Origin of the sequence: Pseudomonas sp., assembly GCF_035512415.1 — a bacterium.
Taxonomy (GTDB): Bacteria; Pseudomonadota; Gammaproteobacteria; order Pseudomonadales; family Pseudomonadaceae; genus Aquipseudomonas.
Window position 1 is genome coordinate 113,889 of the sequence record NZ_DATKDZ010000025.1, and the last position, 46,017, is coordinate 159,905.

Sequence of the window (46,017 nt, forward strand, 5' to 3'; positions counted from 1 at the left end):
GGCCCATTTGTGTAGACCCATCTCACACCTCCTCGATTGCTGTGACCGAGCGTGGCAAACCGGCCGGGCCGCACCTTGATCTGGATCAACCGGCCCGCCTCGATAAGCCCGCCGAAGGGTGCGCTATCACTCAGGGCGGTTATCATCTTTCCAGGGTGCAGCCAGGTAACGCGAGCGGTTGAAGGTTTCCAGCCAGTCCGGGTAGAACACCACCAGCGCCGTCACCAGCATGCCGTTGATAAAGGCCTCAGGGAACATCACCAGCCACAGGTAGCCGATAAAGTCCCCCAGCCAGGGCGGCATGGGGAACAGGCCATCCATCCACAGCACGGCGAACCCCGCACCGACGCAGAGCAATACCGCCAGGGCCGCGGCGAAGAAACCGCTGAAGAAGATATAAACGAACAGGTTGCGCGGTTGCGCTCGCTCGACCCGCAACGCGCATATTTCGGTCACCGCCACGGGAATCGCCACCAGTAACAGGCCGTTGACGCCCAGGGCCGCCAAATCCTGTCGCCCCAGCGCGACCATCCCCAGCTGCGCGACAAAACCGGCCAGGACCGCCAGCGGCCAGTCCAGCAGCAGGGTCACCGCCGTCATGCCGATAAAGTGGTAGGACAGGCCGGAGTCGAAATCGCGTCGCACCAGCCACAGCAGAAAGAGCACCAGGGCCGTACCGCCCAGGACATGCTGCCGGCGCAGATCGCTGAACAGCTCCAGCCAGGGCGCGCGCCACAGTGCCCAGCCCAGCAGCGGCAGGTAGAGCAGCCAACCGGCCAGCTGGGTAGTGGGCTGCAACAGTTCGGCAGCGATCATGACTTTCTCCGAGAAGCCGACGGTAGAGCGCGCCAGCAACCCGGATCTTGCCCGCGAACGCGCAAGATAAGCAAGGCAGCCCAACGCCGAATGCGGCCCGGACCAGCGCAGTCCCGGAGCCCGGCTGACGCCAGATCGACCCTATATGGCAGGCCACCGCGCCGCTTCGGCGTCGAATATTCCCCGGATTGCGCCAGGGCTTATCCGGGCTACCGAAAGTGCTGCAGGGTGGATGACGCCTTTCTTATCCACCATCGCGACAGAACATCCTGTCGCCCTGGGGATACCAACAACCCGGCCGCGCAGGCTAAGCTGGCGACATGGACGACTCGGATTATCTGCGCCTGCTTACCCATCAGGCCGAACAAGCCAATGCCTTTCTCTCCAATGCCCGTAAATGGGAGCGTGAGCGTTGGGTATGCCAGCGCCTGCTGCAGGCACTCAACGTCAGCCATCGCCTCGACGAGTTCAGCGCCGCCCGACAAGAGCCGCCGGACGTGCTGTTTCGCGATGCCTGCTTTGAGGTGTTCTTTGTGCTGGATGAGGGTCGCCGCCTGAATGACGAATGGCGCGCCGAACTGGAACGCCGGCGCAGCGCCTTCTCCCTCAGCCAGCTGGTGCGCCGCGAAGCGCGGCCCAAGCGCATCGGCGCGGCGGAACTGCAGCAGCGCCTGAGTCCCACCCTGCGCAAGAAGGCCCACAACTACGGCGAGCGCGGCATGGACCTGGGTGAGCTGGATTTGCTCGCCTTTGTCAGCCTGAAGCGCGCCACCCCCGACTTCAACAGCCACTTCCCGCCGCCCACCGAATTTCTGCGCCAGGGCTGGCGCTCGCTGTCACTGGTCGGGCCAAATTTCGCTAGGGTGCTGTTTGCCCACCCGGATGCGCCGGACTTCCTGCGTAGCAACCTCGGCCGCAGCGTGATTTTCGATGTAGGGATCAGCCTGTGAGCCCCTTGCAGGAACTGCTCGCCGCCGTGCCGCAACAAGGCCGGGTGCGCTGGATCGGGGTACGCCCGGCAGCGCGGGCTGAGATGCTCGAACTGCAGGCGGTGGAAGCCCGCCGCGAAGCGGGCCTGACCGGCGACCACAGCCGCCCGGGCTTGCACAATGCCCGACAGGTCACCCTGATCCAGTGGGAGCATCTGGCGGTCATCGGCGCGCTGCTCGAGCACCCACCCGAGCAGCCGATCACCCCGCAGGAGCTGCGGCGCAATATCGCCATCAGCGGTATCAACCTGTTCAGCCTCAAGGGCCGGCGCTTTCGCCTCGGCCAGGCGATTCTGCAAACCACCGGCTGGTGCCAGCCCTGCGCACGCCTGGAGGAGCGCCTGGGCAGCGGCACCTTTCAGGCCGTACGCGGGCATGGTGGCATCACGGCACGGGTACTCCAGGGCGGCATTATTCGCCTGAATGACTTACTGTGCGTTGAGCCGCTGTAAGGCACACCGCTAGAATGCCCACCATCGCTCGCAAGCCCCACCGCTTGCCCCGAGCCCGCGAGGATCTTTATGTCCAGCCGCCTGAACCCTGACGACCAAAAACGCGTCGAACACTATCTGAGTGCCCCGCAGCACCAGATCGAGCGTCAACCTTTCAGGGTCTGGCGATTGCTGATGGTCATCATTGTCGTCGTGATCGGGCTGGGCCTGTTAAGCCGTCTTCTGAGTCGTCTGGTGCTATGAGCTGCATTGCGCTCGCCCATGTCGACTCGCCACGTTTTCCTAAAAGCCTTGTGAGTGTCGCAAATGACTCATCGAATAGTGATTGTCGGCGGTGGTGCTGGCGGTTTGGAGCTGGCCACCCGCCTGGGTAGAACCCTGGGTAAACGCGGCCAGGCTCAGATAACCCTGGTCGACGCCAATCTCACCCATATCTGGAAGCCGCTGCTGCACGAAGTCGCCGCTGGCTCGTTGAATTCCTCGGTGGACGAGCTGAACTACGTGGCCCAGGCCAAGTGGAACCACTTCGAGTTCCAGCTCGGGCGCATGGCCGGCCTTGATCGCGCCGAACGGCGGGTGCGCCTGGCCTCCACCCTGGATGATGACGGCACCCAGCTGATGCCCGAACGCGAACTGAGCTACGACAGCCTGGTGATCGCCGTGGGCAGCACCACCAACGACTTCGGCACCCCTGGTGCAGCCGAGCACTGCCTGTTTCTCGATACCCGCGAGCAGGCCGAACGCTTCCACCACCAGCTCCTCAGTCATTACCTGCGCGCCCATGCCAGCCAGGACAGCAGCACTGAGATCATCAATGTGGCGATCGTCGGCGCAGGGGCCACCGGCGTCGAGCTGGCCGCCGAGCTGCACCATGCGGCTCACGAGCTGGCGGCCTATGGGCTGAACAGCATCCGCCCGGAAAATATGCGCATCACCGTGATCGAGGCCGGCCCGCGGGTACTGCCCGCCCTGCCGGAACGCATCGGCAAGCCGGTCCACAAGACCCTGGAGAAACTCGGGGTCACCGTGCTGACCGGTGCCGCGGTCAGCCAGGTTACCCGCGACGCCCTGCACACCGCCGGGGGCCAGGAGATTCCCGCCAGCCTCAAGGTCTGGGCCGCCGGCATCCGCGCCCCAAGCTTCCTCAAGGACCTCGACGGCCTGGAGAGCAACCGGATCAACCAGCTTCAGGTCAAACCCAGCCTGCAGACCACCCGCGACGACAATATCTTCGCCTTCGGCGACTGCGCGGCCTGCCCGCAACCTGGCAGCGAAGGCAAGAACGTACCGCCGCGCGCCCAGGCGGCTCACCAGCAAGCCTCGCTACTGGCCAAATCGCTGAAGCTGCGCATCGAAGGCAAGGCCCTGCCGGAATATCGCTACCGCGATTACGGCTCGCTGATCTCGTTGTCGACCTTCTCCGCCGTGGGCAACCTGATGGGCAACCTGACCGGTAGCGTGATGCTCGAAGGCTGGCTGGCGCGGATGTTCTACGTGTCGTTGTACCGCATGCACCAGATCGCCCTGTATGGCGTGACCCGTACCCTGCTGATGATGCTGGGCGACCGCATCGGCCGCAGCACCGAGCCGCGGCTCAAGCTGCACTAACGCCGTAGATTACCGGCTTACCGTAGGGTGGGTTAGCGGCGCTAAGCGCAGAGCGACCAGACACAGCAAGTGTGGCGCGCCGCGTAACCCACCAGGCTATCGCCCGAGTTGCACCTGAGCTGCAATTGCGATTATCAGCTTGCGGATACCTGTAGGAGCGGCCCATGGCCGCGATGCGTTTCGCGGGCATGGCCCGCTCCTACACTCAGCACTGGTTTAACCTCGCGTAGCGACGCGCCTGAAAGGCTGCCGCCATAAATCGCAGGCAATAAAAAACCCGCACTAGGCGGGTTTTTTATCATTCAAGCGAACTTGAAATGGTGGGTCGTGTGGGATTCGAACCTACGACCAATTGGTTAAAAGCCAACTGCTCTACCAACTGAGCTAACGACCCAAAAATGGTCGGGGTAGGGGGATTCGAACTCCCGACATCCTGCTCCCAAAGCAGGCGCGCTACCGGACTGCGCTATACCCCGATGAAAGATTGGCTCCGCGACCAGGACTCGAACCTGGGACCCAATGATTAACAGTCATTTGCTCTACCGGCTGAGCTATCGCGGAACTACTTGCTTCCTTTACTCAGAAACCGGAGCCGGTTGTTAAATCGTTTCCCGTATCTGAGGCGCGCCATTTTACGGTTCCGCGCGCGCCTGTCAACCCCTTAAATTGCTTTTAGTACAATGATTTGCAGGCGAGTGGCAGGCTGCTATATGTAACTGGGTCTGCACCCGATGCAGGACCGCACCGGCCACCCGCCATACAACAGGACAGTGCATGAGCAATCAGGGCCAACCGCCACATCCTCCGAGCACCCTGCATAGCCTGGCCAGCCGTGGCATCCAGCCACACTTTGGCGAATTGGCGCAGCGTTGCCGCAAGCTGGTGATGAACAACCTCGCCGAACACCTGGGCGGCGTATTCATCCAGGTCGACGACACCCTGTTCACCCTCGCGGACAAGGCCGAGAGCAATCAGCTGCAAAGCCTGTTCTTCGACAACATGCGCGAAATCCGCAAACAGCGCCCGCAGATCGAGCGCAGCTATCACCAGCAGATCGCCCGCAACTTCTCCGACTTCTTTACCGGCCAGCTCAAGCCGCCCGCCCGTGCCGAGACTCTGGATGCCGAACAGCTGGTACTGGTGCAGAACGAGGACTACGAAGAAAGCCTGCAGATCACCAATATGGTCAGCCGGGTGAAAGCCAGCTGCGCACAGCCCCTGTTCGCCCTGGAACAACGCCTGACGCAGCTCAACAACGGACACAAGCTCGACGAAGACAGCAACCCCTTCGGCCCGCAGATGATCGCCCAGGCCTTCCGCCTCGCCCTGGCTCCCTGCCCCTTGCCTCTGCGCATAAAGATCGTTCTCTATACGCTGTTCGACACTCAGGTCATGGACAGCTTGGAAAGCCTCTACGCCGCCCTTAACCAGTGCCTGATCGAGGCCGGCGTGCTACCCGAGCTCAAATACAGCGCGCAACGCAATGCCAATCCGCCGCGTACCGCCGCCCCTGCTTCGCCCAGCCACGTAGAGAGCGGCGCAACACCCCGGCCGCCCAGCCCCCAACCAAGCCCGCCAGCCCACGCCACGGCGCCCATGCCACCCTATCGAGGTGAGGTGCCCCCTAGCGACCCAGTGGAGCTGCTGGGCAGCCTCGCCGCCCTGCTGGGCGAGCACCGTCGGCGTGATGGCGATGCCACCCTGCCGGACGGCACGCGCAGCATGGCCAGTCTGACGCCGCAGAACGCCACGCGCACCTACAGTGCCCGCGAACTGCTCGACGCTCTGAATCGCATGCAACGACAGTCGGCCCAGGAGCTCGCACAACAGCTGCACCAGCCACAGCCGGTGGACGACCTCAAGGAAGCTCTGCAACAGCAGCTGCAGGCGCACAGCCTGCTTCCCGCCGAACACCGGGTTGCCGACCAGGAAGCCGACGTGATTGACCTGGTCGGCATGCTGTTCGACTTTATCCTCGACGACGACAACCTGCCCGACAGCTGCAAGACCACCCTCTCCCACCTGCATACGCCCTATCTGAAAGTGGCTCTGCAGGACAAAGCGCTATTCACCCAGCATCACCACCCGGCGCGTCGCCTGCTCAACGCCATGGCTCAGGCTGGCGTGCTCTATGGCGGTGAAAACGAGGAAAGCGGCCTGCAGGCGAAAATGCAGTGGGTGGTGGAGCGGGTGATCCATGACTTCGCCGCCGACCTGCAGCTGTTCGACAGCCTGCTCGACGAGTTCAATGCCTACGTCGCCACCCTCAGGCACAAGGTCGAACTGCGCGAGCGTCGTGCCGTGCAGGCCGCCAAGGGCCGCGACAAACTTCTCGGCGCACGCCAGCGCGCACTGGCGGTGATTGCCGCCTGCCTGAACAACCGCGCACTGCCGAGCATCATCCACAACTTCCTCGAACTGACCTGGGCCGACGCTCTGGTGTTCGTCTGGCTACGTCATGGCGAAGATAGCCCCGAATGGCGACGCGCCTGCGAGGTGGCCGAGCAACTGGCCTGGAGCGGCACGCCGCTCGACGAAGCCGGCCGCGAGCGCCTGCAGGCCCTGCGCATTGCCCTGCTGGACGACCTGCGCAAGGGCCTGGAGCTGCTCGGCGGCTACCACGAGGACGGCATCCGCCGCCTGCTGCAGGACCTGGTGGCCTGCCAGCATGCGGTGCAGGGCAAACAGCCCCAGGTGGCCGAACGCCTCAAACCCGCGCAGGTGGAAAGCCAGCTCGGCACCCTGCTCAGCGAAGATGGCGCACTGGCCAGCCCGACAGCGCGCGATACCGGCCTATCGCCGCGCGCTCAGGCGCTGGCCAGGGAACTGCAGCAGCTCGAGTTCGGCACCTGGTTCGAGTTTGGCAGCGGCGAGCAACTGCAAGCCCTCAAGCTTTCCTGGTTCAGCCCAACCACAGACAACTACATGTTCGTCGACCACAGCGGTCAGCGCGCAGCCATCAAACCCCTGCAGCAACTGGCCCGGGAAATGGAGCAGGGACTGGCACGCATCATCCCCACAGAACGTGATGCGCCCCTGGTGGATCGCGCCCTGAACACCATTTACCGCGTGCTGCAGCGCTTCACCGGACGCCCCCACGAGCCCCACGCCTAAGGAACCCGTATGGATGACGAACGCCGCCAGCACAGCCGACAGCACACCGAACTGCAGCTGGAAATTTTCGAGCAACACACCGGCAAGCGCCTGGGACGGGTGGTCGACCTCTCGACCGATGGCTTTATGCTGTTCAGCGATATGCCGCAAACCGCCGACGAACTGGTGGAATGCCGCCTGTTGAGTGAGCAAGTGATTGAAGGCGTGGGCGAAATCAACTTCATCGCCGACTGCCTGTGGAGCCGCCCCGGGGCCGACGGCCAGCACTGCTGGGCGGGCTTTCATATCATCGACCTGACGCAGGACCAGGCCGCGGCCCTGGAGCTGCTGCTTAAGCAGCTCTGAATATTCAGAGCCCGCGAGAGGTCGCGGTGCGCACGGCCTGGGCGGCCCGCGTCCCCCTACGGAGCCCGAACACCGCTGCCCCGTGTACCAGAACAGGTCAGTGTAGGAGCGGATTTATCCGCGAAAAACTCGCCGCATCGATAAAGCGTCGCGGCTAAAGCCCCCCCCCACAGTGGCGCAGCACTACCGACGGCATACTCGATAGACGGGGGTATGTACCCGCTAACTGTTGCGCGATCGCTCGGCTTACGCCGATTAGTCCCCTCGCCCCTCCGGGGAGAGGGTTAGGGTGAGGGGAGCAAGGCGCGCCAGGTATTGCCGGGCCATCACCATAAAAAACCCGCCCGGCCTTAAGCCCGACGGGGTGTTTTTATTGCCGCTAATCCAGCGGCCTATCAGCTGAAGACGATCTCCTCGCCCTCGACCCGACCGGTGACGCTGCTGCCGGGGGCGAACTGGCCGGCGAGGATCTGCTGCGCCAGCGGGTTCTCGATCCAGCGTTGTATCGCGCGCTTAAGCGGCCGCGCGCCGTACACCGGGTCGTAGCCAATGGCGATCAGCTTATCCAGGGCTTCGTCGGTCAGTTCCAGGCTCAGCTCGCGCTCGGCCAGGCGCTGGCGCAAACGGCCCAGCTGAATCTTCGCGATACCGGCAATCTGATCCCGGGCCAGGGGCTCGAAGATCACCACCTCGTCGATGCGGTTGATAAATTCCGGGCGGAAGTGCGTGCTTACCGCATCCATCACCGCCGCGCGCTGCGCTTCCTGATCGCCCACCAGCTCCTGGATCTGCGTCGAACCGAGGTTGGAGGTCATGACCACCACGGTATTCTTGAAGTCCACGGTACGGCCGTGGCTATCGGTCAGGCGGCCGTCTTCCAGCACCTGCAACAGCACGTTGAACACATCCGGGTGAGCCTTCTCCACCTCGTCGAGGAGGATCACCGAGTACGGCTTGCGGCGTACCGCCTCGGTCAGGTAACCACCCTCTTCATAGCCGACATAGCCGGGCGGCGCGCCGATCAGCCGCGCCACGGAGTGTTTCTCCATAAACTCGGACATGTCGATGCGCACCAGCGCCTCCTCGGTGTCGAAGAGAAACTCCGCCAGGGCCTTGCACAGCTCGGTCTTGCCGACCCCGGTAGGACCGAGGAACAAGAAAGAACCACTGGGCCGATTGGGGTCGGACAAGCCAGCGCGGGAGCGCCGCACGGCGTTGGCCACAGCCACTACCGCCTCGTTCTGGCCGATCACCCGCTGATGCAGCAGGCCTTCCATCTTCAACAGTTTGTCGCGCTCGCCTTCGAGCATCTTGCTCACCGGGATGCCGGTCCACTTCGACACCACCTCGGCGATTTCTTCCTCGGTGACCTTGCTGCGCAGCAACTGGTTCTCGGTCTTGCCATGCTGGTCGACCATCTGCAGGCTGCGCTCCAGGTCGGGAATGATGCCGTACTGCAGCTCGGCCATGCGCGCGAGGTCGCCCTTGCGCCGCGCCGCCTCCAGTTCCTGGCGGGACTGCTCGATCCTCTGCTGGATCTGCGCGGAGCCCTGCACCTCGGCCTTTTCCGACTTCCAGATTTCTTCCAGGTCGGCGTATTCACGCTCCAGGCGGGCAATGTCTTCGTTGAGCTTGGCCAGACGCTTGATCGCCGCCTCGTCGTCTTCCTTCTTCAGTGCCTGGGCCTCGACCTTGAGCTGAATCAGACGGCGCTCCAGACGGTCGAGCACTTCCGGCTTGGAGTCGATTTCCATGCGGATGCGGCTGGCCGCCTCGTCGATCAGGTCGATGGCCTTGTCCGGCAGCTGGCGGTCGGTGATATAGCGGTGCGACAGCTTGGCCGCGGCGATAATCGCGCCGTCGGTGATGGCCACCTTGTGGTGCACCTCGTAGCGCTCCTTGAGGCCACGGAGGATGGCGATGGTGTCTTCTTCGCTCGGCTCGTCGACCAGCACCTTCTGGAAGCGCCGCTCCAGGGCCGCGTCTTTTTCGATGTACTGGCGGTATTCGTTGAGGGTGGTAGCGCCGACGCAGTGCAGCTCGCCACGGGCCAGGGACGGCTTGAGCATATTGCCGGCATCCATCGAGCCTTCGCCCTTGCCGGCACCGACCATGGTGTGCAGCTCGTCGATAAACAGGATGATCCGCCCTTCCTGCTTGCTCAGCTCGTTAAGCACCGCTTTCAGGCGCTCCTCGAACTCGCCGCGGAACTTGGCCCCGGCGATCAGCGAGCCCATATCCAGGGACAGCAAGCGTTTGTCCTTCAACCCATCCGGCACCTCGCCATTGACGATACGCTGGGCCAGGCCCTCGGCGATGGCGGTCTTGCCCACACCGGGCTCACCGATCAGCACCGGGTTGTTCTTGGTGCGCCGCTGCAACACCTGGATGGTGCGGCGGATTTCGTCATCACGGCCGATCACCGGGTCGAGCTTGCCCTCTTCGGCGCGCTTGGTCAGGTCGACGGTGTACTTGTCCAGAGCCTGGCGGTTTTCCTCGACATTGGGGTCGTTCACCGCATCGCCGCCGCGCAGGTTGCTGACGGCGTTCTCCAGGGCCTTCTTGCTCACGCCCTGGCCAAGCAGCAATTTGCCCAGTTTGGTGTTTTCGTCCATGGCGGCGAGTAGCACCAGCTCGCTGGAGATAAATTGGTCGCCCTTCTGTTGCGACAGGCGGTCAGCCTGATTAAGCAGGCGCGCCAGATCCTGGGACAGATTGATGTCGCCGGTCGGGCTCTGGATCTTGCCCAGGTGATCGAGCTCCTTGGTCAGGGCCTTGCGCAGGCTGTTGACGTCAAAGCCCACCTGCATCAGCAGGGGCTTGATCGAACCGCCCTGCTGGTCGAGCAACGCCTGCATCAGGTGCAGCGGCTCGATGGCGGCATGATCCAGGCCGACGGCCAGGGATTGGGCGTCGGAAAGGGCAAGTTGCAGCTTGCTGGTTAAACGATCGATACGCATAAAGAGTCATCCCTCGGAGTGAAGGCAGGCCGGCACGCTGAATCGCGCCTAATGCAGAGAACCTGCTAGATGAAGAGTAGATGAGGTCGATTGTGCGAGTTTCAAGCACGCTGGCATTGATATGGGTCATACGTATGGCGGCCTGGGCGGCGGTCCGCTCGGAGCGCAGCGACAACCCCGCCAGGATTTGCGCCGCGCCAATAAACCACGGCGCATTGCCTGCGGCGAATGACGCCCTACGAGCAGACTTTAGTCGCCCAGCCAGATCAGGCTGGCGAAACGTCCGGTTTGCGCCGAGCGGCGGTAGGAGTAGAAGCGCGGATCGTTATAGGTGCAGAAATCGCCGCCGTATACCGCGGTTACGCCTCGCGTAGCCAGGCGGATACGCGCCAGCTGGTAGATATCAGCCATAAACTTGCCGGCGTTATGGCTGGGGCGGAACGCCTCGGCAGCCTGGGGATGTTGCGCGATAAAGGCCTCGCGCACCTCTGCGCCCACTTCGAAGGCCTGCGCGCCAATGGCCGGGCCAAGCCAGACCAGCACCTGATCCGCCGGCAGCGCCAGGGCATCCAGGGTTGCTTCCAGCACCCCGGCCGCCAGCCCACGCCAACCCGCGTGCGCCGCGGCGACCCGGGTGCCGGCGCGATCGCAGAACAATGCAGGTAGGCAATCGGCGGTCATAATGGCGCACGCCACGCCCGGCGTGGCCGACCAGCTGGCATCGGCTTCGACATCCAGCTCGGTTAGCGCCTCCACCACCTGGGTACCGTGAACCTGACGCAACCAGGCCGGCTTGCAGCCGAGCAGGCTGACCAAGCGTTGACGGTTCTTGGCCACCGCCACAGGGTCGTCGCCGACATGATCGCCCAGGTTGAGGCTGGTAAAGGGGCCCGCGCTGACGCCACCGGTACAGGTGGTCACGCAGCTTTTAACCCGTGCTGGGGCCGGCCATTGCGGCGTCAGCCAGTCGTGCGCCAAGTGCCCGCTCACCCGATAAAGGCCTCGCGATCCTGACGCAGCAGCGTCAGCAGCCAGACGAAATCATCCGGCAACGGCGACTGCCACTTCATCCGCTCACCGGTAATCGGGTGATCCAGCTCGAGAAAACGCGCATGCAGGGCCTGGCGCGGAAACTCCTTGAGGGTCTGCACCATGCTCGGGTTGGCCGCCGGCGGAATGCGGAAACGCCCGCCGTAGACCGGGTCGCCCACCAAGGGGTAACCGATATGGCTCATATGCACGCGAATCTGGTGGGTACGGCCGGTTTCCAGCTTGACCCGCGTATGGGTGTGCGAGCGGAAGCGCTCCAGCACCCGGTAATGGCTGACCGCAGGCTTGCCGCCGTCGCTCACCGCCATGCGCTGGCGCTGCGAGGAACTACGGCCGATCGGTGCACTGATCTTGCCGCCGGAGGTGATCACGCCAATCACGATGCATTCGTAGATGCGGCTCACCGTGCGTTTCTGCAACTGATCGACCAGGCGGGTCTGCGCTTCGATGGTCTTGGCCACCACCATCAAGCCGGTGGTGTCCTTGTCCAGGCGATGGACGATGCCCGCGCGCGGCACATTGATAATGTCCGGCACATGGTGCAACAGAGCATTGAGCAGGGTGCCATCGGCATGCCCGGCAGCCGGGTGCACCACCAGGCCAGCGGGTTTGTTGATCACCAGAATCTGTTCGTCTTCGTAGACGATATCCAGAGCGATGTCCTGGGCCACCCACTCGCCCTGGGCTTCCTGCTCGGCCTTGAGGGCCAGCAGCGCGCCGCCGTGAACGATGTCGCGCGGGCGCAGCACGGCACCATCGACGGTCAGCAGACCCTCTTTGATCCAGGCAGACAAACGCGAACGCGAGTGCTCGGCGAACAGTTGTGCGGCGACTTGATCGAGGCGTTGACCGCCCATTTCATAGGGCACCTCGGCGTTCAGTTCTATGGTCTGGATATTAATAGAGGGCATGCTCAGTAACAGATGGGCTGTAGCTTTTGGTTTCAGCTACACGCTTGTGGTTAAATACGGCGTCTTTGCCCCAGGGATACCGGGGGCGCTCATCATAACAGGACGGCTTTGCTCAAGACAGCCGCCGTCACAGGGACGCAAGCCGCCATGCAAGTGAAACACCTGCTGCTGATCGCAATCCTCGCCCTCACCGCTGCCTGCTCATCCAAAGAGGTGGTCGACGAAAACCTGAGCGAGGCCGAACTGTACCAGCAGGCACAGGCCGATCTGGACAACAACAGCTATAACAGCGCCGTTGCCAAGCTCAAGGCCCTGGAGTCGCGCTACCCCTTCGGCCGCTATGCCGAACAGGCTCAGCTTGAGCTGATCTACGCGTACTACAAGAACGTCGAGCCGGAAGCTGCCAAATCCGCAGCGGATCGCTTTATCCGCCTGCATCCGCAGCATGCCAACGTCGACTACGCCTACTACCTCAAGGGCCTGGCCTCGTTTGACCAGGATCGTGGCCTGGTAGCCCGTTTCGTGCCGCTGGACATGACCAAGCGCGACCCCGGTGCCGCCCGCGACTCCTACAACGAGTTCGCCCAGCTCACCAGCCGCTACCCGAGCAGCCGCTATGCCGCGGATGCCAAGCAGCGCATGATCTACCTGCGCAACCTGCTGGCGGCCTACGAAATCCATGTGGCGCACTACTACCTGACCCGCAACGCCTATGTCGCCGCCGCCAACCGCGGTCGCTACGTGGTGGAAAACTTCCAGGAAACCCCGGCAGTCGGCGATGGCCTGGCGGTCATGACCGAAGCCTACCAGCGCCTGACCCTGGATGACCTGGCCGCCACCAGCCTGGAAACTCTCAAGCTCAACTACCCGGATCATCCGAGCCTGGTCGATGGCCAATTCGTCCCGCGTGAAGAAGAGGCCGATACCCGCTCCTGGCTGGCCAAGGCCACCTTGGGCCTGATCGAGAGCGACACCCCGCTGCCGCCCGGCGAAACCCGCGCCAGCCAGGACGTGATCCGCCAGTACGAAGATGCCGAACAGCAGATTCCGACAGAACTGAAAGGCGATAGCACCGAAGAAAGCAAGGGCCGCTCCTGGTTCAGCTATATGACCTTCGGCCTGTTCGACTAAGCCGCGCAACGCACTGAAGAGGGAGGCCATTGGCCTCCCTTTTTATTTGGCGATGTACCCGTTAGCTGCTGCGCAGGCTGTGGGAGCAGATTTATCCGCGAAAAACTCGCAGCATCGATAAAACGTCGCGGCTAAAGCCCCTCCCGCAAGGGCCGCATCACCACAGAACGTGGGCATGGCTTTTCTTTAAGACTCTGGCCCCGTGATGTGCTGCGCGATTGCACGGCGTGCGCTGATCAGTCCCCTCGCCCCTCAGGGGCGGCCGGCTGCCATTGCTTGTACTCGCTGAGATCGACCAGGCGCAGCACGCGCTTGACCGTGTCCTCATCGAAGCCACCAGCCATATCGCCATAGAGCGTGACATAGCCCACGGTCACGCCGCGACAAGTTGGTCATTGTCAGCATCGCCTCCTAGGGAAACAACGCACAGCACGATGTTGCGCCGCTGTGCTGATACCCCCAGGTTAGCTAAACTGCCTGCCTATTACCGAGAAGAGAGCACCATGGGTTTGTTCCGCTTGCTGTTCTGGATCGCCATCATCGCAGCCGCCTTCTGGCTCTGGCGACGCTTTACTCGCCCGACTCCGCGCCGGCCGCAAGACCGCACGGACAGCGCCCAGCCGATGGTGCGCTGCGAGCATTGCGGCGTACATATACCGCGCATCCACGCACTGCCTCAGGATCAGCACTGGTATTGCAGCCAGGCGCACCTGGAACAAGGCCCCAAGACCGGTGGGCGCTGACGCCCTGCCCCTGCGGGGGGAGCAGGGCCGGCGGATTCTGCAGCTCTACCACCTGTATCGCCTGGTGATCAGCGCCGCCCTGGTGTTGCTGGTTTTCAGCGACATGGATGACGAGCTGCTACAACTGGCCAATCCCGAACTGTTTCGCAATGGCAGCTGGCTGTATCTGGCCCTCAACTGCCTGACCCTCGCCCTAGTGCGCCGCCCCACACACCTGATCCAGGTGTTCAGTCTGGCCCTGGTCGACGTGATACTGCTGTCGGCCCTGTTCTATGCCGCCGGCGGCACACCCAGCGGCATCGGCAACCTACTGATTGTGGCCGTGGCGATTGCCAATATCCTCCTGCGCGGCCGGATTGGCCTGCTGATCGCAGCCCTCGCCGCCATCGGCATGATTTTCCTGACCTTCTACCTCAGCCTGAGCCGGCCGGCCGCCTCGGCCCAGTATGTTCAGGTGGGGGCCCTGGGCACCCTCTGCTTTGCCGCCGCCCTCTTCGTGCAGGGTCTGACCCGACGCCTGCAGGTCAGCGAAAGCCTGGCCGAACAGCGCGCCGCCGACGTGGCCAACCTGGAAGCCCTCAACGCCCTGATTCTGCAGCGCATGCGCACTGGCATCCTGGTGCTGGACGAACAACACCGGGTCCTGCTGGCCAACCAGGGGGCCAACCACCTGCTCGGGCATGCTGAGCTGACCGGCAAGATTCTCGACCCGCACTGCCCGGAGCTGATCAAGCGCATGCAGTCCTGGTCGCACAACCCCAGCCTGCGCCCCGGCAGTCTGCAGGCAGCCCTCCACGGCCGCGTGTTGCAACCCAGCTTTATTGCCCTGCAGCGCGGTGATCAGCGCCACACCCTGGTTTTTCTCGACGATATTTCACAAATCGCCCAACAGGCCCAGCAACTCAAGCTCGCCTCACTCGGACGCCTGACTGCAGGCATCGCCCACGAAATCCGCAACCCGCTGGGTGCCATCAGCCATGCCGCACAACTGCTGCAAGAGTCAGAAGACCTGCATGGCCCGGACCAGCGCCTGGCGCAGATCATTCAGGATCACTCGCGGCGGATGAACCTGGTGATCGAGAATGTGCTGCAACTGTCACGCCGGCGTCAGGCCGAGCCACAGCTGCTCGACCTGAAGTACTGGCTGCACCGCTTCGCCAGCGAATTTCGCAGCAGCGCCAAGGCCGACCAGATCCTGCACCTGGAAACCGCGAGCGGCAGTATCCAGACGCGTATGGACCCTCACCAGCTCAACCAGGTGCTGAGCAATCTGGTGGAAAACGGGCTGCGCTACAGCGCGAAAAAGAACGCCCAGGGCCAGGTCTGGCTGAAGCTGTTCCGCGACCCGGAGAGCGACCTGCCTATACTGGAAATCATCGACGACGGCCCCGGGATCGCCGAAGAGCAGCTGCACCACCTGTTCGAGCCCTTCTACACAACGGAAAACAAGGGCACCGGCCTGGGTCTGTATATTTCCCGTGAACTGTGCGAAAGCAATCAGGCCCACCTTGACTATAAACTGCGCGAAGCGGGTGGTAGCTGCCTGCGTATTACCTTCGCCCACCCGCGTAAACTGAGCTGACCATGACCCGCCAGAGAGCCCTGATTGTCGATGACGAACCCGATATCCGCGAACTCCTGGAAATCACCCTGGGGCGGATGAAGCTGGACACCCGCAGCGCGCGCAACGTCAAGGAAGCCCGCGAGTGGCTGGCCAAGGAAAGCTTCGATTTGTGCCTGACCGACATGCGCCTGCCCGACGGTACCGGCCTGGATCTGGTGCAGCACATCCAGCAGCGCCATCCACAGGTGCCCGTGGCGATGATTACCGCCTACGGCAGCCTGGACACCGCAATCAATGCGCTCAAGGCCGGGGCCTTCGACTTTCTGACCAAACCGGTGGACCTCGGCCGCCTACGCGAACTGGTCGCCACCGCCTTGCGCCTGGGCAGCAGCGCAGGCGAGGAACTGCCGGTGGACAGCCGCCTGCTCGGCGACTCGCCGCCGATGAAAGCCTTGCGCAAGCAAATCCTCAAACTGGCGCGCAGCCAGGCCCCGGTGTATATCAGCGGCGAGTCCGGCAGCGGCAAGGAACTGGTGGCGCGCCTGATCCACGAGCAGGGTCCGCGCGGCGAGCAACCCTTCGTCCCGGTCAACTGCGGGGCCATCCCCACCGAGCTGATGGAAAGCGAATTTTTCGGCCACAAGAAAGGCAGTTTTACCGGCGCTATCGAAGACAAGCAGGGGCTGTTCCAGGCCGCCCATGGCGGCACCCTATTTCTCGACGAAGTCGCCGATCTGCCCCTGCCGATGCAGGTCAAGCTGCTGCGCGCGATCCAGGAAAAAGCCGTACGCGCCGTGGGCGGGCAGCAGGAAACCGTGGTCGATGTGCGCATCCTCTGCGCCACCCACAAGGACCTGGCTGGCGAGGTCAGCGCCGAACGTTTTCGCCAGGACCTCTACTACCGCCTCAACGTGATCGAACTGCATGTGCCGGCCCTGCGCGAACGCCGCGAAGATATCGCCTTGCTGGCTGGAAGCATGCTCAAACGGCTGGCCGAGGGCAGCGGCCTGAGCCCCGCCAAACTCGATGACGACGCCCTGGAGAAGCTCAAAAGCTATCGCTTCCCGGGCAATGTGCGCGAACTGGAAAACATGCTCGAGCGCGCCTACACCCTGTGCGAAGACGACCGCATCAGCGCCTGCGACCTGCGCCTGACCGACGCCTGCGGCCCCAGCGAAAACGGCGAAACCAGCCTGGCCCAGATCGACAATCTGGAAGACCATCTGGAAGACATCGAACGCAAACTGATCATGCAGGCCCTCGAAGAAACCCGCTGGAACCGCACCGCCGCCGCCCAGCGCCTGGGCTTGAGCTTCCGCTCGATGCGCTACAGGTTAAAGAAACTCGGCATAGATTGAAGGCCACGGCGACGGCCCTGCGCGGGACGGCTGCCCCCATCAATTAGCCGCAAGGTTATTACCCATCCGCCATGGCACGACGGTGCGCACGGCGCACCCTACAACAGAGCATCCGCCGACCGACCGCGTAGGGTGCGCCGTGCGCACCGAGTCATCCCACCAGACTCAACCGTGATGAACACGCTGCTACAGTCGCGCCGCCGGCGCATAGGGAGCCGGATCGAGAATAGGCTCGCGCCCCAGCAATAGATCCGCCAGCAACTGACAGGATGCAGGGGCCAGCACCAGGCCATTGCGGTAATGCCCGCAGTTCAACCACAGCCCCTTATGCCCCGGCACTGGTCCGATAAATGGAATGCCCTCGGGCGAGCCTGGGCGCAGCCCGGCCCAATGCCCCACCACTTCGGCTTCAGCCAGGGCCGGCAGAAGTTCGACGGCCGACGCCTTAAGGCTGGCCAGGGCCTCCTCGGTCGGCGTCTTGTCGAACTCGGCATGCTCCAGGGTGCTGCCAACCAGGATATGGCCATCACGCCGCGGGATCGCGTAGCGCCCCTTGGCCAGGACCATCGCAGGGAGAAAGTCCTCGGCACACTTGTAGAGGATCATCTGCCCCTTGACCGGCACCACCGGCAGGGTCAAACCCAGCGTTTTGATCAGCTCGCCGCTCCAGGCTCCGGCAGCCAGCACCACCTGATCGGCACGCATATCACCCTGCGCGGTCTGCACGCCACAAATACGCCCGTGTTCGCGAATAAACCCGGAAACCGCGCACTGCTCGTGCACGCTCACATTCGGTAGCTGCAGCAAAGCCGCACGCAAGGCCTTGATCAGCCGCGGATTGCGCACATTAGCCACATCGGCCATCTGGATCGCATGGCTGAAACCCGCAGCCAGCGGCGGCACCGCCTGCTGCACCGCCGCCATGGCGACCTGGCGTAGCGGCCGCTGCTCGCGAGCGGCCCAGGCCAGTGCCTCGGCCTCATCCTCGAGATCCAGCCAGTACAGGCCGGTGACATGCACCTCGGGATCAACCCCGGTCTGCGCCAGCAGACGCTCGCCCAGGCGCGGATAAAAGTCCTGCGACCAATGGGCCAGCGCCGTAACGGCCTGACCATAACGCCACGGATACAGCGGAGAGACGATACCGCCGCCGGCCCAGGAAGACTCCCGCCCCAACTGACCTTGCTCCAGTAGACAGACCTGCGCTCCAGCTTCGGCCAGCGCATAGGCCGAGAGCAAACCGATAGCGCCACCGCCGACGATCAGGACCTGCATATATCCTCCACAAAAAAACGGGCCGCAAAGGCGGCCCGTTATACGTCATTGCTCCCGCGAAAGGCTACCAGCACACATCCACAGCACGCACTGCATCGTCCAGGGTTCGCGCACCGGTATGGGAGATGCGGAAATCGCCGCAGGCATCGCCCGCCATACGGTTAACCCGAGTGGCCTGCAATACATAGGATGTAGCAGTGGGGTTGCCCTCTGCAGCGATGGTGTAGTTAGCCGTTCCTGAGCCAGGAGCCTGAGTGGCAAATACCGCAGCCAAGTCGTCATCGGCATCCAGGTAGGAACCCTGCAGCGAGTAATAACGTTCCAAGGCCTGAGCGCCCTCCAGCAACGCCGACTTGGCTTCGGCGCGCTTGGCTCTGTTCATATATTCCGTGTAGTTGGGATAGGCGATCGCAGCCAGAATACCGATCACTGCGATAACAATCATCAGCTCGATCAGGGTAAAACCCTTCGCTCTAATCATCGGATCTGATTCCAGGATTGGCGGCCATCCATGACATTCAGGGTATTGGCCGCAGGCACGCAATCCTCGATACCTGTACCACGGCAGAGCCAGTACTTCTTGCCGTCAAGCAGGTCGAAAGAGCCCGTAGGGATACCATTGCTTGAACCTATACCAGAAACCGGCAGTTTGTTGCCCTTGCTATCAACGACGCTATCCGCTTCGTCGAACTTGCCATCCTTGTTCAGATCGAACAGCACATAGTTCAGACGCCCGCCCGTTGCCAGATCGACCACCATGGTCCAGCCAGAACCGCCTGCCTGGCAGGGGTCAGCCGAAGGAATAGCCGTTTCGAAGACCAGGCGATCGAGCAGAATTCTTGGCGCAAACAGCACCCGCTCCCCCTCCGCGCCCACGACCGGGGACTGCAGATCCAGGTACCAGCCACGCTTGCTGGTCCAATCGATACCGGCAGGATCCGCCGGCGCATCCAGCGCACGCACCTCACGGTTGAAGGCCGTACCCTCGAAAATAATGGAGCGCCCTTCAAGCGCCGAGCGCCCACTGAAGGCAATCGAAGCCCCGGTAGTGCTGGGTTTATCCCAGATGCCGTAGAAGGTTTGCACCTGTTTGTCACTGACATCGCCCACGGTATACATACGCCCCGTGCCGAAGTAGACGATCACACCATTCACAGCACCGTCAGGGTGGTAGGCAATTTCCGGCTTGACCGTGATCGCCTGGCGCTTGCCCGACGTATCGGCAGCCACATACAGGGGCTGCGGCTCGCTGCCGGACTTGAGGCTAACCTGGAAGTCATCGACTCCAGAGCCATTGCTCTTGAGGTCGAACTTCCACAGGTTGCCATTGAGATCACCGGCAAACACATCCTTGACGTAGATATTGCCAGCGCCATCCGTTGCATAGACAAAGGATGGGCTCGACAACCCGCCCGTTGCGCTACCTGCACGGACCTTGTTGACCGCGCCAGTGGCCAGGTTGACGATAAACAGCACCGAGTCGTCAGTGCTGCTGCCGTGACCATTGCCGAAGATCGCCGCCCAGGTGCCATCCTTCATGCGCCCGACCAGAGGCTCACCAAAGTTGTAGCCCAGATCGGCATCGTCCTTGATCTCCCAGAGCACCTTGCCCGCCGTAAAGCCACCGGCGGCACTGCTATCGGTCACATCCAGGGCGAACACACTTTTACCGCCGGCACCCAGGCTGCCTAGCAGCACCGTCTTCCAGGCACCATCGAGTATGGCGTCGCGCACATGCAGCTTGCCGTCGACGTAATAGCGGTGCTTGTAATCGGTCGAGGCCAGATCCTTGATACCCGGTAGTACGCCCTGGGGTATATAGGCGAAGAGTTCATTGCCGGTGTTGGCGTTGAATGCATGCAGGAAGCCGTCATTGGCCCCGACGAACAGAGTGGGCGTCTTGCTGGCTTTCGCCGCCACAAACTCGGCATAGGTCTGCCCGCTGGAGGGCAACGGCACGCGACCACTAAAGCCCCAGTCCTGCTTGTTGGCGATGACCAGGGTGGAGTTGACGATATCGCCGAGCGCGGTGCTGCGCTTGCGGTATTTGAGACCCGCCGGCGTTTCGTTGACGCGGCTGCCCATCAGATACTCAAAAAGCGCTTCGCTATTGTCGAAGTGGGCCTTCATCGGCACCGACAAACTGCTCCAGGACAGCGCCACTCCGGCGCTGCCATCATGAGAGAACAAGCGCCGTGATGGGTAACTCAACTGGCTACTGGCTTCCCAGATCTGCTTGAAAACTATCCCCGTGCTGGTTTGCGTGGGCCGCTTGGCCAGCAACTTACCCGACCAGTCGGCAGTGGAATACAGCGCCTCATAAACCAGGGTATCGCTATCCAGACGGCGAGCCGTCGGCACAGCTGCGGTATTGGAACCCGTGCGCTCGGCAACAGCTGACAGGGTGTCGCCCAAGGCAGTGGCGAACTGCTGGGGGTTCTGGGCATTGAAGAACCCCCCGCGCCCGTTGATACCCGCATGCAAAAGATCGTCGATCTTGGCACTACTGTTGGCGTCCGGCCGCGGATCAAGCCAATTGATCACCGCCCCCGACTTCACCGCATCGAAAGCCGTATCAGAATTAACAGAGCCCGACACCCCAAGCCCAACCCCGAATGTCACCATGTGCTGCCAGAAAGCAGGGTTCGCGGGATCAGTTGGTACCCGATTGGCAAGCCCCGAATGCAAGTCGCGATTCCAGTAATACATAGCGACATCGGCCAGCGTATCGGGATGGCTATCACTGAAGGGGGCTTTGGGTGCATAGCTGTAAGACTGACCATCGGGCCCGCTGATCGTCGGTCCGTTCTTGTTGTCCACATTCTCTTGGGCAGCGCTGTCGGATGCAGGATTACCGTTCCAGTAACCATCGGTGGTCAGGATGGTGTAGCTCTGCCGGCAAGCATACTCCGCCCCCCCGGTCTCTCCGGGAGTCGAACTCCATGGGCCAAGATCATTGGTCTGGCTGTAATACTTACCCGCGTCACCCAACGCCTTGCGCAGGGGGGTGCCGCCATCAGCGCTTGCGCCATACAGCCACTGGAAGAAATCAGTGCGACCCGTGCCTTCGAAACGCTTAACGCCCTTGACTACAGTGCCGGACTGGTTGATTGCGCCATAACCCACACGAATCTCGCCGGTCTGGCCATCAAAAGCACTGCCGGTACCCGCCTTGGCTGCCATCAGGCGCGTGCGGTAATAGGAAAACCAGTTGGCAAAGTTCTGTTTATCCGCCTCGGCGATAGTCTCCCGGGTATAGCAGCTGTTGCTGAATACATTCGTGCAGCCTGCGCTTTGCTGGTAATAGAACGCCGCGCGTGGATTACCGACATAGAAGTAATCCTTGCGCCCGTTGGTGTAGGCATCGCGGTGGAAAATCATCTGAAACGCAGTGGATAGATTGACCACTTCGCTGATGCTGCGATAACCGTCAACCTTGGCGGCGGTAAAACTGGCCTGAGCAAAGCTCGGCGGCGGCGCATAGGTGACCGTCGGGTCGAAGTAGACCTTGTTCACCGCAGAGGAAAACAGGTAGCGCTTGCCGCTCTCCGCGCACTGGTAGTAATAGTCGTTACCCGAGCGAGAGAGGTACGAGCATTCGTTTCGCGAGATATCCTGCTTGATTTCATCCGGCATATAGGCCCACTCCATGGAGCCGGAGTCGTCGAGCAAGAACATGATATTGGGCTCGACCTGCCCGCCCAGGCTCAAGGGCACCTGCGCTGGAGCAAAGGCGGCCAGAGCGCTCTGGCTCACTGCGAATGTCAGCAGGCCGGCGAATAGCGCGCGGGCAGCAAACAGGCGTTTTGACATATTCATCTCAGCATCCCTCTGATCAATTCTGACCGCGAATGGCAATCGCAACGGTGGAGCGCAGGCGTACTTCGATATCGCCACTGCCGTAGCCGGTAGCCTCGACATTGAACAGGTAGGTTCGGCTCAAGCAGTCGAATGCCCGATTCTCCGCTATCGAGCCATCGGTCTCGCAGACATAGGAGGTAGAGCTTCCAGAGCTGCCGTAGAAGTTGCTGACTTCACAGATCGGCTGCTTCGGTTTGCCGATCAGATCGGCGGGTGGCGACCATTGCGCCGCGGTGACATCAGGACAGGCCGTGACAGCCTGGAACAGCAGGGTCGGGTCGGCGCTCGCTGCCACCTGCTCGCGCACATAGGCTTCGCCGACGCGAAGTGAGGCCTCTGCCGCCTGGAAGGCCTGGTTGTAGTCGCGCGCCCCGCCGGCCATACGTTCCTGCAGCGTACTGCTGGACATCGATGAAACACCGATCATAGTCAGCACCAGTAGCATCACGAGGCACACCAACAAAACGGCACCTTTCTGTTTTTGCCTACCCATTTGTTGCCTCACTAATCGATTCGGTTACGCAGCGCCACCACGGTGCTGAACACTTGGCGCATACGACCGTCCGCCGCAACAGCCGCCCCATCGAACTCGACAACCTGCTCCTGAGCCCCCGGGGCATTGCTGTCGCTGACCATCAGCAAATCGATTTTCACCGTGCGTACATCACCCCAGCGGTTGGCCGCCTCGACTTCCGCGGGGGTCAGGTAGCTCTGCACACCCACGCTGCTTGCCATGGCGACGCCATAGCGAGTGCGCAGGGACTCGACACCCTCGACGACCTCCATGGTCTGCGCAGGAATGGTCGACACATCGCGCATATACAGAGCGCGAATCGACTGCCCTGTCGCCCCGGTCCTGCCGGTGTCGGCCACGTAGAAAATCCTGCTGCTGAAGCCAGCAACCCGCGCAGGATCAGTGAAGGAAATATCGGAGAACTTGAAACCGCCGCAAGAGGCTGCCTTATCGTTATTACCGGCGGCATGGGTCAGCGTCACATTGCCATTACCCGTAGCATTGGGCTTGTTGGTCACGCGAATGATCACGGCCTTTTCCAGGTCCATGATCATCACCGCGCGGTTCTGCTGCATGCTGGGGCAGTAGCTGGTGACTTTGATATTCGCGTTGGCAGCCGGCTTGAGGATCTCGTCCTCTGTCAGGAAGGCACCACAGTTGTCATTGACGAACAACGATATCTGATCGGTCCCAACAGCACCCAGAGCACCTACTGCGGTAATACGCTGGGCCCAGATAGGGCGATTCATCGCATTCCACTCGCTTGCGGCACCATTGGTGCCAACTACACAGATGCTCTCCTCGGCCAGGCGCACACCCATCCCCACGCCCGCCGGGCGCATCTCGGCGGCCAGATACTGCAGCGCAAAGCGGCCATTCTCCTGCAGATGGCCAGTGGCATTCTGTACCAGGAAGGTGTTCTTGTTACTGATAAAGACCTGCAGCACTACGCCACTGATAATGAGCCCAATGACCATCGCCACCATGAGCTCGATCAGGCTCAAACCTCTCTGCGTTCGCATAGACACTCCGTCAGATCCGGGTCACGAAAGAAAATTGCTGGGCAGCACTGCCCTGCACTCGCTCTTCGCTCCACTGCACAATGACTGTGAATTGATCGCCATTCTGAACCACCCCGCCGTCACCCTCGGGCAACTGCTGAGCAAGGTTGGCGCGCCACTCGGCCAGGTCACGCTGAAACGGCAGGCATGTCTCTTGCGCCGGGTCGCAAGGCAACTCGGCACCGACAGCAATAACGTAATAACCCGCCTGGGCATCGCCACGCGCGGCACGCATGCGGTCACCCATTTCGTAGGCCAGAAAGGTGGCGTGGGAACGTACTGTCGCCGTCTGATTGGCCTTGAGCGAATTGAGCTGCAAGGCAGCCAAGCCCAACAACCCAACGGAGAAGAGCAACACCGATACCAACACCTCAATCAATGAAGTGCCCTGTTGCAAGCGCCTAGCCATTAGCAGCCCCTCTTTCTGACGGACGCCGCGCCGGACAGCTCGACTACAACCGTACGATTATAGGTAGCGCAGTTACTGGTGCCCTCTTTGACCAGCAGGTCAAAGCTGACTGCAGCAGCCCCAACCAACTGCCCGCGGGAATCGAACAGGATGGTTTTCATACCCGCAGGATCTACGTCATAGGATGCCAGCGCAGGGAACATGCGCAGCTCAAGCCCATCGCCGTGGCGGAGCACCTGCCAACTGCCGTCGGCAGCCAGCGGCCCCTGTAACCGCGTGGTCTGAGCGCGCTGCACCGCCTCACGGCGGGCATAGGCAAACATGCCGGCGAAAGTGTTGACTTCGCTTGCAGCCCGGTTGTCACGCAGCAGTTGGGTGAGATTCGGCGCAGCCAAGCCCAGCAGCACCGCCATGATCACGATAGTGATCATGAGCTCGATTAGGGTAAAACCTTTCTGCGACATAACACTCTGCCCCCATGGACCAATACGTGCACACCAGGCCCACACCAAAACTAAAGATGCGAGCCCAGAGACAACCTTTCATCCATGAAAAGCAACCACTCGTCACGCCCTGCGCCGAAAGGAGTGATACTAAACAAATAAACGTTCGTTTCAAAAAACGTTTTCACCGAATGCGACAGCGGCCGCAGTAAAACTGCGAACGATTGAGGATTTAGCGGAAAAAGCAAGGCCCGCCAGAGGCGGGCCTGAACCATAACAGAGGGGAAACCGCGCTGGTGCAAAAAGCAGAGGACACCAACCTAAAGTTAGGCAAGATGCCCTAGGCACAACAGGGCGGCCACAGTTAAACCGAAAGCTGACCCTTGAACCAGACTAAGAACAGTCGCTTGGCACAGCGGGAGTGGTGACAGAGGCGCGCCCTGTGAGACTGATAGCCACCACACGCTCCTGCCCACCAACAGTTGGGGTGGCTCGGCAAACTGTCAATGAGGCCTGGGTAGCTCCTAAGCCCGTAGCCTGAAAACGCACACTGGTAACTGACCCAGTAATTTTAAACCCTGGAGCTGCCGCCTGATGTTGCAGCAGCACCGCCTCGCCGACATCCAATGCCCCATCATCATCAACATCGTGGAACACTACCCAGCCCTGCTCCCACCCCCCAGCGATGCAGCTTGCACCATCAGCAGAAACACACATCCGCACAGCAGAGTTACGTTTGATTGCCTCGCTGCGCGCCAGCACAGCCCCAGCAACTAGCTCGTTGGCTTGGGAGCGCAACTTACTTCCAAGCGTCATTTCGTTATAAGCAGGTATAGCCACGCCCATCAGCACCGCAAGTATCGCAATGGCAATTAACAACTCAACCAAAGTGAAAGCGCGCGACTGCTCGGGCATAGCCTTAACCTTCAAGCCCAACGAACAAGGCCCATCCCCCGCAACCATTAGTTCGTTCATTGCTCTATATACCAGTGAGTGCGATAGCGCTCAGTACTTGACGAACCCGGCACAGGGGGTATGCAAAAAGGTCCGAAGCAAATAGTCGGCGGCAGCCCAGGAACCTGAGCACGAACCGGAGGAGGTGGAAATCCACCGCCAGGAACATCCGCAAACAGATCCAAAATACCGTCTAGGTCAAAATCATAAACCGCTAACCCAGAATCGTAGCCAAGTGCATAGATCCGGGCACCACCCAAGTTACTAGTGCATACACCCGGGGCGGCAGGCAAGGGTCTATTGGTACTAAAGAAAGTCACACCGTCCTCAGTTACAGAGTCACTGACCACCTTCTCCCCCACGCTCAACTCTATAAACCAACCGGGTGCTGCCGAAGACAATGAAGTGGAACTGCCGGTCTGATCGGCCAAATCCGCCTCCGTACACGCCCGCTTAGTCTCTAGCGCTGGCGGGGTAACTGGATCAGCACAGAGCAACCCACCGGTTAAACCGGTATTGTAATCTTTAAGCATATAGAAGCGGTTTTCAATTGTGGTATCGAAAGGCTGCTCCCTGTCGCCGCTCCCAACCAGAATACTGTCAAAGTCATTGCCCAGAACAACATCAGGCCGATAAAGGAACTTACGCGCATCGACACCTGTACCAGCAAGAGATGCCAACTTGAAAGTCACCCAATTATCAGGATCGACATCATCAATATCCGTACGCCAGATATTACCCTTGGTATCTACACTATAGATTCGGTCCGCCTTACCGTTACTGTCTCGATCAATCAACGTTACATCTGCCGGCACACTCCCCATACCCACTGGGAATATATGCTTAATTAGAGCACCGGTGCGCGCATTTACAACAAACACTCCCCGGCCTTTGTCATTGGTAGCCGCCACGGCTGGGTCTTCATTCTCTGGATCATAGCCAGCACCAAAAATAAGCACGGGATCGATGGCCGATGCTTTGATTCTGGCAGGCCGCAAGGTGGACCAGGTTTGCCCCAACTCCGCAAAATCAGCTTGGCTGCTATCAATTTTCCAGAGGTGTCTTGGAGCTAAAGGGTTACTGACATCCAATGCATAAGCAAATCGCCCCCCCCGGCGCATACCAATATAGAGATAGGCTTTATCACCTACAAGCGACTCAAATTTTCCATCGGCGTTGGCGTCCAATTGATAAACCGACGTTGGCCCATCGGCAAAGTACGGCTTGGGGGACGCACTAGAAATGGCCGGCTCGTTTTCACGCAAGCGATTGAGTTGGCTCAAGTGCTCGGGGAAGACCACCCCCCACTGCTCAAGACCGTCTGTTGGATCCTGACCGCCTTTAACCGCATGAAAAATACCTTCATTGGTTCCGTAATAAACCATTACGTCGCGGTCATCGCCATTACGGTTGTAGTTGACCACCGCCGGGCGCGAATGAACCAAATCACCATGGATGCGCGCACGCACATCGGTATTAACACCATTTCCGTCTTCGTTATCCATGTTATCCGCACCGCGAACCCAGTTGACCAGGTCTGCCCCCAAGGCAGTAACGAGCGTAGTGTTCGCCGTGCTAAATACCGTATCGGAAAGTGCTGTTCCCGCAACACAGGAACCATTACATGTGTACAAATTACGCGCTGCCTGACTGGTGGCAAACGCGGTGCGCATGCGCTGAGCAGCCCCGCCCTTCTCTACCACCGAACCATCGGGCGCATCGCTCGCAGTTTTTGGATTCCCCAGCGGTTCGAACTGCCAATAATTGGAGGCAGAGCTCCAAAAGCTGGTTATGTCATCCAGCAAAAAACCGTCCACTTTATCTTGCACAGGCTGCGCTGGAGTATTGCTATCAGACAGCACCGGGTTCCCGTTAACGTCTTTGGCCAGCAGATATTGCTTCAAGTTACCAGGCCACCGCGGACCAGCTCCCGCATCAGGACGAAATTGCCCCATATACACCTGATTGAGAAACTCACCGCGCACATTCACACTTACCGGCAATGTCGATGAGGCAAACACGCTATCCACCGGCTGCATACCACGCAGAGCGTCTACAAAGGCCTTCATGGCCTGCTGACCATTACTCGCCTCAAAGTATTTGCCACCACCTACGTTTGCTGCACTTTTAAGCAGCTCACGCGAACTCCTCATTGGCGCAGTACCATAGTTATTGTCGGCAGGGTTCTGCACTGCGATGGTATAGGTAATTACATTTTGATCCCCTACGGGCGGCCCGATATCGCGCTTAAACAATGTACGCGCGTACTCATCAAACCAGCTGCTGGTATAGTTTGATGGAGAAAAAGCCAAGGGATCGCTTACCAAAATCCCGCTTGGCTGTACCGCTGTAGCACCAATCCCTCCCAGCAGCTTGGTGGTATCGTTTTCCTCGCCAGAGTCAGGACCACCGTTACCTATAAATAAAATAAAATTCTTACCGCAGCCGTCGGTAATCGGACTTCTATACCCATCATCTAACTTCGCCCCAACATCGTACTGATCACTTTCAAAACCAACATAGTCGTCAGGCTTGCCACCATAATACAAATAGGCTTCATGCATGGATTTAGCATAAGGCGCATTATTGGAATCGGGAATAGAAGGATTTATTTTAGCCAGCAACGCATCCCGATTTGCCTCGACATTCATTGGTCGAATATGATAGCGGACATAGCCTCCCTTACCATCTCCGGAGGGGTTGGCAATCATCAAACCAATATTAACCGCTTCTACTAATTCTTGAACGTCAGTGCGCGTAACGCAATCAACCGGTGTCCGATTTATTTCCTTGCCATTAGCATCAAGATTGATCGTACAGGCAGGAAAATAGGGTGAGTTAAGCGGATCCACCATATTATTTAACACCTGCCGCAACATTTCTAACTTCTTACCGGTACTCACCCCATCCAGCAAGGTCACATTACTATTGTTCGAAGCAGCATTATCCAACATCAGCAATAGGTTGGTTCGCCCAGTAACCGCGTTAGGGTTAGCCAGGAAAATATCCGTATCCTCCGCGACAACTACTAAAGGGAAAGCAAATGTCGCTCCCACAACCAGCTTACTTAAGAAATTCAGGACACTCATGATCGGCACCTCTCAACAGCAAAACTGGTCATATTAAGGACAAGGATTAGGACTAGCCGGGAGCCTGATCTTTACACCTTGATTTACAGCCACATTAACGCCGGTTGCGGCATTGTCCACAGAGGCCACGACATTCCAATAGGTATCTTGGTAGCCCGTTGCACCACCCGAATTGGGCGTACCTTCTATAAGAATGTTTGGAGTGGCATCCGCACTACTTTCGGACTTGACATCAATTGCTCGAATGCAAACAGCAGCAGCCACACTCACAGATTCCGGCCCCACAACAATTGTTTTAGGCGCAGGTGCAGTGAACGTTGTCAATGAACCCAGTACTTCTTCAAGAGCCGCATTAGCCGCTGCCGTAGCCTCATCCCGCAACTGCACGTTATTCACAGCCGAAAGGTTGACCCCGCTTAACATAAACGCACTGCTAACCATCAGGGTAAGTAACAGCAGCATGATTAACCCCACAATAAGGGTCGCGCCTCGCTGAGTACATCGCGGAACATACTGCTTCATGGGATCTCCCGGCGGCCTGATGGATTGACTAATCGGACGGTAGTAGCAAATACGTGACGCTTGAAACCATCATTGGCGGCTGCAATAGAGGTGCTACCCAGTTGATATGCCTTTGTATCTGTATAACCACGCGTAGCGACTGTATTGCGCACCAGCACATAAAGTTTAACTGCGACTGCATTGGCCAAATCGTCTAGTACGCAGGGATCCAGAGTCGTGCAGCGCTTGAACTCATCCGCACTACCATCACCTGGATTACTTGCACTGATGGGAAGTCCGTTCTTACCTTCAGTATCCAACCCAAGTTCAACACGAAAACTCTCTACCCCCTCAATAAGAGGCTGCGGTGCAGAATAGGCCCCATTGACTAATTCCACGCGCATCAGTGTCGGCACACCGCCACTGTTGGCCAGATAATAAAGTTTTGATACGACCTTACGCTGCGGCGCGAGATCGGCCGGCAGAACGGGACTGTCCAGACTGCAAGTCTTGGTTCTTAGGGGAAATGCTGCATTATCGATCACATATGGATCTTCAGTGCCTACGTTTCGGCAGCCTGATACCTGGATATGCCACCCCGTATCAGTGCCGCCATCACACCCCCCACCTTTCACACAGGTATTTGCATGACGCACCAATAGCACATCACTGCTTGCCAACACCCCGGTCACGCCGCAACTTGCCAGCCCTGTAGCATCAGGAAAGACCTGAACCGGAATACCAATAAGGTTGGTTTTATAAGTTGCGCTCCAGCCCGCGACTACACAAGGATCGGGGATAGCCGTAGGTGGATCGATATTATTGTCCAATTCGCCCCAAAAGCCTGCGTGCTGAACATCGGCCTGCATAAGCTGCAATGAAAAACGTCCGTTCTCAATCAACACATTGGTCTTAGCCATTTCATCATTGGTGCGGGATACGTCAATAAACAACTGCAAAATCGCCAAGAGCATCAATACGCTGATGACGACAGCAACCATCAGCTCAATGAGACTAAAGCCTCTGGCAGCTCTTGGCTCACGCAGTGCAATCGATAGTTTCTGGGCCTGTGTCTTCATTTCAAATCAGCCACTCTGACTATGGTACTCACTACCCGCCGACAGAGGTCCGCCGTGCAAGTTGAACCAGAAGGCCCATTGTATTGGCCTGAACCACAGGCTGAGTTGGTGGGGACCGACAAAGGTGCAAGCCCCTGCCACGCCACACTGACCCGGTAAGAACCCGCCCCTAAAACCTCGACACAGCCACGCCCACCAATCATGGCACCCAGCTCATTGCCGTCCTCGTCCATCTCCGCCGCCCCTTGCAAAGCATTACACCACTCACCCGCATCCACTTGTTGCTGGGTGGCAGTGCCTGTTTCACAGGTTGAACCAACACCAATACCCACCAGGCTGGTTTCATAGGTAATGGCCTTCGCGCGATTAGTGGCTAAGCGATTAGCCATATCACTCAGCAGCAACAAAGCTTGAGAGCGCTGATAGGCCTCCATTTCAGACTGCTGCAAACGCGATTGCAGTCCAGCCATGCCAAGCAAACCAACGGCCAGAATAATGACGGTCACCATTAACTCGATCAATGTCAGGCCTCGCTGGCCTTGGAAGCGGAGAGGCGTTGACATAACTACCACTTCCCTGCCGGTTCTTTGAGCCCAGCACTATTCAGCTTCAAATCACCATCGTCCAGCTGAGCTCCTTTAGCCGTGAAGGTAATGGTAAAAGACGGTACCGCCCCCGACCCGACAGTAATGTCGTAGGTATATCGACTACTCACCCTTTCTTCGAGACTGAATCCACTCGCTTCCATGGCTGTTTTGTTGACATATGCGCGATTGGCAACGAGAAACTGCTGTTCGCGGTTGGCAATATCGATCATCTGCGCCTGCGCAGCAGTGCGCGCGCTCTTAATGAGATAGGCCTGATAGTTAGGCAGGGCAATCGCAGCCAATACTCCGATGATCAGAATGGCAATCATCAACTCGATCAGGCTAAACCCTCGCTGCTCAGTTCGCTCCACAGTACGTCCTCTCGCGATCCGTTTATCCATACGCCCCCACCAGCACTACAGCAGGGTACAAGTCGTTACACCGAATAACGCGAAATCAAAGCGCTTTCGGCGGTGGCCGTGTAGCTAATCATAGACGCCAAAGCGCAGGCATTTCCGCGAACGCGGCACACTAACTTGCAAAACGTTGCATTCGGTCTAGAGATTAAAGGCCGGCTCCACAAAGCCCACGGTTTAAACGACAGTCGGAACCGAGGTGCAGACGACCGGTGCTCCCTACCAGGATGGCAGGGGCAACCCCGACTAACAGAGGCACGGACGCTATGCACCACCATGCTCACGGCTTTACCCTCCCAGAACTGCTCACCACCCTCGGCATCCTTACCGTGCTGACAAACGTTGTGCTACCCGGCACCTTGCAGTTTATCGATAACCAACGGCTGATCACCGCCAGCAATAACCTCGCCGCGGACTTAATGCTGGCCCGCAGCGAATCGATCAAGCGGCGACAGCCGGTGCAGGTCGATAATGGCGACGGCAATTGGCAGAGTGGCTGGCAGGTGTACGTCGACCTGAACAACAACGGTCTATTTGATGAGGGCGAGCCGATACTCCGCCAAGGCCAACCCCTGCCCAGGGGTGTAATTGCCAAAGGCAATACGCCGGTCAGGCGCTATGTTCGCTATACCCCTCTGGGCAACACCAAACTCTTGGGCGGGGGCTTTCAGGCCGGTACGCTCACGCTCTGTCACGCAAGCGGCAACCAGGCGGTCAGGCACCTGGTGATCAGCCCCAGTGGTCGGCTGAGAAGAGCCAGGGACCAGCCAGGCCACTGCTGAACGGGCCGGAGGAAATCCGTAGGGCGTCACTCGCCGAAGGCAGTGCGCCGTGGTTCAGCGATCCTGCGTAAAAAACTGGCGGGTTGTCGCTGCGCGCCGAGGCCGCCCGCCCTACTCGGAAGGTAGGGCCCGATGGTTCGACGGCGCTACGCGACGAGCGCCGCCCACTTTTGCCGTGCAGGCTCAGAGCTGCGTCACCCGCAATTCCTTGGGCATGGAGAAAGTGACATTCTCAGGCCGTCCTTCCAGCTCGCTCTCCCCTGTCGCGCCCCAGGCTTGCAGTTGGCTGACCACGCCGCGCACCAGCACCTCGGGGGCTGAAGCACCGGCGGTAATGCCGATACCGGCAACGCCATCGAACCACTCGCGCTTGAGGTCTTCGGCACCGTCGATCAGGTAGGCGGGGGTGCCCATGCGTTCGGCCAGTTCGCGCAGACGGTTGGAGTTGGAGCTGTTGGGGCTGCCGACCACCAGCAGTACGTCGCATTCGGCGGCGAGTTGCTTGACCGCGTCCTGGCGGTTCTGGGTGGCGTAGCAGATGTCGTCCTTGCGCGGTCCGCCAATGCTGGGGAACTTGCTGCGCAGGGCGTCGATAACCTTGCTGGTGTCGTCCATCGACAGGGTGGTCTGGGTCACGAAGGCCAGGGCTTCGGGGTTGCGCACTTGCAGTTCGGCTACGTCCGTTTCGTCTTCCACCAGATAGATGGCCCCGCCATTGCTGGCATCGTATTGGCCCATGGTGCCCTCAACTTCCGGGTGGCCGGCGTGGCCGATCAGGATGCACTCGCGCCCCTCGCGGCTGTAGCGCACCACTTCCATATGCACCTTGGTCACCAGGGGACAGGTGGCATCGAAGATCTTCAGCCCCCGCCGTTCGGCTTCGTTGCGTACGGCCTGGGACACGCCGTGGGCGCTGAAGATCACGATAACGTCATCGGGGATCTGGTCCAGCTCTTCGACAAAGACGGCACCACGCGCGCGCAGGTCTTCGACCACGAATTTGTTGTGCACCACTTCATGACGCACATAGATGGGCGGGCCGAAGACTTCCAGGGCGCGGTTGACGATCTCGATGGCGCGGTCGACGCCGGCGCAGAAGCCGCGGGGGTTGGCGAGTTTGATATGCATGGGAGCCTCGGCACGCGGTCGTTTAGGGACCAATTTAACGCGGGATCGGCCAGCGTTCCCGCTTTGCGTAGCCCGGATGGAATCCGGGAGGGGTATTCGCGTTTCCCCAGATTTCATCCGGGCTACAGAAGCGCTACAGCGCTTTGACCTCAATGATTTCCACATCAAAGCTCAGCGCCTTGCCGGCCAGGGGGTGGTTGAAGTCGATGGTCACCTGGCTATCGTCAAAGGCTTTGACCACGCCCGGCAGCTCGGCATTGGCGGCGTCGTTGAAGATCACCAGCAGGCCTTCGGACAGCTCCATATCCTGGAACTGGCTGCGCGGCATCACTTGCACGTTCTGCGGGTTGCCCTGGCCGAAGCCCTGTTCAGGGCCGATCGGCAGGCTGCGCTTGTCGCCGGCTTTCAGACCATAAATGGCCTGTTCGAAACCCGGCAGCAGGTTGCCATCGCCCACCTTGAAAGTGGCGGGCTTTTTATCGAAGGTGCTGTCGACCACATCGCCATTTTCCAGCTTGAGGGCGAAGTGCAGGGTGACTTCCTTGTCCGGGCCAATACGTACGTCAGTCATGGGCTTTTTCTCCGGACTTCTCGCTTTTAAACATATCCAGCGCCAGCAAGATCGCGCCGCCGGTGATCGCCATATCGGCGACATTGAACGCTGGGAAATACCAGCGGTGCTGCCAGTGCAGCAGAATAAAGTCGACTACATGGCCGAACACCACGCGGTCCACCAGGTTGCCGAGTGCACCGCCTAGAACCAGGGCCAGGGCCAGGGCCAACCAACTTTCCCCTGGTTTCAGGCGCTTGAGCCAGACCACCAGCACCACGCTGACCGCCACGGCAATCGCCGCAAAAAACCAGCGCTGCCAACCGGCCGCATCAGCTAAAAAGCTGAAAGCCGCGCCGGTGTTGTAAGCCAGGGTCCAGCTGAAGTAATCGGGGATAATCACGATCTGCTGGTACATGCTCAGGGCGTTGTCGAAGTAGAACTTGCTCGCCTGATCGACCACGAACACCAGCAGGCTCAACCAAAGCCAGGGCAGCTTGCCGAAACGGGCGCTCATAAACAGCCCCCGAGATCGTAGGATGGGTGATAACCCATCAAATGCGGCGGCTGCAGCGATGGGTTGCCACCCACCCTACCCTCTGGCGCTATTCCGAGGATCGCCGGGACGCCGGACCGCAGCAAGCTGGCTCCTACGCAAAAGCGACCCTCACCCCCGGCCCCTCTCCCGGGGGGAGAGGGGAGCAAAGCAGCGCGCAGTGCATCACGCATAGTGACGAACCTCGCCCGCGCCTTCGATATTGTCCACGCAGCGGCCGCAGATTTCCGGATGCGCCGGGTTGACCCCGACGTCTTCGCGGTGGTGCCAGCAGCGCCCGCACTTGGGGTGGGCAGATTTGACGATTTTCAGCTTCAGGCCCGCCACCTCGGTGACCACGGCATCGGCCGGCGCATCGGCCAAAGGTGCCAGTGCAGCGGTGGAGGTGATCAGTACGAAACGCAATTCATTGCTGAGCTTGTTCAGATCGGCAATCAGGCTGTCTTCGGCATACAGGGTGACTTCCGCCTGCAGGTTGCCGCCGATGGCCTTGGCCGCGCGCAGGGCTTCCATTTCCTTGTTGACCGCAACTTTGACGTCCATGACGGTGCCCCAGAACGCCCTTTCGGTTCCGGCACCACCCAGCAGGGGGTCATTAGAAGTACCGTTCAAATAGAACAGCCCTTCGTACCAGCCATTGAGCATTACCGACTCGTTGCGCTCGCCCGGCAGGTACTGCCACAGCTCGTCGGCAGTAAACGACAGCACCGGCGCAATCCAACGCACCAGGGCTTCGGCGATATGGAACAACGCGCTCTGGCAGGAGCGCCGCGCCACGCTGTCGGCGGCGGTGGTGTACTGACGGTCCTTGATGATGTCGAGGTAGAAGCCGCCCAGCTCCTGCACGCAGAAGTTGTGCACCTTCTGGTAGACGTTCCAGAAGCGGTAGCTGTCGTAGGCCTCTTCAATTTCGCGCTGCAGCAGCAAGGCGCGATCCACCGCCCAACGGTCCAGCGCCAGCATGTCTTCAGCCGGCAGCAGGTGCTGCGCCGGATCAAAGCCGCTGAGGTTGGAGAGCAGGAAGCGCGCGGTGTTGCGGATGCGTCGATAGGAGTCGGCGCTGCGCTGCAGGATCACCTTGGATACGGCCATCTCGCCGGAATAGTCGGTGGACGATACCCACAAGCGCAGGATATCGGCCCCCAGGCTGTCGTTGACTTCCTGCGGGGCGACCACGTTGCCCAAGGACTTGGACATCTTGCGGCCGTTCTCGTCGACCACAAAACCGTGGGTCAGCAGCTCTTTGTAAGGCGCGTGACCGTCGATGGCCGCCCCGGTCAGCAGCGAGGAATGGAACCAACCGCGGTGCTGGTCGGAGCCTTCCAGATACAGATCGGCACGCGGGCCGCTGGCGTGGCCGAGCGGATGGGAGCCGCGCAGCACATGCCAGTGGGTGGTGCCGGAGTCGAACCAGACGTCCAGGGTGTCGCTGATTTTGTCGTAGTCCGCAGCCTCGTCACCGAGCAGTTCGGCGGCGTCCAGCTTGAACCAGGCCTCAATGCCCTGCTGCTCGACACGCTTGGCCACTTCCTCCATCAGCTCGGCGCTACGCGGGTGCAGCTCGCCCGTAGCCTTGTGCAGGAAGAACGGAATCGGCACGCCCCAGTTACGCTGACGGGAGATGCACCAGTCCGGGCGACCGGCGATCATGCCGTGCAGGCGCGCCTGGCCCCAGGCGGGGACGAATTGGGTCTGTTCGACGGCGTCCAACGCGCGGCGACGCAGCGAGCTGCCATCACTGATGACCTTGTCCATGCCAACGAACCACTGCGCCGTGGCGCGGTAGATCAGTGGCGTCTTGTGCCGCCAGCAGTGCATATAGCTGTGCTGGATGGCTTCGTGTTTGAGCAACGCGCCCACTTCTTCCAGCTTGGCGACGATGTTCGGGTTGGCCTTCCAGATAAACTGGCCACCAAAGAATGGCAGGTCGCTGACATACACGCCGTTGCTCTGCACCGGGCTGAGGATGTCGTCATTGCTCATGCCGTAGCCTTTGCAGGAACGGAAGTCGTCCTCACCGTAGGCCGGGGCCGAGTGGACGATACCGGTGCCGGCACCCAGCTCGACATACTCAGCCAGATACACAGGGGAGAAGCGCTCGTAGAACGGGTGACGGAAGCGGATCAGCTCCAGCGCCGCGCCCGGGGCGATAGCCAGCACTTCGCCCTGCAGGCCGTAACGCGCCAGGCTGCTCTCGACCAGCTCTTCGGCCAGCACCAGCAGCTTGTCGCCGGTATCGACCAGGGCGTAGTTGAATTCGGGGTGAACGTTAAGCGCCTGGTTGGCCGGGATGGTCCAGGGCGTGGTGGTCCAGATCACGATGGAAGCAGGCTTCGACAGGCTAGCCAGACCAAACGCGGCGGCCAGCTTGTCGGCATCTTCAACCACGAAGGCCACGTCGATGGCGTCGGACTTCTTGTCCTGATACTCGACCTCAGCTTCGGCCAGGGCCGAGCCACAATCGAAACACCAGTTGACCGGCTTCAGACCCTTGAACACGAAACCCTGCTTGACCATCTCGGCCAGGGCGCGGATCTCGCCGGCCTCGTTGGCAAAGGCCATGGTCTGGTAGGGGTTGTCCCAATCACCCAACACACCGAGGCGGACGAAGTCGGCCTTCTGCCCTTCGATCTGCTCGCCGGCATAGGTGCGGCAGCGCTCGCGGGTCAGATCGGCTGGCTGATTCTTGCCAAAGGTGGTTTCCACCTTGTGCTCGATCGGCAGGCCATGACAGTCCCAACCCGGCACATAAGGGGCGTCGAAGCCGGCCAGGGTTTTGGAGCGGGTGATGATGTCCTTGAGGATCTTGTTGACCGCATGACCGATGTGAATGCTGCCGTTGGCATAGGGCGGGCCGTCGTGCAGGACGAACTTGGGCCGGCCTTCACCTTGCGCGCGCAGCTTCTGATACAGGCCAATCTCGTTCCAGCGCTGCAGAATCTGCGGCTCGCGCTGCGGCAGGCCGGCCTTCATCGGAAACTGGGTATCAGGCAGATTTAGCGTGGCTTTGTAATCGGTCATTTCAGGCTCTTCGTAAGCGATTGGCACCAAGCAGTTGACGCAGGGTGCTTAAACGCGCCAATGGGCACGGGCGGCAGCAATATCGGCAGCAATTGCCGTCTTCAATGCCTCAAGAGAGGCGAAACGCTGCTCATCGCGCAGCTTGTGGTGGAAAGCCACCGTCAAACGCCGGCCATACAGATCACCGGCAAAGTCCAGCAAATGCACTTCCAGGTGGGCACTGCCATCACCCGCAACACTCGGACGCACACCGATATTGGCCACGCCCGGCCAGGACTGGCCGTCTATTTCGGTGCTGACCAGATACACGCCCTTGAGCGGCACCCGCTTGCGCTTGAGCTGCACATTGGCGGTCGGCGCATCCAACTGGCGACCCAGCTTCTGCCCGTGCAAAACCCGCCCGGCGATCTGGAACGGCCGCCCCAGTAGGTGTTCGGCCAGAACGAAGTCGCCAGCGGTCAGGGCTTCACGCACCCGCGTGCTGCTGACGCGGATGCCGTTCAGCTCGACCGTGCTGGCGGCCTCGACACTGAAGCCCTCGCGCTCGCCCGCCTCGGCCAGAAAAGCAAAATCACCGGCACGGTCGCAGCCGAAACGAAAGTCATCGCCAACTTCCAGATGGCGTATATCCAGGCCATCGATCAGCACTTTCTGCACGAACTCGGCAGCGGACAGCTCGCGTAAACGCCGGTTGAAACTCAGGCATAGCACCAGGTCGACGCCTTCGGCAGCGAGCAAGGCGAGCTTGTCGCGTAAGCGGGTCAAGCGCGCCGGGGCGGTATCCGGGCCAAAAAACTCGCGGGGCTGCGGCTCGAAAATCAGCACACAGCTTGGCACACCGAGCTCGACCGAGCGCTCACGCAAACGCGCCAAGATAGCCTGATGGCCACGATGGACGCCGTCGAAATTACCGATGGTGGCAACACAGCCCCGATGCTGGGGCCGCAGATTGTGTAGGCCTCGAACCAGCTGCATAACGCGCTTCTTGCTCATAAAGTGGCCGATTATACGCACACCGGGCAGCGGACAACAGGCAGCAAATCAGCTGCCTATAGAATCGGCTTACGATCTTGCGAGCTAGAGTCCTGCAAGGCAAAAACAGGCGAGGAAGCGGAGTGTACGAGCTGTACATGAGCATTCCGAGCCTGTTTTTAACGCAGCAGGGCCGACGCGCAGCAGATCGTAAACCGATTCTCAGAGTGCGCTACGTCGCGCAAAGTCCTTCAAGCGAAAACCCAGCAGCGCCAACACGGCCAAATAGGCCAGCATGCCCACCCCCACCAGCCCGCCCAGGCGCAGCAGACGCCAGAACATGGTGCCGTCCGCCCAAGCCGGCAGTTGCTGCATCGTCAGTAGCAGCACCGCCGCCATCGCCAGCAACGCCAGCAACAGCTTGCCGAGAAACAGCGCCCAACCCGGCTGCGGTTGAAACATGTCGCGCTTACGTAGCTGCCAGTACAACAGCCCAGCATTCAGACAGGCGGCCAGACCGATGGCCAGCGCCAGGCCGGCATGGGCCAGGGGAATCACGAAGATAAACAGCACATTCATCGCCTGGGTCGCTAGCAGCGTCACCAGCCCGATACGCACAGGAGTCTTGATGTTCTGCTGGGCATAGAAGGCCGGCGCGAGAATTTTCACCAGAATAATGCCGACCAGGCCCAACGAGTAAGCGATCAAGGCGCGCTGGGTCATCAGCGTATCGCCCGCGGTGAACTTGCCGTACTGGAACAGCGAGGCGATCAGCGGCTCGGAGATAATCGCCAACGCCACCGCACTGGGCAACGCCAACACCAGACACAGACGCAAGCCCCAGTCGAGCAACTTGGAATAGTCCTCGCGGCTGGCCCCGGAATGGGTTTTCGACAAGGCCGGCAGCAGGATGGTCCCCAGCGCCACGCCGAGCACACCGGCCGGCAGCTCCATCAGACGGTCGGCGTAGTACATCCAGGACACGGAGCCGGCGACCAGAAAGGAGGCGAAAATCGTATTGATGATCAGAGATATCTGGCTCACCGATACGCCGAAAATCGCCGGCCCCATCTGCTTTACCACCCGCCATACGCCGGTGTCCTTGAGATTCAGGCGCGGCAGCACCAGCATGCCGATCTTGTGCAGATGCGGCAGCTGGAACAGCAACTGCGCCAGGCCGCCCACCAGCACCGCCCAGCCCAGAGCCATGATCGGCGGATCGAAATAGGGCGTCAGAAACAGGGCGAAAACGATCATGCTGACGTTCAGCAGGGTCGGCACAAAAGCCGGCACCGAGAACCTGTTCCAGGTATTGAGCACCGCCCCTGCCAGCGAGGACAGGGAGATCAGCAAGATATAAGGAAAGGTCACCCGCAATAGATCGGTGGTCAGCTCAAAGCGCTCCGCCTCATCGGCAAAGCCCGGAGCGGATGCCCAGACAATCCAGGGTGCGGCGAGAATCCCGATAAAGGTCACCAGCGCCAGCACCAGGGTCAGCAGGCCGGTCACATAGGCGAGAAAAGTCCGCGCAGCTTCATCGCCCTGCTGGGTCTTGTACTCGGCCAGAATCGGCACAAATGCCTGGGAAAACGCGCCCTCGGCAAAAATTCGACGCAACAGATTAGGCAGCTTGAACGCCACCACAAAGGCGTCCGAGGCCACGCCCGCACCGAAGGCGCGAGCAATAATGGTGTCACGCACGAAGCCCAATACACGCGAAAGCATGGTCATGGAGCTGACAGCGGCCAACGACTTAAGCAAATTCATGTAATATCCCGGCTCCGCAAACAAGCACTGGCGCGCAAAGGCGACGAGTGTAGCGGTCTGCCACTGGTCAGGCCAGCACAGGGAAAAGCCAACAGGCTTGACAGCACTCCCTCATATCGGCATGATTCGCGGCCTTATTTGTTTGTAACCCCCAGAATTTTTTCGAGGAGCTTGACGGTGGCCAATACACCTTCTGCCAAAAAACGCGCAAAACAGGCTGAGAAGCGTCGTAGCCATAACGCCAGCCAGCGCTCGATGGTTCGTACTTACATCAAGAACGTAGTCAAGGCTATCGAAGCCAAAGACGTCGCTCTTGCAACGACCGCTTACACCCTGGCTGTGCCGGTAATCGACCGTATGGCCGACAAAGGCATCATCCACAAGAACAAAGCCGCTCGTCATAAGAGCCGCCTCAATGGCCATATCAAGGCCTTGAGCGAAGCTGCAGCAGCCTAAGCTGCTAGCGACACGCTGCTAGTTCTTAAAAAACCGACCTAATGGTCGGTTTTTTATTGCCTGCGCCAAGCCAAAACCGGTGGTTTATCGGCGCGACGCAAAAGCCGGCGGGTTGTCGCTGCGCTCCGAAGCCGCCCTACGGAACATCGCCGAACGCAGGATCTGGAACAAGCCGCGATCCGTAGAGTGTCACTCGCCGCAGGCCGTAGGATGGGTGATAACCCATCAATTGGCAGATGGGTTATCACCCATCCTACGACTCTAAACGCAAAAAATGCCGCTTCCCTGGCAAGGGGAAAGCGGCATTTTTATTAAGTGAACAGCATTGCGAATCGCTTCGGGCTTTTTGCTCAGGGCTTTTGCGGCCAGGGCAGAATCGGGATCGCCGTCACTGCATTCTGCGGGCTGCCTTCGATTACCCGGTCGCTATAAACCAGATAGACCAGGGTATTGCGCTTTTCGTCGAAGAATCGCACCACCTGCATGGTCTTGAACACCAGCGAGGTACGCTCACGGAAAACTTCTTCGCCCTCCTTGAGCTCGCCCTGAAAGCTGATCGGCCCAACCTGACGACAGGCAATCGAGGCCTCAGCGCGATCCTCGGCCAGGCCCAGACCACCCTTGACGCCACCGGTCTTGGCCCGCGACAGGTAACAGGTCACCCCAGCGACCTTAGGATCATCAAAAGCCTCGACAACAATTTTGTCGTTCGGGCCCATGATTTTGAAAACCGTCGACACCTCGCCGATCTGCTCAGCCATCGCCAACCCAGGCAACAGCACAAGCGCACCCAGCAATCCCTTTACGACTCGCATCAGCCTTCCCTCAAATCAGGATCAAATTATCCCGATGCACCAACTCGGGCTCATCAACATAACCCAGCAGACTCTCGATGGCATCCGACGACCGACCGATGATCTTTTGCGCCTCAAGCGCGCTGTAGTTGGCCAGACCGCGAGCAATTTCGCGACCATCCGCCGCCACACAGATCACCATTTCACCGCGACGAAAACTGCCCTGCACCGCCTTCACGCCGACCGGCAGCAAGCTCTTGGTGCCAGTTGCTAGCGCCTTGACGGCACCATCATCCAACACCAGGGTGCCGCGGGTCTGCAGATGCCCCGCCAACCACTGCTTGCGCGCCGCCAGCATGCCGCGCTCGGGTGCCAGCAGGGTACCCAGGCGCTCGCCTGCCTTGAGCCGCGCCAGCACCTGCTCGATAGCACCGCCGACGATCACCGTATGCGCCCCTGAACGCGCAGCCAGACGCGCCGCACGCAGTTTGGTCTGCATACCGCCACGCCCCAGTGCACCACCGACACCGCCCGCCACAGCATCCAGCGCCGGATCATCGGCGCGCGCTTCGAAAATCAGCTCGGCATCGGGGTTATGCCGCGGATCGGCGTTATACATGCCGTCGCGATCGGTGAGGATCACCAGCAGATCCGCCTCGACCAGATTGGCCACCAGCGCCGCCAGGGTGTCGTTATCACCAAAGCGGATCTCATCGGTAACCACGGTGTCGTTCTCGTTGATCACCGGTACCACATCCAGATCCACCAGGGTGCGCAGCGTGCTGCGCGCATTCAGGTAGCGCTTGCGATCGGACAGATCGTCATGGGTCAGCAGAATCTGCGCCGTGCGCCGGCCGTGCTCGGCAAAGCTCGACTCCCACGCCTGAATCAGCACCATCTGACCAATCGCCGCTGCAGCCTGCAACTCATGCATGGCGCTCGGTCGCGCCACCCAACCCAGCTTGCTCATGCCCGCCGCCACCGCACCGGAGGACACCAGCACCAGCTCAACACCCTGCTCACGCAGCGCGACCATCTGCTTGACCCAAACCGCCATGGCCGCGCGATCCAGACCACGACCATCAGCGGTCAGCAGCGCACTGCCAATCTTCACTACCCAGCGCTGCGCACCGGTTACCTTGTCACGCATGATCTTCCAACCTTAGCGGCGACCTGTGATTACAAAAACGCCGCAATTAAGCGGCGCTGAGCTCTTGCCTAACAAGACCCTGGAAACGTAGCGAGCGAAGGCTAGGCAAGGCGAAATCAGTTGAGAAAGCGCAGTGTACAACTGTACATGAGCATTTCGAGACTGATTTCAACGCCGCCTAGCCGAGCGCAGTAGTTTTCAGCGACTTGTTAATCCCGGACGTAAATGATTTCCGGCCCATCCTCTTCGTCTTCCTCATCCCAGAAGCTGTCGTCTTCATCAACATCACCGACCGCCTTGACCCCGGAACGACGCAGCGCACGCTTGTCGTCCAGCGCCTGCAGCTGGGCGCGCGCTTCGTCTTCGATGCGCGTATCCAGCTCAGCCAGCTCGGCAGCGTACTCTGGGTTTTCCTGAATGCGCTCAGCGCGCGCTTCAAGGAAGTCCATGATGTCATAACAGAGCTTCTCAGTACCCTGGCGCGCCAGGGCAGAAATCACATACACCGGTCCGTCCCACTCGATCCGCGCGACGATTTCAGCGATACGGGCTTCCTGCTCCTCATCGAGAATCTGGTCAGCCTTGTTCAGCACCAGCCAGCGCTCGCGCTCAGCCAGCGACGGACTGAACTTGGTCAGCTCATCAATAATGGTGGCCGCCGACTCGGCCGGATCGGTCAGATCCAGCGGTGCCATATCAACCAGGTGCAGCAGCAGACGGGTACGCGACAAGTGCTTGAGGAAGCGAATACCCAAGCCAGCACCATGGGAGGCACCCTCGATCAGCCCAGGAATATCGGCAACCACGAAGCTTTTGTAGCGATCAACACTGACCACACCCAGGTTTGGCACCAGGGTGGTGAAGGGGTAGTCGGCGACTTTCGGCTTGGCGGCCGATACCGAGCGAATAAAGGTGCTCTTGCCGGCATTCGGCAAGCCCAGCAGGCCGACATCGGCCAACACCTTCAATTCCAGCTTGAGGTCGCGCGCATCGCCCGGCTTGCCCGGCGTGGTCTGCCGCGGCGCACGGTTGGTGCTGGACTTGAAGCGAGTGTTGCCCAGACCGTGCCAACCACCCTGCGCCACCAGCAAACGCTGGCCCGCGCGAGTCAGGTCGCCAATCACTTCCTGGGTGCCGGCATCGATCACCGTGGTACCAATTGGCACCGGCAGGATCATGTCCTCGCCCTTGGCACCGGTACAGTCGGTGCTGCCGCCCTTCTCACCATTCTGCGCCTGGAAGCGACGGGTATAGCGATAGTCCACCAGAGTGTTGAGGTTCTCCTGGGCCTCGATATAAACCGAGCCACCGTCGCCGCCATCACCACCGTTAGGGCCGCCCTTCTCGATAAACTTTTCGCGACGAAAAGCCATCATGCCGTTACCGCCGTCGCCGGCTTTTACAAAAATCGATACTTCATCGACGAATTTCATTTTTACGCCTCCCGCAATCACGCGGGTCATCTAAACCGAGAAACACCAGGTTCTTGCAAAATTGACCTGCATTCAAATCGAACGCTTACACCCAGGACAGTTTGGCAAGAACCCCAAGAATACAGAAACAAAAAAGCCCCGTCGCATGGACGGGGCTTTCCCAGCAGTCGCGCAATTAAGCCGCAACGACGCTCACGTAACGGCGGTTGAACGCGCCTTTTACTTCGAACTTGATCACGCCTTCGATTTTCGCGAAGAGGGTGTGATCTTTACCCATGCCAACGCCGTAACCGGCATGGAACTGGGTGCCGCGCTGACGCACGATGATGTTGCCTGCTTTGATAGCCTGGCCGCCATACATCTTCACGCCAAGGCGTTTGGCTTCTGAGTCGCGACCGTTGCGGGTACTACCGCCAGCTTTTTTGTGTGCCATGAGTTCAATACTCCTATAAAGGGATCAGACCGAAACGAATCAGGCCTGGATACCGGTGATTTTGATCTCGGTGTACCACTGACGGTGGCCCTGGCGCTTCATGTGGTGCTTACGACGACGGAACTTGATGATGGTGACCTTGTCGTGACGACCTTGAGCGATCACTTCAGCAACAACTTTGGCACCTTCAACAACCGGCGCGCCGATTTGAACGTCGTCGCCATTGCCGATCAGCAGAACACGGTCAAAAGTCACAGCTTCGCCAGTGGCCAGCTCGAGTTTTTCGACCTTGAGGAATTCGCCTTCGGTGACTTTGTATTGCTTGCCACCAGTAACAATTACTGCGTACATGGTAAATCTCCGTTGATCCTGCTCACCCAGCGCTTTATAGGAATAAGTGTCGGCTGGCATGGCTGCTTGGGGCCGGAAGGACACCCTTGCAATTGCGTAAGGCAGGGAAATACCCAGGGGGAAGTTCAGGGTGCGCGATTGTACGCAAGCAATAGGCTCCATGCAAGTGCGCCGAGCGCTTGCCTTGACAGCCCCCACCCTGCCCCATAGCATGCCGCGCAACCCATGAGTAGCAGGTGCAAGCGATGCAACCCCAGGCTTTCTACCGCGTGGTGGCGGATGACTTCACCGCCGTCGACGGCATCATCCGCGCGCAACTGGTGTCGCGAGTCCCTCTGGTCGAGAAAATCGGCGACTATATTATCTCCGCTGGCGGCAAACGCCTGCGGCCGTTGCTGGTTCTGCTCAGCGGCAAGGCCCTGGGTATTGAAGGCGATAACCTGCGCCTGCTCGCTGCCACCATCGAATTTCTGCATACCGCCACCCTGCTGCACGACGATGTGGTCGACATGTCCGACATGCGCCGCGGCCGCAGCACGGCCAATGCCCAGTGGGGCAATGCCCCGAGCGTGCTGGTCGGCGACTTCCTTTATTCGCGCTCGTTCGAAATGATGGTCGAGCTCGGCTCCATGCCGGTGATGAAGATCCTGTCCAAGGCCACCCGGGTGATTGCCGAAGGCGAAGTGCTGCAGCTGTCGAAGATCCGCGACGCCAGCACCACCGAAGAAACCTATATGGAAGTCATCCGCGGCAAGACTGCGATGCTTTTCGAGGCTTCGACCCATAGCGCCGCCGCTCTGGCCGATGCCACCGCCGAACAAACCGAAGCCCTGCGCACCTTTGGCGACCACCTCGGTGTGGCCTTCCAACTGGTCGACGACCTGCTCGACTACCGCGGCGACGCCACCACCCTGGGCAAGAACGTCGGCGACGACCTCGCCGAAGGCAAGCCGACCCTGCCGCTGATCTACACCATGCGAGAAGGCACGCCAGAGCAGGCAGCTCTGGTACGCCAGGCTATCCAGAAAGGCGGTATCGAGGACCTAGAAAGCATCCGCAATGCCGTAGAAGCCGCCGGCGCGCTGGACTACACCGCCCAGCAAGCCCGCGACTACGCCGAACGCGCCATCGCCTGCCTGGACGCCCTGCCCGCCAGCGAATACCGCGACGCACTGATCGAACTCAGCCGCTTTGCCGTAGCCCGCACGCACTAAGGCTTGCCGCGACAGACAAGAGCCCGTCCATGTGACGGGCTTTTTTATGTGCGCCCAGCATGGGCGCAATCTTGTGGGTGAAAGTCCCGCCGTAAGCTGACCACAGCGAACGAAGTGAAGCGCAACTGCATAAGGGCGACCGAGTGTGGAGAGGAAGCGTGAATCGAAGCCATGAGCCGA

At 60.1% G+C, this 46,017-nt stretch carries 43 protein-coding genes and 3 tRNA genes (1 of these 46 cut by a window edge); 13 read left to right on the top strand and 33 right to left on the bottom strand.

What is annotated here, in order from left to right; all coding sequences use genetic code 11:
- On the bottom strand, nt 1-21 hold the 5' end (the start) of the coding sequence (locus VMP31_RS12365) for a hypothetical protein (protein ID WP_325507503.1). Its footprint begins 195 nt before the window's first position; only the first 21 of its 216 coding nucleotides appear in the window; the start codon lies at nt 19-21; its stop codon lies beyond the left edge, outside the window.
- Nucleotides 22-126: 105 nt separating this feature from the next.
- Nucleotides 127-816 carry an energy-coupling factor ABC transporter permease gene (locus VMP31_RS12370; protein WP_325507505.1) on the bottom strand — a complete coding sequence of 230 codons (690 nt, stop codon included), beginning with the start codon at nt 814-816 and terminating at the stop codon, nt 127-129.
- A 320-nt stretch (nt 817-1,136) separates the two neighbouring features.
- On the opposite strand from VMP31_RS12370, the gene VMP31_RS12375 reads away from it, so the two are divergent.
- From VMP31_RS12375 to VMP31_RS12390, 4 genes are all read left to right on the top strand, one after another.
- On the top strand, nt 1,137-1,766 hold the full coding sequence (locus tag VMP31_RS12375; protein WP_325507507.1) for a DUF1780 domain-containing protein: 630 nt from the start codon (nt 1,137-1,139) through the stop codon (nt 1,764-1,766).
- Nucleotides 1,763-2,257, top strand: a complete 495-nt coding sequence (locus tag VMP31_RS12380) for an MOSC domain-containing protein (protein ID WP_325507509.1) — start codon at nt 1,763-1,765, stop codon at nt 2,255-2,257. Before VMP31_RS12375 ends, VMP31_RS12380 begins: the two co-directional genes overlap by 4 nt.
- 69 nt (nt 2,258-2,326) lie before the next feature.
- Nucleotides 2,327-2,500: a DUF3094 family protein gene (locus VMP31_RS12385; RefSeq protein WP_325507511.1), complete on the top strand. Its 174-nt coding sequence runs from the start codon at nt 2,327-2,329 to the stop codon at nt 2,498-2,500.
- Between the two features lie 63 nt (nt 2,501-2,563).
- A complete protein-coding gene (locus VMP31_RS12390) occupies nt 2,564-3,865 on the top strand; it encodes an NAD(P)/FAD-dependent oxidoreductase (RefSeq protein ID WP_325507513.1) in 1,302 nt (433 codons plus the stop codon).
- Between the two features lie 318 nt (nt 3,866-4,183).
- Here VMP31_RS12390 and VMP31_RS12395 read toward each other — a convergent pair.
- From VMP31_RS12395 to VMP31_RS12405, 3 genes are all read right to left on the bottom strand, one after another.
- A tRNA-Lys gene (locus tag VMP31_RS12395) sits at nt 4,184-4,259 on the bottom strand.
- 5 nt (nt 4,260-4,264) lie between these two features.
- Nucleotides 4,265-4,341, bottom strand: a tRNA-Pro gene (locus VMP31_RS12400).
- A 9-nt stretch (nt 4,342-4,350) separates the two neighbouring features.
- Nucleotides 4,351-4,426 (bottom strand) — tRNA-Asn (locus VMP31_RS12405).
- A 213-nt stretch (nt 4,427-4,639) separates the two neighbouring features.
- Here VMP31_RS12405 and VMP31_RS12410 point away from each other — a divergent pair.
- Both VMP31_RS12410 and VMP31_RS12415 read left to right on the top strand, forming a co-directional pair.
- Entirely contained in the window at nt 4,640-6,979 is a 2,340-nt protein-coding gene (locus VMP31_RS12410) for a DUF1631 domain-containing protein (protein WP_325507515.1), read from the top strand.
- Nucleotides 6,980-6,988: 9 nt separating this feature from the next.
- Complete coding sequence (locus tag VMP31_RS12415; protein ID WP_325507517.1) at nt 6,989-7,324, top strand: PilZ domain-containing protein; 336 nt, start codon at nt 6,989-6,991, stop codon at nt 7,322-7,324.
- Nucleotides 7,325-7,719: 395 nt separating this feature from the next.
- Here the strand turns inward: VMP31_RS12415 and clpB are convergent, their stop codons facing one another.
- From clpB to rluD, 3 genes are all read right to left on the bottom strand, one after another.
- Entirely contained in the window at nt 7,720-10,284 is a 2,565-nt protein-coding gene (gene clpB / locus VMP31_RS12420) for an ATP-dependent chaperone ClpB (protein WP_325507519.1), read from the bottom strand.
- Nucleotides 10,285-10,533: 249 nt separating this feature from the next.
- Nucleotides 10,534-11,262, bottom strand: coding sequence for a peptidoglycan editing factor PgeF (gene pgeF / locus VMP31_RS12425; RefSeq protein WP_325507596.1), 729 nt, complete (start codon nt 11,260-11,262; stop codon nt 10,534-10,536).
- 8 nt (nt 11,263-11,270) lie between these two features.
- On the bottom strand, nt 11,271-12,245 hold the full coding sequence (gene rluD, locus VMP31_RS12430; protein ID WP_325507520.1) for a 23S rRNA pseudouridine(1911/1915/1917) synthase RluD: 975 nt from the start codon (nt 12,243-12,245) through the stop codon (nt 11,271-11,273).
- Nucleotides 12,246-12,392: 147 nt separating this feature from the next.
- Between rluD and VMP31_RS12435 the strand changes: the two genes are divergently transcribed.
- Nucleotides 12,393-13,376: an outer membrane protein assembly factor BamD gene (locus tag VMP31_RS12435; protein WP_325507522.1), complete on the top strand. Its 984-nt coding sequence runs from the start codon at nt 12,393-12,395 to the stop codon at nt 13,374-13,376.
- Between the two features lie 236 nt (nt 13,377-13,612).
- Here the strand turns inward: VMP31_RS12435 and VMP31_RS12440 are convergent, their stop codons facing one another.
- The gene (locus VMP31_RS12440; RefSeq protein WP_325507524.1) at nt 13,613-13,747 is read right to left on the bottom strand and encodes a hypothetical protein; all 135 of its coding nucleotides are present in this window, start codon (nt 13,745-13,747) and stop codon (nt 13,613-13,615) included.
- Nucleotides 13,748-13,879: 132 nt separating this feature from the next.
- On the opposite strand from VMP31_RS12440, the gene VMP31_RS12445 reads away from it, so the two are divergent.
- The 3 genes from VMP31_RS12445 to VMP31_RS12455 are packed head-to-tail and all read left to right on the top strand — an operon-like array spanning nt 13,880 to nt 17,041.
- The gene (locus VMP31_RS12445) at nt 13,880-14,119 is read left to right on the top strand and encodes a PP0621 family protein (RefSeq protein WP_325507526.1); all 240 of its coding nucleotides are present in this window, start codon (nt 13,880-13,882) and stop codon (nt 14,117-14,119) included.
- Nucleotides 14,109-15,701, top strand: coding sequence for a sensor histidine kinase (locus tag VMP31_RS12450; protein WP_325507528.1), 1,593 nt, complete (start codon nt 14,109-14,111; stop codon nt 15,699-15,701). The genes VMP31_RS12445 and VMP31_RS12450 overlap by 11 nt, the downstream gene beginning before the upstream one ends.
- Nucleotides 15,702-15,703: 2 nt before the next feature.
- Nucleotides 15,704-17,041, top strand: coding sequence for a sigma-54 dependent transcriptional regulator (locus tag VMP31_RS12455; RefSeq protein WP_325507530.1), 1,338 nt, complete (start codon nt 15,704-15,706; stop codon nt 17,039-17,041).
- A gap of 186 nt (nt 17,042-17,227) precedes the next feature.
- On the opposite strand, the gene thiO is transcribed toward VMP31_RS12455, so the two are convergent.
- The 13 genes from thiO to VMP31_RS12520 all read right to left on the bottom strand — a co-directional run bounded on the left by thiO (nt 17,228) and on the right by VMP31_RS12520 (nt 31,215).
- Nucleotides 17,228-18,316 (bottom strand): glycine oxidase ThiO, encoded by a 1,089-nt coding sequence (gene thiO, locus VMP31_RS12460; protein WP_325507532.1) that lies wholly within the window; start codon nt 18,314-18,316, stop codon nt 17,228-17,230.
- Nucleotides 18,317-18,380: 64 nt separating this feature from the next.
- Nucleotides 18,381-18,797: a type IV pilin protein gene (locus VMP31_RS12465; protein ID WP_325507534.1), complete on the bottom strand. Its 417-nt coding sequence runs from the start codon at nt 18,795-18,797 to the stop codon at nt 18,381-18,383.
- Nucleotides 18,794-22,135, bottom strand: coding sequence for a pilus assembly protein (locus tag VMP31_RS12470; RefSeq protein ID WP_325507536.1), 3,342 nt, complete (start codon nt 22,133-22,135; stop codon nt 18,794-18,796). Before VMP31_RS12470 ends, VMP31_RS12465 begins: the two co-directional genes overlap by 4 nt.
- 16 nt (nt 22,136-22,151) lie before the next feature.
- A complete protein-coding gene (locus VMP31_RS12475; protein WP_325507538.1) occupies nt 22,152-22,670 on the bottom strand; it encodes a pilus assembly PilX family protein in 519 nt (172 codons plus the stop codon).
- Between the two features lie 11 nt (nt 22,671-22,681).
- The gene (locus VMP31_RS12480) at nt 22,682-23,713 is read right to left on the bottom strand and encodes a PilW family protein (RefSeq protein ID WP_325507540.1); all 1,032 of its coding nucleotides are present in this window, start codon (nt 23,711-23,713) and stop codon (nt 22,682-22,684) included.
- A gap of 10 nt (nt 23,714-23,723) precedes the next feature.
- Complete coding sequence (gene pilV, locus VMP31_RS12485; RefSeq protein WP_325507542.1) at nt 23,724-24,161, bottom strand: type IV pilus modification protein PilV; 438 nt, start codon at nt 24,159-24,161, stop codon at nt 23,724-23,726.
- Nucleotides 24,161-24,625: a GspH/FimT family pseudopilin gene (locus VMP31_RS12490; protein WP_325507544.1), complete on the bottom strand. Its 465-nt coding sequence runs from the start codon at nt 24,623-24,625 to the stop codon at nt 24,161-24,163. The genes pilV and VMP31_RS12490 overlap by 1 nt, the downstream gene beginning before the upstream one ends.
- 372 nt (nt 24,626-24,997) lie before the next feature.
- Entirely contained in the window at nt 24,998-25,579 is a 582-nt protein-coding gene (locus VMP31_RS12495) for a GspH/FimT family pseudopilin (RefSeq protein ID WP_325507546.1), read from the bottom strand.
- Nucleotides 25,576-28,647 (bottom strand): pilus assembly protein, encoded by a 3,072-nt coding sequence (locus tag VMP31_RS12500; RefSeq protein WP_325507548.1) that lies wholly within the window; start codon nt 28,645-28,647, stop codon nt 25,576-25,578. The genes VMP31_RS12495 and VMP31_RS12500 overlap by 4 nt, the downstream gene beginning before the upstream one ends.
- Before the next feature lie 33 nt (nt 28,648-28,680).
- Complete coding sequence (locus tag VMP31_RS12505) at nt 28,681-29,109, bottom strand: hypothetical protein (RefSeq protein ID WP_325507550.1); 429 nt, start codon at nt 29,107-29,109, stop codon at nt 28,681-28,683.
- A 56-nt stretch (nt 29,110-29,165) separates the two neighbouring features.
- Nucleotides 29,166-30,227: a PilW family protein gene (locus VMP31_RS12510; protein WP_325507552.1), complete on the bottom strand. Its 1,062-nt coding sequence runs from the start codon at nt 30,225-30,227 to the stop codon at nt 29,166-29,168.
- A complete protein-coding gene (locus VMP31_RS12515) occupies nt 30,224-30,790 on the bottom strand; it encodes a type IV pilus modification PilV family protein (RefSeq protein ID WP_325507554.1) in 567 nt (188 codons plus the stop codon). Before VMP31_RS12515 ends, VMP31_RS12510 begins: the two co-directional genes overlap by 4 nt.
- Before the next feature lie 2 nt (nt 30,791-30,792).
- Entirely contained in the window at nt 30,793-31,215 is a 423-nt protein-coding gene (locus tag VMP31_RS12520) for a type IV pilin protein (RefSeq protein ID WP_325507556.1), read from the bottom strand.
- 281 nt (nt 31,216-31,496) lie between these two features.
- On the opposite strand from VMP31_RS12520, the gene VMP31_RS12525 reads away from it, so the two are divergent.
- A complete protein-coding gene (locus VMP31_RS12525; protein ID WP_325507558.1) occupies nt 31,497-32,012 on the top strand; it encodes a GspH/FimT family protein in 516 nt (171 codons plus the stop codon).
- 183 nt (nt 32,013-32,195) lie between these two features.
- Here the strand turns inward: VMP31_RS12525 and ispH are convergent, their stop codons facing one another.
- The 6 genes from ispH to murJ all read right to left on the bottom strand — a co-directional run bounded on the left by ispH (nt 32,196) and on the right by murJ (nt 40,006).
- A complete protein-coding gene (gene ispH / locus VMP31_RS12530) occupies nt 32,196-33,140 on the bottom strand; it encodes a 4-hydroxy-3-methylbut-2-enyl diphosphate reductase (RefSeq protein ID WP_325507560.1) in 945 nt (314 codons plus the stop codon).
- A 133-nt stretch (nt 33,141-33,273) separates the two neighbouring features.
- Nucleotides 33,274-33,711, bottom strand: coding sequence for a peptidylprolyl isomerase (locus VMP31_RS12535; RefSeq protein ID WP_325507562.1), 438 nt, complete (start codon nt 33,709-33,711; stop codon nt 33,274-33,276).
- Nucleotides 33,704-34,207 carry a signal peptidase II gene (lspA, locus tag VMP31_RS12540; protein ID WP_325507564.1) on the bottom strand — a complete coding sequence of 168 codons (504 nt, stop codon included), beginning with the start codon at nt 34,205-34,207 and terminating at the stop codon, nt 33,704-33,706. The genes VMP31_RS12535 and lspA overlap by 8 nt, the downstream gene beginning before the upstream one ends.
- Before the next feature lie 204 nt (nt 34,208-34,411).
- Nucleotides 34,412-37,267, bottom strand: a complete 2,856-nt coding sequence (gene ileS / locus VMP31_RS12545; protein WP_325507566.1) for an isoleucine--tRNA ligase — start codon at nt 37,265-37,267, stop codon at nt 34,412-34,414.
- 48 nt (nt 37,268-37,315) lie between these two features.
- Nucleotides 37,316-38,242: a bifunctional riboflavin kinase/FAD synthetase gene (gene ribF / locus VMP31_RS12550; protein ID WP_325507568.1), complete on the bottom strand. Its 927-nt coding sequence runs from the start codon at nt 38,240-38,242 to the stop codon at nt 37,316-37,318.
- Nucleotides 38,243-38,461: 219 nt separating this feature from the next.
- Nucleotides 38,462-40,006, bottom strand: coding sequence for a murein biosynthesis integral membrane protein MurJ (gene murJ, locus VMP31_RS12555; protein WP_325507570.1), 1,545 nt, complete (start codon nt 40,004-40,006; stop codon nt 38,462-38,464).
- 177 nt (nt 40,007-40,183) lie between these two features.
- Here murJ and rpsT point away from each other — a divergent pair, with 177 nt between their 5' ends.
- Nucleotides 40,184-40,462 carry a 30S ribosomal protein S20 gene (gene rpsT / locus VMP31_RS12560; RefSeq protein ID WP_304866148.1) on the top strand — a complete coding sequence of 93 codons (279 nt, stop codon included), beginning with the start codon at nt 40,184-40,186 and terminating at the stop codon, nt 40,460-40,462.
- Between the two features lie 350 nt (nt 40,463-40,812).
- On the opposite strand, the gene VMP31_RS12565 is transcribed toward rpsT, so the two are convergent.
- The 5 genes from VMP31_RS12565 to rplU all read right to left on the bottom strand — a co-directional run bounded on the left by VMP31_RS12565 (nt 40,813) and on the right by rplU (nt 44,623).
- A complete protein-coding gene (locus VMP31_RS12565) occupies nt 40,813-41,277 on the bottom strand; it encodes a CreA family protein (protein WP_325507575.1) in 465 nt (154 codons plus the stop codon).
- Between the two features lie 10 nt (nt 41,278-41,287).
- Complete coding sequence (proB, locus tag VMP31_RS12570; RefSeq protein ID WP_325507577.1) at nt 41,288-42,406, bottom strand: glutamate 5-kinase; 1,119 nt, start codon at nt 42,404-42,406, stop codon at nt 41,288-41,290.
- 209 nt (nt 42,407-42,615) lie between these two features.
- The gene (cgtA, locus tag VMP31_RS12575) at nt 42,616-43,839 is read right to left on the bottom strand and encodes an Obg family GTPase CgtA (protein ID WP_325507579.1); all 1,224 of its coding nucleotides are present in this window, start codon (nt 43,837-43,839) and stop codon (nt 42,616-42,618) included.
- Between the two features lie 175 nt (nt 43,840-44,014).
- Nucleotides 44,015-44,272, bottom strand: a complete 258-nt coding sequence (rpmA, locus tag VMP31_RS12580) for a 50S ribosomal protein L27 (protein ID WP_085584170.1) — start codon at nt 44,270-44,272, stop codon at nt 44,015-44,017.
- 39 nt (nt 44,273-44,311) lie between these two features.
- Nucleotides 44,312-44,623, bottom strand: coding sequence for a 50S ribosomal protein L21 (gene rplU, locus VMP31_RS12585; protein WP_304866209.1), 312 nt, complete (start codon nt 44,621-44,623; stop codon nt 44,312-44,314).
- A gap of 245 nt (nt 44,624-44,868) precedes the next feature.
- On the opposite strand from rplU, the gene VMP31_RS12590 reads away from it, so the two are divergent.
- A complete protein-coding gene (locus VMP31_RS12590; RefSeq protein WP_325507582.1) occupies nt 44,869-45,837 on the top strand; it encodes a polyprenyl synthetase family protein in 969 nt (322 codons plus the stop codon).
- The last annotated feature ends 180 nt before the right edge of the window (nt 45,838-46,017 follow it).

Coding starts and splice junctions, on each gene's coding strand:
- VMP31_RS12370 (WP_325507505.1), bottom strand. CDS start 816: ATGATCGCTGCCGAACTGTTGCAGCCCACTACCCAGCTGGCCGGTTGG.
- VMP31_RS12375 (WP_325507507.1), top strand. CDS start 1,137: ATGGACGACTCGGATTATCTGCGCCTGCTTACCCATCAGGCCGAACAA.
- VMP31_RS12385 (WP_325507511.1), top strand. CDS start 2,327: ATGTCCAGCCGCCTGAACCCTGACGACCAAAAACGCGTCGAACACTAT.
- VMP31_RS12390 (WP_325507513.1), top strand. CDS start 2,564: ATGACTCATCGAATAGTGATTGTCGGCGGTGGTGCTGGCGGTTTGGAG.
- VMP31_RS12410 (WP_325507515.1), top strand. CDS start 4,640: ATGAGCAATCAGGGCCAACCGCCACATCCTCCGAGCACCCTGCATAGC.
- VMP31_RS12415 (WP_325507517.1), top strand. CDS start 6,989: ATGGATGACGAACGCCGCCAGCACAGCCGACAGCACACCGAACTGCAG.
- clpB (WP_325507519.1), bottom strand. CDS start 10,284: ATGCGTATCGATCGTTTAACCAGCAAGCTGCAACTTGCCCTTTCCGAC.
- rluD (WP_325507520.1), bottom strand. CDS start 12,245: ATGCCCTCTATTAATATCCAGACCATAGAACTGAACGCCGAGGTGCCC.
- VMP31_RS12435 (WP_325507522.1), top strand. CDS start 12,393: ATGCAAGTGAAACACCTGCTGCTGATCGCAATCCTCGCCCTCACCGCT.
- VMP31_RS12445 (WP_325507526.1), top strand. CDS start 13,880: ATGGGTTTGTTCCGCTTGCTGTTCTGGATCGCCATCATCGCAGCCGCC.
- VMP31_RS12455 (WP_325507530.1), top strand. CDS start 15,704: ATGACCCGCCAGAGAGCCCTGATTGTCGATGACGAACCCGATATCCGC.
- thiO (WP_325507532.1), bottom strand. CDS start 18,316: ATGCAGGTCCTGATCGTCGGCGGTGGCGCTATCGGTTTGCTCTCGGCC.
- VMP31_RS12465 (WP_325507534.1), bottom strand. CDS start 18,797: ATGATTAGAGCGAAGGGTTTTACCCTGATCGAGCTGATGATTGTTATC.
- VMP31_RS12470 (WP_325507536.1), bottom strand. CDS start 22,135: ATGAATATGTCAAAACGCCTGTTTGCTGCCCGCGCGCTATTCGCCGGC.
- VMP31_RS12475 (WP_325507538.1), bottom strand. CDS start 22,670: ATGGGTAGGCAAAAACAGAAAGGTGCCGTTTTGTTGGTGTGCCTCGTG.
- VMP31_RS12480 (WP_325507540.1), bottom strand. CDS start 23,713: ATGCGAACGCAGAGAGGTTTGAGCCTGATCGAGCTCATGGTGGCGATG.
- pilV (WP_325507542.1), bottom strand. CDS start 24,161: ATGGCTAGGCGCTTGCAACAGGGCACTTCATTGATTGAGGTGTTGGTA.
- VMP31_RS12490 (WP_325507544.1), bottom strand. CDS start 24,625: ATGTCGCAGAAAGGTTTTACCCTAATCGAGCTCATGATCACTATCGTG.
- VMP31_RS12495 (WP_325507546.1), bottom strand. CDS start 25,579: ATGAACGAACTAATGGTTGCGGGGGATGGGCCTTGTTCGTTGGGCTTG.
- VMP31_RS12500 (WP_325507548.1), bottom strand. CDS start 28,647: ATGAGTGTCCTGAATTTCTTAAGTAAGCTGGTTGTGGGAGCGACATTT.
- VMP31_RS12505 (WP_325507550.1), bottom strand. CDS start 29,109: ATGCTGCTGTTACTTACCCTGATGGTTAGCAGTGCGTTTATGTTAAGC.
- VMP31_RS12510 (WP_325507552.1), bottom strand. CDS start 30,227: ATGAAGACACAGGCCCAGAAACTATCGATTGCACTGCGTGAGCCAAGA.
- VMP31_RS12515 (WP_325507554.1), bottom strand. CDS start 30,790: ATGTCAACGCCTCTCCGCTTCCAAGGCCAGCGAGGCCTGACATTGATC.
- VMP31_RS12520 (WP_325507556.1), bottom strand. CDS start 31,215: ATGGATAAACGGATCGCGAGAGGACGTACTGTGGAGCGAACTGAGCAG.
- VMP31_RS12525 (WP_325507558.1), top strand. CDS start 31,497: ATGCACCACCATGCTCACGGCTTTACCCTCCCAGAACTGCTCACCACC.
- ispH (WP_325507560.1), bottom strand. CDS start 33,140: ATGCATATCAAACTCGCCAACCCCCGCGGCTTCTGCGCCGGCGTCGAC.
- VMP31_RS12535 (WP_325507562.1), bottom strand. CDS start 33,711: ATGACTGACGTACGTATTGGCCCGGACAAGGAAGTCACCCTGCACTTC.
- lspA (WP_325507564.1), bottom strand. CDS start 34,207: ATGAGCGCCCGTTTCGGCAAGCTGCCCTGGCTTTGGTTGAGCCTGCTG.
- ileS (WP_325507566.1), bottom strand. CDS start 37,267: ATGACCGATTACAAAGCCACGCTAAATCTGCCTGATACCCAGTTTCCG.
- ribF (WP_325507568.1), bottom strand. CDS start 38,242: ATGCAGCTGGTTCGAGGCCTACACAATCTGCGGCCCCAGCATCGGGGC.
- murJ (WP_325507570.1), bottom strand. CDS start 40,006: ATGAATTTGCTTAAGTCGTTGGCCGCTGTCAGCTCCATGACCATGCTT.
- VMP31_RS12565 (WP_325507575.1), bottom strand. CDS start 41,277: ATGCGAGTCGTAAAGGGATTGCTGGGTGCGCTTGTGCTGTTGCCTGGG.
- proB (WP_325507577.1), bottom strand. CDS start 42,406: ATGCGTGACAAGGTAACCGGTGCGCAGCGCTGGGTAGTGAAGATTGGC.
- cgtA (WP_325507579.1), bottom strand. CDS start 43,839: ATGAAATTCGTCGATGAAGTATCGATTTTTGTAAAAGCCGGCGACGGC.
- rpmA (WP_085584170.1), bottom strand. CDS start 44,272: ATGGCACACAAAAAAGCTGGCGGTAGTACCCGCAACGGTCGCGACTCA.
- rplU (WP_304866209.1), bottom strand. CDS start 44,623: ATGTACGCAGTAATTGTTACTGGTGGCAAGCAATACAAAGTCACCGAA.
- VMP31_RS12590 (WP_325507582.1), top strand. CDS start 44,869: ATGCAACCCCAGGCTTTCTACCGCGTGGTGGCGGATGACTTCACCGCC.